This is a genomic window from Candidatus Eremiobacteraceae bacterium, from assembly GCA_036511855.1.
Lineage (GTDB): Bacteria > Vulcanimicrobiota > Vulcanimicrobiia > Eremiobacterales > Eremiobacteraceae > JABCYQ01.
Window position 1 is genome coordinate 57,672 of the sequence record DATCBN010000044.1, and the last position, 57,671, is coordinate 115,342.

Annotated in this window: 54 protein-coding genes (2 of these 54 cut by a window edge); 28 read left to right on the forward strand and 26 right to left on the reverse strand. The window is 62.5% G+C overall.

Annotation, left to right across the window (positions count from 1 at the left end; translation table 11 throughout):
* Together VII69_06540 and VII69_06545 are read left to right on the forward strand one after the other, a co-directional pair.
* Positions 1 to 642, forward strand: the 3' portion of a protein-coding gene (locus VII69_06540; GenBank protein ID HEY5094751.1) for a hypothetical protein. The gene continues 633 nt to the left of window position 1, outside the view; 642 of the gene's 1,275 nt are visible here — the last part of the coding sequence; its start codon lies off the left edge, out of view; it ends in the stop codon at positions 640 to 642.
* Between the two features lie 4 nt (positions 643 to 646).
* On the forward strand, positions 647 to 1,609 hold the full coding sequence (locus tag VII69_06545) for a hypothetical protein (GenBank protein HEY5094752.1): 963 nt from the start codon (positions 647 to 649) through the stop codon (positions 1,607 to 1,609).
* Between the two features lie 116 nt (positions 1,610 to 1,725).
* On the opposite strand, the gene VII69_06550 is transcribed toward VII69_06545, so the two are convergent.
* From VII69_06550 to VII69_06570, 5 genes are read right to left on the reverse strand one after another with little or no spacing between them, the layout of a single operon-like run.
* The gene (locus VII69_06550) at positions 1,726 to 2,019 is read right to left on the reverse strand and encodes a GNAT family N-acetyltransferase (protein ID HEY5094753.1); all 294 of its coding nucleotides are present in this window, start codon (positions 2,017 to 2,019) and stop codon (positions 1,726 to 1,728) included.
* Positions 2,016 to 2,498, reverse strand: a complete 483-nt coding sequence (gene rimP, locus VII69_06555; GenBank protein HEY5094754.1) for a ribosome maturation factor RimP — start codon at positions 2,496 to 2,498, stop codon at positions 2,016 to 2,018. Before rimP ends, VII69_06550 begins: the two co-directional genes overlap by 4 nt.
* Before the next feature lie 24 nt (positions 2,499 to 2,522).
* The gene (locus VII69_06560) at positions 2,523 to 3,251 is read right to left on the reverse strand and encodes a 5-oxoprolinase subunit PxpA (GenBank protein HEY5094755.1); all 729 of its coding nucleotides are present in this window, start codon (positions 3,249 to 3,251) and stop codon (positions 2,523 to 2,525) included.
* Positions 3,248 to 4,270 (reverse strand): biotin-dependent carboxyltransferase family protein, encoded by a 1,023-nt coding sequence (locus tag VII69_06565; GenBank protein HEY5094756.1) that lies wholly within the window; start codon positions 4,268 to 4,270, stop codon positions 3,248 to 3,250. The genes VII69_06560 and VII69_06565 overlap by 4 nt, the downstream gene beginning before the upstream one ends.
* Positions 4,267 to 5,034 (reverse strand): allophanate hydrolase subunit 1, encoded by a 768-nt coding sequence (locus VII69_06570; GenBank protein ID HEY5094757.1) that lies wholly within the window; start codon positions 5,032 to 5,034, stop codon positions 4,267 to 4,269. Before VII69_06570 ends, VII69_06565 begins: the two co-directional genes overlap by 4 nt.
* Before the next feature lie 97 nt (positions 5,035 to 5,131).
* Here VII69_06570 and VII69_06575 point away from each other — a divergent pair, with 97 nt between their 5' ends.
* On the forward strand, positions 5,132 to 6,919 hold the full coding sequence (locus VII69_06575) for a DUF255 domain-containing protein (protein ID HEY5094758.1): 1,788 nt from the start codon (positions 5,132 to 5,134) through the stop codon (positions 6,917 to 6,919).
* On the opposite strand, the gene VII69_06580 is transcribed toward VII69_06575, so the two are convergent.
* The gene (locus VII69_06580) at positions 6,891 to 7,250 is read right to left on the reverse strand and encodes a hypothetical protein (GenBank protein HEY5094759.1); all 360 of its coding nucleotides are present in this window, start codon (positions 7,248 to 7,250) and stop codon (positions 6,891 to 6,893) included. The genes VII69_06575 and VII69_06580 overlap by 29 nt on opposite strands.
* Before the next feature lie 118 nt (positions 7,251 to 7,368).
* Here VII69_06580 and VII69_06585 point away from each other — a divergent pair, with 118 nt between their 5' ends.
* Positions 7,369 to 8,013 (forward strand): hypothetical protein, encoded by a 645-nt coding sequence (locus VII69_06585; GenBank protein ID HEY5094760.1) that lies wholly within the window; start codon positions 7,369 to 7,371, stop codon positions 8,011 to 8,013.
* Here the strand turns inward: VII69_06585 and VII69_06590 are convergent.
* The gene (locus VII69_06590; protein ID HEY5094761.1) at positions 8,010 to 8,291 is read right to left on the reverse strand and encodes a hypothetical protein; all 282 of its coding nucleotides are present in this window, start codon (positions 8,289 to 8,291) and stop codon (positions 8,010 to 8,012) included. The genes VII69_06585 and VII69_06590 overlap by 4 nt on opposite strands.
* A 376-nt stretch (positions 8,292 to 8,667) precedes the next feature.
* Here VII69_06590 and VII69_06595 point away from each other — a divergent pair, with 376 nt between their 5' ends.
* Positions 8,668 to 10,254, forward strand: a complete 1,587-nt coding sequence (locus tag VII69_06595; GenBank protein ID HEY5094762.1) for an NAD(P)/FAD-dependent oxidoreductase — start codon at positions 8,668 to 8,670, stop codon at positions 10,252 to 10,254.
* A gap of 19 nt (positions 10,255 to 10,273) precedes the next feature.
* Here VII69_06595 and VII69_06600 read toward each other — a convergent pair whose 3' ends face one another.
* Together VII69_06600 and VII69_06605 are read right to left on the reverse strand one after the other, a co-directional pair.
* Positions 10,274 to 10,825, reverse strand: coding sequence for a DUF2087 domain-containing protein (locus VII69_06600; GenBank protein ID HEY5094763.1), 552 nt, complete (start codon positions 10,823 to 10,825; stop codon positions 10,274 to 10,276).
* A gap of 21 nt (positions 10,826 to 10,846) precedes the next feature.
* The gene (locus VII69_06605) at positions 10,847 to 12,349 is read right to left on the reverse strand and encodes an NAD(P)/FAD-dependent oxidoreductase (GenBank protein ID HEY5094764.1); all 1,503 of its coding nucleotides are present in this window, start codon (positions 12,347 to 12,349) and stop codon (positions 10,847 to 10,849) included.
* Between the two features lie 96 nt (positions 12,350 to 12,445).
* On the opposite strand from VII69_06605, the gene VII69_06610 reads away from it, so the two are divergent.
* The 4 genes from VII69_06610 to VII69_06625 all read left to right on the forward strand — a co-directional run bounded on the left by VII69_06610 (position 12,446) and on the right by VII69_06625 (position 16,708).
* Entirely contained in the window at positions 12,446 to 13,924 is a 1,479-nt protein-coding gene (locus tag VII69_06610; GenBank protein HEY5094765.1) for a DUF1800 domain-containing protein, read from the forward strand.
* Between the two features lie 13 nt (positions 13,925 to 13,937).
* The gene (locus VII69_06615) at positions 13,938 to 15,164 is read left to right on the forward strand and encodes a DUF1501 domain-containing protein (GenBank protein ID HEY5094766.1); all 1,227 of its coding nucleotides are present in this window, start codon (positions 13,938 to 13,940) and stop codon (positions 15,162 to 15,164) included.
* A gap of 53 nt (positions 15,165 to 15,217) precedes the next feature.
* The gene (locus VII69_06620) at positions 15,218 to 15,589 is read left to right on the forward strand and encodes a hypothetical protein (protein HEY5094767.1); all 372 of its coding nucleotides are present in this window, start codon (positions 15,218 to 15,220) and stop codon (positions 15,587 to 15,589) included.
* A 102-nt stretch (positions 15,590 to 15,691) separates the two neighbouring features.
* Positions 15,692 to 16,708, forward strand: a complete 1,017-nt coding sequence (locus VII69_06625; protein HEY5094768.1) for a hypothetical protein — start codon at positions 15,692 to 15,694, stop codon at positions 16,706 to 16,708.
* A 133-nt stretch (positions 16,709 to 16,841) separates the two neighbouring features.
* Here VII69_06625 and VII69_06630 read toward each other — a convergent pair whose 3' ends face one another.
* From VII69_06630 to VII69_06640, 3 genes are all read right to left on the reverse strand, one after another.
* Entirely contained in the window at positions 16,842 to 17,219 is a 378-nt protein-coding gene (locus VII69_06630) for a hypothetical protein (protein ID HEY5094769.1), read from the reverse strand.
* A gap of 69 nt (positions 17,220 to 17,288) precedes the next feature.
* Positions 17,289 to 17,777 (reverse strand): hypothetical protein, encoded by a 489-nt coding sequence (locus VII69_06635; protein ID HEY5094770.1) that lies wholly within the window; start codon positions 17,775 to 17,777, stop codon positions 17,289 to 17,291.
* Positions 17,778 to 17,891: 114 nt separating this feature from the next.
* Positions 17,892 to 18,251, reverse strand: a complete 360-nt coding sequence (locus tag VII69_06640; protein ID HEY5094771.1) for a hypothetical protein — start codon at positions 18,249 to 18,251, stop codon at positions 17,892 to 17,894.
* Positions 18,252 to 18,485: 234 nt separating this feature from the next.
* Here VII69_06640 and VII69_06645 point away from each other — a divergent pair, with 234 nt between their 5' ends.
* Positions 18,486 to 19,238: an alpha/beta fold hydrolase gene (locus tag VII69_06645; GenBank protein HEY5094772.1), complete on the forward strand. Its 753-nt coding sequence runs from the start codon at positions 18,486 to 18,488 to the stop codon at positions 19,236 to 19,238.
* A gap of 17 nt (positions 19,239 to 19,255) precedes the next feature.
* Here VII69_06645 and VII69_06650 read toward each other — a convergent pair whose 3' ends face one another.
* On the reverse strand, positions 19,256 to 19,768 hold the full coding sequence (locus tag VII69_06650; GenBank protein HEY5094773.1) for an HhH-GPD-type base excision DNA repair protein: 513 nt from the start codon (positions 19,766 to 19,768) through the stop codon (positions 19,256 to 19,258).
* 94 nt (positions 19,769 to 19,862) lie between these two features.
* Between VII69_06650 and VII69_06655 the strand changes: the two genes are divergently transcribed.
* From VII69_06655 to VII69_06675, 5 genes are all read left to right on the forward strand, one after another.
* Positions 19,863 to 21,074 (forward strand): S8 family serine peptidase, encoded by a 1,212-nt coding sequence (locus VII69_06655; protein HEY5094774.1) that lies wholly within the window; start codon positions 19,863 to 19,865, stop codon positions 21,072 to 21,074.
* A 54-nt stretch (positions 21,075 to 21,128) separates the two neighbouring features.
* Positions 21,129 to 21,599 (forward strand): plastocyanin/azurin family copper-binding protein, encoded by a 471-nt coding sequence (locus tag VII69_06660; GenBank protein ID HEY5094775.1) that lies wholly within the window; start codon positions 21,129 to 21,131, stop codon positions 21,597 to 21,599.
* On the forward strand, positions 21,596 to 22,744 hold the full coding sequence (locus VII69_06665) for a hypothetical protein (GenBank protein ID HEY5094776.1): 1,149 nt from the start codon (positions 21,596 to 21,598) through the stop codon (positions 22,742 to 22,744). Before VII69_06660 ends, VII69_06665 begins: the two co-directional genes overlap by 4 nt.
* A gap of 133 nt (positions 22,745 to 22,877) precedes the next feature.
* Positions 22,878 to 23,585, forward strand: coding sequence for a hypothetical protein (locus VII69_06670; protein ID HEY5094777.1), 708 nt, complete (start codon positions 22,878 to 22,880; stop codon positions 23,583 to 23,585).
* Between the two features lie 25 nt (positions 23,586 to 23,610).
* A complete protein-coding gene (locus VII69_06675; protein ID HEY5094778.1) occupies positions 23,611 to 24,252 on the forward strand; it encodes a hypothetical protein in 642 nt (213 codons plus the stop codon).
* Positions 24,253 to 24,340: 88 nt separating this feature from the next.
* Here the strand turns inward: VII69_06675 and VII69_06680 are convergent, their stop codons facing one another.
* From VII69_06680 to VII69_06690, 3 genes are all read right to left on the reverse strand, one after another.
* Positions 24,341 to 25,339 (reverse strand): alpha/beta hydrolase-fold protein, encoded by a 999-nt coding sequence (locus tag VII69_06680; GenBank protein HEY5094779.1) that lies wholly within the window; start codon positions 25,337 to 25,339, stop codon positions 24,341 to 24,343.
* A gap of 75 nt (positions 25,340 to 25,414) precedes the next feature.
* Positions 25,415 to 25,813 carry a hypothetical protein gene (locus tag VII69_06685; GenBank protein HEY5094780.1) on the reverse strand — a complete coding sequence of 133 codons (399 nt, stop codon included), beginning with the start codon at positions 25,811 to 25,813 and terminating at the stop codon, positions 25,415 to 25,417.
* 14 nt (positions 25,814 to 25,827) lie between these two features.
* Complete coding sequence (locus VII69_06690; protein ID HEY5094781.1) at positions 25,828 to 26,229, reverse strand: hypothetical protein; 402 nt, start codon at positions 26,227 to 26,229, stop codon at positions 25,828 to 25,830.
* Between the two features lie 142 nt (positions 26,230 to 26,371).
* On the opposite strand from VII69_06690, the gene VII69_06695 reads away from it, so the two are divergent.
* The 4 genes from VII69_06695 (at position 26,372) to VII69_06710 (ending at position 30,265) form a co-directional block, all read left to right on the forward strand.
* Positions 26,372 to 27,514, forward strand: a complete 1,143-nt coding sequence (locus VII69_06695) for a M20/M25/M40 family metallo-hydrolase (GenBank protein HEY5094782.1) — start codon at positions 26,372 to 26,374, stop codon at positions 27,512 to 27,514.
* 39 nt (positions 27,515 to 27,553) lie between these two features.
* Entirely contained in the window at positions 27,554 to 28,279 is a 726-nt protein-coding gene (locus tag VII69_06700) for a rhomboid family intramembrane serine protease (GenBank protein HEY5094783.1), read from the forward strand.
* A 94-nt stretch (positions 28,280 to 28,373) separates the two neighbouring features.
* Positions 28,374 to 29,873 carry a PLP-dependent aminotransferase family protein gene (locus VII69_06705; GenBank protein ID HEY5094784.1) on the forward strand — a complete coding sequence of 500 codons (1,500 nt, stop codon included), beginning with the start codon at positions 28,374 to 28,376 and terminating at the stop codon, positions 29,871 to 29,873.
* Positions 29,870 to 30,265 carry a hypothetical protein gene (locus VII69_06710; protein ID HEY5094785.1) on the forward strand — a complete coding sequence of 132 codons (396 nt, stop codon included), beginning with the start codon at positions 29,870 to 29,872 and terminating at the stop codon, positions 30,263 to 30,265. Before VII69_06705 ends, VII69_06710 begins: the two co-directional genes overlap by 4 nt.
* A 97-nt stretch (positions 30,266 to 30,362) precedes the next feature.
* Here VII69_06710 and VII69_06715 read toward each other — a convergent pair whose 3' ends face one another.
* Entirely contained in the window at positions 30,363 to 31,322 is a 960-nt protein-coding gene (locus VII69_06715) for a DUF2249 domain-containing protein (GenBank protein ID HEY5094786.1), read from the reverse strand.
* Positions 31,323 to 31,365: 43 nt separating this feature from the next.
* Entirely contained in the window at positions 31,366 to 32,928 is a 1,563-nt protein-coding gene (locus VII69_06720; GenBank protein HEY5094787.1) for a hypothetical protein, read from the reverse strand.
* Between the two features lie 42 nt (positions 32,929 to 32,970).
* On the opposite strand from VII69_06720, the gene VII69_06725 reads away from it, so the two are divergent.
* On the forward strand, positions 32,971 to 33,747 hold the full coding sequence (locus VII69_06725) for a hypothetical protein (GenBank protein ID HEY5094788.1): 777 nt from the start codon (positions 32,971 to 32,973) through the stop codon (positions 33,745 to 33,747).
* A 97-nt stretch (positions 33,748 to 33,844) separates the two neighbouring features.
* On the opposite strand, the gene VII69_06730 is transcribed toward VII69_06725, so the two are convergent.
* Complete coding sequence (locus VII69_06730) at positions 33,845 to 35,422, reverse strand: peptide ABC transporter substrate-binding protein (GenBank protein ID HEY5094789.1); 1,578 nt, start codon at positions 35,420 to 35,422, stop codon at positions 33,845 to 33,847.
* 279 nt (positions 35,423 to 35,701) lie between these two features.
* Here VII69_06730 and VII69_06735 point away from each other — a divergent pair, with 279 nt between their 5' ends.
* Positions 35,702 to 39,016, forward strand: coding sequence for a TonB-dependent receptor (locus tag VII69_06735; GenBank protein ID HEY5094790.1), 3,315 nt, complete (start codon positions 35,702 to 35,704; stop codon positions 39,014 to 39,016).
* A gap of 100 nt (positions 39,017 to 39,116) precedes the next feature.
* Here VII69_06735 and VII69_06740 read toward each other — a convergent pair whose 3' ends face one another.
* The 4 genes from VII69_06740 to VII69_06755 form a co-directional block, all read right to left on the reverse strand.
* A complete protein-coding gene (locus VII69_06740; protein ID HEY5094791.1) occupies positions 39,117 to 42,053 on the reverse strand; it encodes a hypothetical protein in 2,937 nt (978 codons plus the stop codon).
* A 51-nt stretch (positions 42,054 to 42,104) separates the two neighbouring features.
* Entirely contained in the window at positions 42,105 to 43,223 is a 1,119-nt protein-coding gene (locus VII69_06745) for an aromatic ring-hydroxylating dioxygenase subunit alpha (GenBank protein HEY5094792.1), read from the reverse strand.
* Between the two features lie 73 nt (positions 43,224 to 43,296).
* Positions 43,297 to 44,115 carry a transporter substrate-binding domain-containing protein gene (locus tag VII69_06750; GenBank protein HEY5094793.1) on the reverse strand — a complete coding sequence of 273 codons (819 nt, stop codon included), beginning with the start codon at positions 44,113 to 44,115 and terminating at the stop codon, positions 43,297 to 43,299.
* Between the two features lie 96 nt (positions 44,116 to 44,211).
* The gene (locus VII69_06755; protein ID HEY5094794.1) at positions 44,212 to 45,360 is read right to left on the reverse strand and encodes a DUF1343 domain-containing protein; all 1,149 of its coding nucleotides are present in this window, start codon (positions 45,358 to 45,360) and stop codon (positions 44,212 to 44,214) included.
* A gap of 65 nt (positions 45,361 to 45,425) precedes the next feature.
* Here VII69_06755 and VII69_06760 point away from each other — a divergent pair, with 65 nt between their 5' ends.
* Genes VII69_06760 through VII69_06780 form a run of 5 tightly spaced genes read left to right on the forward strand, consistent with a single transcriptional unit; the run spans position 45,426 to position 48,558 of the window.
* A complete protein-coding gene (locus VII69_06760) occupies positions 45,426 to 45,659 on the forward strand; it encodes a hypothetical protein (protein ID HEY5094795.1) in 234 nt (77 codons plus the stop codon).
* Positions 45,660 to 45,717: 58 nt separating this feature from the next.
* Positions 45,718 to 46,392: a response regulator transcription factor gene (locus tag VII69_06765; GenBank protein ID HEY5094796.1), complete on the forward strand. Its 675-nt coding sequence runs from the start codon at positions 45,718 to 45,720 to the stop codon at positions 46,390 to 46,392.
* Positions 46,389 to 47,390, forward strand: coding sequence for a HAMP domain-containing sensor histidine kinase (locus VII69_06770; protein ID HEY5094797.1), 1,002 nt, complete (start codon positions 46,389 to 46,391; stop codon positions 47,388 to 47,390). Before VII69_06765 ends, VII69_06770 begins: the two co-directional genes overlap by 4 nt.
* Before the next feature lie 14 nt (positions 47,391 to 47,404).
* Complete coding sequence (locus VII69_06775; GenBank protein ID HEY5094798.1) at positions 47,405 to 47,806, forward strand: hypothetical protein; 402 nt, start codon at positions 47,405 to 47,407, stop codon at positions 47,804 to 47,806.
* Positions 47,806 to 48,558: a tetratricopeptide repeat protein gene (locus tag VII69_06780; protein HEY5094799.1), complete on the forward strand. Its 753-nt coding sequence runs from the start codon at positions 47,806 to 47,808 to the stop codon at positions 48,556 to 48,558. Before VII69_06775 ends, VII69_06780 begins: the two co-directional genes overlap by 1 nt.
* A 180-nt stretch (positions 48,559 to 48,738) precedes the next feature.
* Here the strand turns inward: VII69_06780 and VII69_06785 are convergent, their stop codons facing one another.
* Positions 48,739 to 49,650 (reverse strand): hypothetical protein, encoded by a 912-nt coding sequence (locus tag VII69_06785; protein HEY5094800.1) that lies wholly within the window; start codon positions 49,648 to 49,650, stop codon positions 48,739 to 48,741.
* Positions 49,651 to 49,666: 16 nt separating this feature from the next.
* The gene (locus VII69_06790) at positions 49,667 to 50,302 is read right to left on the reverse strand and encodes a hypothetical protein (protein ID HEY5094801.1); all 636 of its coding nucleotides are present in this window, start codon (positions 50,300 to 50,302) and stop codon (positions 49,667 to 49,669) included.
* A gap of 99 nt (positions 50,303 to 50,401) precedes the next feature.
* Here VII69_06790 and VII69_06795 point away from each other — a divergent pair, with 99 nt between their 5' ends.
* On the forward strand, positions 50,402 to 53,578 hold the full coding sequence (locus VII69_06795) for an ATP-dependent DNA helicase (GenBank protein ID HEY5094802.1): 3,177 nt from the start codon (positions 50,402 to 50,404) through the stop codon (positions 53,576 to 53,578).
* Positions 53,575 to 56,751, forward strand: coding sequence for an ATP-dependent DNA helicase (locus tag VII69_06800; protein HEY5094803.1), 3,177 nt, complete (start codon positions 53,575 to 53,577; stop codon positions 56,749 to 56,751). The genes VII69_06795 and VII69_06800 overlap by 4 nt, the downstream gene beginning before the upstream one ends.
* A 151-nt stretch (positions 56,752 to 56,902) precedes the next feature.
* Here VII69_06800 and VII69_06805 read toward each other — a convergent pair whose 3' ends face one another.
* Positions 56,903 to 57,671: the end of a zinc-dependent metalloprotease gene (locus VII69_06805; protein ID HEY5094804.1), read on the reverse strand. Its footprint extends 1,856 nt past the window's final position; the window shows 769 of its 2,625 coding nt (coding positions 1,857–2,625); its start codon lies off the right edge, out of view; the stop codon is at positions 56,903 to 56,905.

Sequence of the window (57,671 nt, forward strand, 5' to 3'; positions counted from 1 at the left end):
GACAAGACCAATTCCGGCGCGAACAGCGTGGCATTTCCGAATGCTGTGCAGTTGCAACAGGCGGCACAGAACGCTCAATCGTTGGCACGCGCGGGTTCGCATTTCACCGGCGCGTCGCTAAGCTCGGGCTCCGGCGGCACTGTCACCGGCAATGCGTTCATCGACGGGGATCTTCTGCTTAGCGCCGGCACCGTCACTCTCACCGGTGGCTCCTACGTCTATATCAACGGCAACCTCTGCGTCACGGGCTCCGGCACACTCGCTAATCTCAACACCGGTCAGAATATCGTCGTCGTGTCGGGGATGGTTTCGGTCCAATCGTCGGGCTCGTTCATGACGGCCGCTCAGCAGAATTCGCTGCTGCTGGTCATGGGTCCCGATTCGGGACAGCCAGGCGCTTGTGGGACCACCTACGCAGTCGACCTTGAGTCTGGCGCCGGCGCCGCACCAATCGGCACGATCTTCGCCGGGTCCGGTTCGCTTTACGTCGGAGGGTCATCTGCTCTTAGTGGGGCACTAGACTCCACCAACAACATCTATATTGGTGGAAACCCCGCCTCCAGTTTCACATACGACGCCACTCAAGCGCAGACAACGCTCACCACAGGCACGCTCACGTACACCGCCTACAACGAGTACTAGCGCCATGGCCCTCGCAAAAAATTCGTTGACGGCTTCTGCCGAACCGACCTACACACTCGACGTCGCACTCGAAGGGTTGGCCTCGGCCGGCTATCGTGCGGACGCCGCGACCTGGGCGCGCTTCGTCGACGCCGGACTTTTGCGCCGCTCCACCGGGCCGTCGCCGCATCTCATCTTGATCGGCGTCGCCGATCTCAAAAGATTTCGCGCCATCCTCGATCTCGAACTTCGCCTCGGACAACCGGCATCGCTCGAGAGACTGGCATTTTATCTGTGCGCTACCGGAATGGCCGATGTCCCTGCGACAAAAGTACTCGACTTCATCGAAGCGGGCGTGGCCGCGTTCTTCTCCGCAAGCGAGTGCGAATTGCGCGCGCTGCCGAACGTGCCCGTGCAGATCGGCCTCGACGGCGAACGCGCGCTTGCCAAGCGTCTCGCTGCAAAATTGTTGGAGACGTGCGCTCAGATCGGGCGCAACGATCGCGCCGCCTTGGCTTTCCTCGCCGAGATCGGATGTACGCTGTTCTTGCGAGCAACCTGGCGCAACCGCACGTCTGGCCGCGGTCCGGTGCCTCGCATCGTCACAGATGTGATGCTCGATCCGGAGAGCCTCTACATCTCACCCATGAGCGCCGGGAGGCCGCTAAAATCGACGGCCGCTGAGAGGCTCTTGCCTCCGGCCATGAATATCGCGCACGTGATAGCCGAGCTGCGCCAATCGCTGTTGTTCCGCGCCGCCGATATCATCGCCGCCGCTTCGGATTCCGCGACGGTCGCCGATCGCGTTTGCCCGGGTTTGGCAGGGCCTCAGGCGCCGACGCTCTTGCAGACGCTCGTGCCGCTCCTCGCCGCGGCTTTCGCGCGCATGCGCGCGAGCGGACGGCCGCATATGTGCGAACGCATCGCAAAATCGGCGTGGTCCGAGCCGGAAGCCATGCGCCAAGCGCTGTTGACCCACTGGTCGTAACCTGACCCGATTATTCGATTGTGATAGGACGGCAAGCCGTACTAGGGTGAGCAGCGCTCACCCATTTTTTGGGCAAGCGATGCTTGTCCTAGTACAGGTCACCCTCCTACGGCGAATCATTGGTCGAGGACGAAGATGAGCTCTTCAGTCGTTGGGGTGCCGGCACGTTTGAAGCCGCATTTTTCCAATACGCGAATGGAACCCATGTTGTCTTTCCCAGCGCGCGCATAGATCGGCCGCTCCTTCACCTCAAGTAGATACTCCGCGAGCGCTTTCGTGGCGATGCCTTTTCCCCAATGCCGCTTGTCAATCCAATAGCTGATTTCAGCATAGCCGAAGCGCTGAAAGCTCGAAATGCATCCGACCACTTCTCCGTCAACGACGATGCGTCGTTTTTCGATCGTAGTCATTTTCTCTTGAAGTCTGCACTCGCATCGTAGATCAGGTTAGCGCGCTTGATCGCCGCGAGCGGCACCGGCGTGGCTCCGGCATGCGGATCATCGATGACGACCGCGATCTCATCGGCGGTCACGATGGGTCCGCTGAACTCCACACGGTTCCCTACGGGCTGCGAGGTCACGATCTTCGCCTTGCGGCCGGCAAAGCGGCGGAAATGTGATGCGGTGAAAAGCGGCCTGTCCAATCCGGCCGACGCCACCTCGAGATCGTAATCCGGTGCCGGGTCTGACAGCGCGTCGATGCGCATCGCGATGGACTTGCTCACCGCTTCGCAGAGCTCGGTCGACACGCCGCCCTCGCGGTCGAGCATGATTCGAAGTGAATAGCCGCCGCGCTCGCGCACGACGAGCCGCCTCACGAGCTCGACGCCTGCGAAGTCCGCGACGACGATCTCGACGATGGTCTCGATGCGTTGACGGTCGTCTCGCATAACGTTCACGTTCGTCCTCCAGCCTCACAGCTTCGCGATGCGGATCACAGCGTCGCCAAGCGCCGCGCGGACCGCGCGGGCGATGGGCACCGCCGCCTCCGTGTCGCCGTGGATGCATAGCGTGTCGATGTCGCCGCGCTGCGCGAGCCGGACGGCCTGCCGTGCGGCAAGCTCCGGGTCGTCGAACACCGCGCCGGGCAATGCGCGGGCGCGTAAAGTGCCATCGGTCTCGTACGCTCGATCGCAGAACCCCTCAGCCGCCACTTGCAAACCGGCGGCGCGCCCTGCATCGAGCAGCAGCGATCCGGCCAGGCCCACCAGCACGAGCGAAGCATTGAACGTCGCCACAGCGCCGGCGACCGCGGTCGCTATAGACCAGTCGACGGCAGCATCGTTGTACAGCGCTCCGTGCGGCTTCACATGTCTTAATGATACGTCGCACGTATTCGCAATTTCGCGAAATGCGGTCAACTGACCGATCAGTGCGGCAGCTGCGTCGCCAGGTGATTGCGCGCGCGACCGGCGGCCGAAGTTCGCGCGGTCCGCGTACGACGGATGCGCTCCGACCGATACGCCTCGCGCGGCCGCCGCGAGAACCGTGGCTTCCATTGACGCCGCGTCGCCGGCGTGGCCGCCGCACGCGACGTTGGCGGAAGTGACGAGCGCGAGCAACTCCTCGTCGGAGGCGCGGCCCCTCGGGCCAGGCAGCTCGCCCATATCGCAATTGAGATCGATGTGCGACGCCGGCTTCATCCCTCGACTCCTTCGAAAAAACCCTGCGTCAGGCGCTCCGCAAAGCCGTTGTCGCGCACGGTCGAGGCTTGCGGACCGGCGCCGGTTCCGGATAGCGAGCTGACCCGCTCTGCCAACGCCGCCTCAGACTCTTCTACGCTGACCATCTCGAAGCGCACCCGCGCGCCGGGCCGCAGCTGCGCGACAATGGGCAGATCGGCGTAGATGACGCACGCGGCGACGGCGTAGCCGCCTGTCGTCTGGTGCTCGACGAGCAGCACCATCGGAGCTCCGTCGCTTGCGATCTGCACGCAGCCAGCCGTCACGCCGAACGAAACGATGTCCGACGGCGCGCCGGCCGACCCGTCGCGTCCGCCGTCCAGCATCATCGCCTGGCGGGATGAACGTGCGCTGACCGTATACGTGTTGGAAAGCAGCGACGGCGTGAGGCGGCCGTCAAGTCCGGGCAACACCCGCAGCAATGCGTCGGTCGGCAGTCGCAGACTCGGGAGCCGTCGCCCCACAAGCGAAGCGGTCCGCTTCGCGTCGGGGCCAAGTTCGAACTCGTCGCCTCGCTCGAGAATGCGGCCGCCGAATCCGGAAGTCACGTCGGTGCTCGAACTTCCGAACACCTCGGGCACGCGCAAGCCGCCGTCTAACGCGATGTAGGACCTCAACCCTCGCCGCGCCGCTCCGACCACGATCAAGCTGCCCGCCGGCGCGGCGTGCGCCACCCAGGGCTCGCAGACGCGCTCGCCGATCGCGAGCGGCGCATCCGCCCCGCTCACCGCCACGATGGCATCGGACGAAATCTTCAACGTCGTGCCGGAAAGAGTCGTCTCGATCAGCGCTCGGCCGTCGTCATTGCCAACGAGCCTGTTGGCGGCGCGCGCCGAATACCAATCCGCAGCACCGCACGGCGACACGCCCATCCAGCCTGCGCCGCGACGGCCAAGATCCTGCACGCACGTGAGCATGCCGGCTTCGATAGCGCGCACCGTGCGGCGCGAGGTGAGCCCGTTCTCCACCTTGTTCTTCACGCGATGTCCGCGATCGCATCGGCGAGCCGGTCTCTCGGCTCGAAAATAACGGTGTCGCCGGGGCGCATCAGCGCGGCCGGATCGCGCTCGGGATCGAAGAGCGTGGCGGCAGTGAGCCCCAGGAGCCGCCAGCCGCCGCTTGCAGTTCGCGGATAGACGCCGCACTGTCCGGCAGCGATCGCGACGCTGCCGGCAGGCACGCGCGGACGGGGCGACGTCAAGCGGCGTGCGCCGGCAAACGCTTCAGGCAGACCCAACAAATACGGAAAACCCGCGAGAAAGCCCAAGAACGCGACCCGGTATTCCGGTTGACAGATCAAATCGCGCATGCGCCTCTCGCGCATGCCGAGGTCGTGCGCCGTCTGTTCGAAGTCGATGCCGTTTTGGCCGCCGAAACAAACGCCGAGCGTGATGCGTCGCGCGCGCGGCTGCCGGATTTCCTCCGGTGGCGAAAAATCGATCGCGACCTGGTTCACGGCCTCGCTGACGAGCATTAGTTGCCGCGCCGGCGAAGTCGTCAACGGATCGAATCGCACGAACACCGACCTATACGCCGGCACCACGTCGTGTGCCGCGCTTCCAAGTGCTAAGCGCAATGAGCCGGCTAGCTCCATCGCCTTCACCGCGAGGTCTGCGTTGTCGCCGTCGCCGAGGTCGACCAAGACTCCCAAGTCCCCCAGCGGTCTGAACGAAGTTGTCATCACGATGCGCAGCGTTTCGCCCAGCGGCACCATACTTCCTAACGCATCGGCCGCGCGGCGCATGACCGTCCGTTCAATGCGCAATGGCCGGCGCCAAGTAATTACGCTCACCCGCACCGAACCGCGTCGGCGTCACAATATCGCGAAAGGTTGATGAGCCTTGGCCGACTTCCACTTTTCCCCACGCCCAAACCGCGCGGCTGAAATCCGCTGGCGCGAGTGGGGCGAAGCGCCGTTCGCCGAATCGGCGGAGGAAGCCAAGCCGGTTCTTCTCGCCATTTCCGCTGTGTGGTGCCATTGGTGCCATGTGATGGACGAAACCACGTACTCGACCGACGCCGTGATCGATCTGATCAACGAGCGATTCGTCCCGGTCCGCGTCGACAACGACCGTCGCCCAGATGTGAATGCCCGCTACAATATGGGCGGTTGGCCGACGACCGCGATACTCACCGCCGACGGTGAAATCGTGCATGGCGGAACATATATCCCACCCGACGCGATGCATCGGCTGTTGAGCCAAATCGAGCGCTTTTTCGCCGAGCCCGACAACCGTCTCGAACTCGCCGAACGCGTCGCCGAGGTCAGAGCGGAACGAGCGCGCCGCCCAAAGACCGTGGACTCTGGTCCGATCGACCGCAACACCCCCGCTCTCGTCTTCTCAATGCTGGACGAACATTTCGACGCGGACTATGGCGGCTTTGGAAACGAACAAAAGTTCCCGCAGACCGGCACGCTTCATTTCTTGCTCGATTGGTGGTCGCGGACGCGCGACGAGCGCGCCGAAACCATCGTTGTGAAAACACTGCGCGGCATGGCCGGCGCCGGCATGTACGACCACGTCGAGGGTGGGTTCTACCGATATTCCACCACGCGCGACTACAGCGTGCCGCACTTCGAGAAGATGCTCGAGGATCTCGGCGGACTTCTGCTCGCGTGCGCGCGCGCCGGCGCGGCGTTCGGTCAAGCGGATCTCAGCAGCCTCGCGATCGATGTCAGACGTTATCTCGACGAACACCTATGGCAATCGAAGTTCGGCGCCTACGGCGGCAGCCAGGATGCCGACGAGATCTACTATTCGCTCGATGCGGCCGGAAGGTCTGGACTTGTCGCGCCGTACGTCGATCCTACGATCTATACGTCCTGGAACGCGGAAACCGCGCGAGCGCTGCTGCTTTCGGGACCGCTTCTAGTCCCGTTCGGCGCTGACGCGGCCGAATGGCGCAGTCGCGGATTGACCGTCTTGGAGTCGTTGTGGTCGAATCTGCTTCAAGACGGACTCATGTGCCGTTACTTCGACGGCCGCGGCCACCTTCGGGGCTTGCTCGGCGATCAGGTCTGGTCCGCCTCCGCCGCGCTGGCCGCGCACGCGGTCACCGGTGAGTCGATCTGGCTTGAACGCGCCGTTGACATAATAACGGCATCTGACGAGCTCTTCGATCCCGAAGAAGGCGGTTACCGCGATCGGCCCCCTGGAGGGCGCGAGCCCGGACGTCTATCCAGCGCCGCAATTCCATTCAATGATAACTCCCTCATGGCGCAGACGTTGATCGCGCTTGCCGCCGTGACCGGTGAAGAGAAATGGGACCAGCGCGCTCGCGCGGTGCTCGGTCGGTTTCGCGAAGAGTACCGCCGGTACGAGGTTTTCGCCGCCGGCTATGGCTCGGCCGCGCTTGACGCGTTGGATCCGCCCGACAACGTGATCATCGTCGGCACTCCCGCGGGCACGACGGGGCTGCGCGAAGCGGCGCTGCGCATCACCGCGCCCGCTCTGCGCATCAATTCCATCAATCCTTCGATCGCGTCCGATGCCGCCCGGCTCGAACGGCTTGGATACGTCCCGTCTACGGACGGTGCAGCAGTCGCCTACATTTGCAGAGAGAAGTCGTGCTACGCGCGCACGTCCGACGCTGCCGCATTCAACGACGCTTTAGCTTCACGCCGATAAGCGTCGAACCCACGATCCCCACGAGTGCGAGCGTCGCCGCGATCACCGCGTACGTGGCGCCCCCGTAACCGATGACGGCCGCATAGCGTTGCAACGTCACCAATCCCACTGATATCACCACTGCCGCGCGCCAATGCTTGGCATTGAGGTACGCAAGTGTGGCAGCCGCGCCGAGCAACACGTTGGACAGCAACCCTGATACGGCGTTGGCGCTTGCCCCCTCGGCCAGCCCGGCGCCGATCGCCGACGCGAAGCCGATTGCTGCCCACATCGCGCTGAGGGATGCAGCGATAAAGCGGCCAAGATTCGGATGCGTCCCAGACGGAGGCATGGGCCGCTACATTCCGCGATTGAAAGCCAGTCACATTTATCAAAGATTTAGTTTCGTCGTCGCGAGGATTATTGACGACCGATGCGAGAATCCCGGTCTCTCGATTAATTTTCGATCGGTGATTCGGTTTCATTTTGGAGGCGATGCGGTGCTTCAAGAATTGCGCGCAGAACTGTCACTTTCGGATACGCGTCAAGCCATTCGCGATCGCATGCGCGAATTCTCCGATGATGGAGAGAAGACGCGTAGTCCGCGAGAGAGTGCGGACTTCGCGTGGCGCATCGTGCAAAATGTTTTAGCCGAAGAATTGGCGGAGCTCAATGATGGTCTCGCCGTCGATTCACAACTCACTGAAACCGACCGTTTGGCATTGCCCGACGGAAGCCAAGCCATCGACGTCGCATATCGCAATCTCAAATTTTCTATCGTGCGATCGAAAGATCGACGGACGCTTGCATTGATCGATCCATCCGCCGGACGGCTTCCGATCGAGCGCGTGGGATCGAAGTTGTTCATCGCCGGCGAACCGGTGGCATCGGCGTTGATCGCTGCGATTGAACGCCTCATTCAAAGAGCGACCGCGGGCGTCTTGAGCGAACCGCCAGTCAACCCGCAATATATGACACTCGAAATTTTCACTTCGTCGGCCGCCAAAGTCGAAGCGGCGCTCAATTTGGAGCACGAAAACGGTTTCCGTTTCGTGGAATCCTACAAGAGTAAGAGCTCGCTCAAGCGAGTCTTCCTCTTCGAACGCATCAGCTAGTCCGCCGGCGTCACGTTTTTCACGCCGCGCGCCATCCATGCGCCCGGAATCCGTTGCCCCATGCCGTTCAGCTCCGCGACCACGGCCGGCGGGCTCACGTTGATGAGGAACTGCGCGAGCATGATCAGCAGCGCGATATCGTCGATCGGCCCGAGCAGCGGGATGTCGGAAAAGATGTCGAGCGGCGAAATGATGAGCACGGCCGCCGCCGCGCCCCCGATCTTTAACCACGCCGGCACTCGCGGATCGCGGTACAGCCCCAATAGAAGCTTCGCCATGCGCGGAACGTCTAGCAATATCCGGGCGCGGCTAAATAGACTCACTATGCTCATGCTTCAGTATACCCGCTAGAGCGGCGGAAGTTTCAGTCGAGCGCGACCGGCGAGATCGGATATTCCGCCCATTTGGACAAATGTCGCGGCGCGCATCGCGCCTAACGGCCGCATGGGATTGGGCGGGGGCACCGGCACGACGCTCGGTCTTCGGCAGCTCTGCCGCGCGAACCGCCGAATCAATCGGGGGTCGCTGCGGAGGATGCATCCGCGGGCGGCGATCGCTCGACGAGGAGTCGAAGTCGCGCGCGGTAATATTCAATCCAACATCATAGTGGCTGATGCGTTTGTCTATTGCCATATCGGGACTTTGCGAGGTGCCATGGCCGTCAAGTACGACGCGATCATCATCGGCGGGGGCCACAACGGACTTGTGGCGGCCTGCTATCTCGCGCGCGCCAATTGGAAAGTTCTGGTGCTGGAGCGCCGCTATATCGTCGGCGGCGCATGCGTCACGGAAGAGAACATCTTCCCGGGTTATAAAGTTTCCACGGCCGCCTACGTCAACAGTCTGTTTCGGCCGGAGATCATCCGCGATCTACGGCTCAAAGACTACGGCTACGACATCGTCGAGCGCGACCCGTCATCATTCTCGCCGTTTGCAGACGGACGCTATCTCATGCTCGGCCCCGACCACGAAATGAACGTGCGCGAGATCGGAAAGTTCAGCGCCAAAGACGCGCAGAATTTCCCGAAATACGAGCAGATGTTGGAGCGAGTGGCATCGGTCGTCGAGCCGACGCTCATACTCAAACCCCCGAATCTCGTCCACCCCGGCCTCGGCGACTTGTTGCGCATGGCGCCGATGGGACGCGCCATGCAAAAACTCGGCCCGGCGATGAGCGAAGCCATCGAAGTGCTCACCGGCCCCGCCCGCCCGATCCTCGACCGCTGGTTCGAATCCGAGGAATTGAAGGCGACGCTCGCCACCGACGCGATCATCGGGGCATTCGCATCTCCGTCGATGCCCGGTACGGCATACGTGCTGTTCCACCACGTGATGGGCGAAACCAACGGCAAACGAGGCGTGTGGAGCTACGTGAAAGGCGGCATGGGCGGCCTCACGCAAGCGCTTGCCAAAGCGGCCAAGGATCTCGGCGTCGAGATCCGCACCGAAGCCGAAGTCGCGCGCATCATCATGAAGAACAACGCCGTCACGGGCGTCGCACTGACCAACGGCGATGAATTTCACGCGGCTCGAGTGGCCAGCAATGTGGATTGCCGGCTCACGTTCACGAAATTCATGGATCCGAAAGACTTGCCGCCCGACTTCGCCGCCGCGGTCGACCGGATCGATTACAGCAGCGCGTCCGTCAAGATCAACGTCGCGCTTTCAGCGCTGCCGAATTTCACCGCGTGCCCGGGCAGCGCCGCCGGACCGCAGCATCGCGGCACGATTCACCTTTGCCCGGATCAGGACTTCATCGAGCGCGCATACGACGAGGCGAAGTACGGCGCGATGTCCACGAACCCAATCGTCGAGTGCACCATCCCATCGTCGGTCGATCCAACCGTGGCGCCTCCCGGTCAGCACCTCATGTCGATGTTCTGTCAGTATGCGCCGTACGCGCTCAAGGAAGGCGAGTGGAACGACGCGCGCCGCGGCGAATTCGCTGACCGCTGCTTCAACATCGTCGAACAGCATGCGCCAGGTTTCAAGTCATCGGTGCTCGCAAAACAAGTGCTCACTCCGCTCGACTTGGAAAAGACTTTCAGTCTCACCGGCGGCAACATCTTCCAGGGGTCGATGGGCCTAAACCAGTTGTTCATGTTCCGTCCGGTGCCGGGTTTCGCCGGCTATCGCACACCGGTCAAGGGATTGTTCATCTGCGGCGCGGCCGCGCACCCTGGCGGCGGCGTGATGGGGGCGTCGGGCTGGAACGCAGCGCGCGAGATGCTCAAGGGCTAGCGTTCATCGCCGCTCACCGCTATTTTATGCGGCGGTAGATCCCGTTCTGACGAGCCATAAAGCGATGGTCGACGAGCATTCGCCGCAACGTCGCGAAGTCGGGATGCACTTGCGCTAACGCCGCGTTCAGGTCGTGTTCGGGATAGGTGGCGTCGCGGTCGAATTGATCGGCGAGCCAGCGCAGCACCACGGTTTGTTTGCTGGCGACCACCGGGATGCGCACGAGCCGTCCGTCGCGCACGAACGCGGCAAGCGTCTTGGCCTCGTGTGCGTCCATGTCGGCGACCGCCGCCTGCGGCGGAGGACGCCTGAGAAGCGGCACGACGTCACCTTCGGGCTGCAGCCAGACGGTGTCGAGGCGCCAAACGCGCCCGGTGCCGGCGCGCTGCTCGACGATGATCCCGGCCTGCGCCAGCAAATAGAGATGACGGGTGAGCTTTTCGGGCTGCGTGCTCAATATTTCGGCAAGCGCGGCTTGGCTCCGCGGTTCGAGCGCCAAGAGCCCGACGAGCTTCAGACGCGTTTCGTTGGCGAGCGCCTTCATCGCCGCGGGAACGCCGGCGTTTTCCATCACAGTCCGATTTCCGGAAGGCTACGCATCGGCCAATACCGCGCGCGCCGCGCGATAACCGGGCGACCCGGTGACGCATCCGCCCGGGTGCGCGCCCGACCCACAGAGATACAATCCTTGCAGCGGCGTGCGCGACGCGAAGCGCTTCTCAAATATTTGACCCGGCAAGAGCTCGCCATGGAAGATGTGGCCGCCCGACAGCCCGAAGCGCTGCTCCAAATCGGGCGCCGCGAATATTTGGCGAGCTTCCACCGCGCCGGGCAGATTGGGGGCGAATCGCGCAAGCGAGGCGATGATGCCGTCCGCGGCCATGTTGCGTTGCGCGCTCGTCCATGGACCGTCGCCGCGGTCGTACGGGAAATACTGCGCGAACACCGATAAGAGGTGCTTTCCGGGCGGGGCGATGCTGTCGTCGGTGGGCGATTGCATGTAGCACTCGATCAACGGCGCGCGCGAAACGCTTCCGCCTCGGGCGTCTTCGTACGCCGTCTGCAGATAGCCGATGGAATCGGCGACGTGTATCGTGGCGCTGTGATGCGGCTGCGCATTCGTTCCGGGCCTGCACGTGTAGTCCGGCAACTCGCCCAGCGCGAAATTCACTTTGAGCGCGACGCCGGTGCACGACCAGCCGCGCACGCGCTGCAAGAACGCATCGTCCACTGCATCGGGCGGAGTCAAGTGCAAGAACGTGGTCTTGGGATCGGCGTTTGAGAGCACCGCCGTTGCGAGAAACTCCGTGCCATCTTCGAGCGCCACGCCGTATGCGCGGCCGTCGCGGACCAAGACGTGCGCCGCTCGCGCCGAACAGCGGATCTCGGCCCCCGCCGCCGCTGCCGCCGACGCGATGGCACGCGCGATGGCGCCCATCCCGCCGCGCACGAAACCCCAGGCGCCTTGCACGCCGAGCGCGCGGCCGGCGTTGTGATGCGCCAAGACGTAGCCGGTGCCGGGTGTGCGCGGCCCTGCATACGTGCCGATCAGCCCATCGTTGACGGACTCCGCCTGCAGCACCGGTGTTTCCACGTAGCGCTCGACGAAATCGGCTGCTGAAGCCTCGAACATCGATCGTGAGTCCGCGTCGAATTTTTCAAATGACGGCGCGTCGTCGTTCATCGCGTCGAAGATCAGCCGGCCCAGGCGGCTGCGCTCGGCCTCAAGCGAACGATATCCGTCGACGTCGCGTTTATTGAACGCAGCGATCTCGCGGGCGTTTGCTTCGTCGTCGCGGGTCAAGAGCAGGCTTCGGCCGTCGACGAGCGGCGTGAACGATGCCGCAGCTTTACGATAGGCCGTGTAACCGTGAGACGGCAGATCGAGATCGGAGATGATGTCCGGATGCAACAAGCTGCACACGTACGATGCGGCCGACACCGTCCAGCCCGGCCACGGATGCTCGCTCACCGATGCGCCCCCGATCACTTCGTGGCTTTCGAGCACGCACACGCGCCTGCCGGCGCGCGCCAGATAGGCAGCGGCAACCAACCCGTTGTGTCCGGCGCCGATGATCACGGCATCGTAGTGCATGAGCGGCCCTTCTGCGGCGCATCGCTGCGGCCATTCTCACCAAACTCTCACGCCTGATTCAAGAGTTCCTCACCACCGAACAAGTAAGATAGAGCTATGAGCGCTGACCAATCGACGGTTTCGCAATATCGTCCCACCGGATCCCTGGATCCGGCGTCGGCGCTCTCTCCCTACGCGGGTGCGTGGACCCCGAAGCTCGCCGCCCATCTCCTCCGGCGAGCGGGCTTTGGGGGTTCGTCCGCCGAGATCGATCGCGCTTCCGCCTCGAGCATGAACGCTGCGGTCGACAAGCTCATCAACTTCGGTCCGGACGATCTTCCGCAATCACCGGACGCCGATCTCTCGTACGGCAAGGGTGTTCCTCCGGCAAAGCAGCGCGCGGCGAACATCGCCATGCAGCTCTGGTTTCTCAATCGCTTGCTTCAAACTGCAAATCCGCTGCAGGAGCGCATGGTCGCTTTTTGGAGCAACCACTTCACCAGCGCGGTCGGGGGCGGCGCCACTCCCACCATGCTCGTCAATCAATACGATTTGTTCCGCAAGTTCGCGCTCGGCAAATTCAGCGATCTCACCCATGAAGTAGCGAGCGATCCGGCCATGCTCTACTACCTCAACGGCGCGCAGAACAACAAGAAGCGGCCCAACGAGAATTTCGCGCGCGAGTTGATGGAACTGTTCACGCTCGGCGTCGGCAACTACAGCGAGGACGACGTCCGTGAGAGCGCCCGCGCCTTCACCGGCTGGACGGTGAACCGGGCCACCGGAGAAGCGCGCTTCGTTCCGCGCCTGCACGACGACGGCACGAAGACGTTTCTCGGCCAGACCGGCACCTTCAACGGCGACGACATCATCGACATCATCCTGCGACAACCGGCCGCCGGGCGGTTCGTGGCGCACAAAATTTTGCAAGCGTTCGTCTACGACGACCCGGAACCGGAACTCGTCGCGGCCGCGGCGGATCAGTTCAGTTCCAGCGGCTACGACGTCCGCGCGCTCATGAACACGTTGCTCCGCTCCAACGTCTTCTATTCGCCGCGCGCATATCGCGCGCTGGTCAAGAGCCCCCTCGAAGTCGCGATCGGCACGTTGAAGACGCTCGGCGCAACGGCGGTCATCACGCCCATCGACGGCGCCATCGCCGCCATGGGCCAGATCCCCATGCATCCGCCGAATGTGGCCGGGTGGCCGGGCGGCGCTCAATGGCTCAACCAAAGCACCGTGCTGGCACGCCTCAACTTCGTCAACAGGGTCATCAACATGAATCGGCCAGCCAAAACGGTGGGACCTAATGCAGGCACGACAGGAGCGGCGGCCCCCGGCCCTGCCATGAGCATGGCGTCATCCACCGACTGGCTCGGCGGCGTTGCGATGACCGATGGGGCCGCTGTGGCCGACCGCGTCTTGTGGCTCACCGTGCAAGGCGACGCCACGCTATCGCAACGGGGCGAGGTCATCAGCTATCTGCAGACCGACGGCGTCGGGAATCCCGTCACCCTCAATGGTGAGAATATCGACGAAAAAATCCGCGGGGCGATGAGTTTGGCGATGGCATTGCCGTCGTATCAATTGGCGTAAAGGGAAGACCGACATGGGTTCAAGACGGCAGTTCATCGTTCAAAGCGTCGGCGCGTTCGCGGGCTTTCTTGCGGTCGACTCGATCTTCTCGCGCGCTGCGCGAGCCGCGAGCGGAGTGTACACCGCCGGGTCGTCCGCCGGGCGCTGCTTGGTGGTCGTCAATCTTCAGGGTGGAAACGACGGGCTGAACACCGTGATTCCCTACGCCGACCCCAACTACTATCGCGCCCGCCCATCCATCGGCGTCGCGCAGAGCGAAATTGTGAAACTCGACGCCGACCTCGGCCTGAATCCGAATCTCGCGGACCTCAAAGAGCTGTTCGACGCACAGCGTCTCGCCATTTTGCAAGGCGTTCACTACCCGAACCCCATTCTCTCGCATTTCCGTTCCACCGAGATCTGGCAGACCGCCGCGCCGGACCGCTACGTCACCGACGGCTGGGCGGGCCGCTATCTCGATGATGCGCAACTGCCCGCCAACAATTTGTTCAAGGGCGTCGCCATCGGCCCCGTGCTGCCGAAGATGATGATCGCCGACAAGACCGACGTGCCTGCCATCGCCGATCTCCGCACGTTCGGCTTCAACGGCAAGCGCGACGAACAGCGTCAAGCCGACATGATCCTCAACGGCGCGGCCGATTTGTATCCGTTTGAAAGCCCGTACCTCTCACTCGTGCAGGACGTCGAACACGATGCGCATGCAGCGTCGCTGCAATTGCCGCAACTTGTCGCGGGCTATAAGCCGGCCGTCGAGTTTCCGAAGACGCCGTTCGGTCAGGGCCTCAACCTGATCTCGGCCATCGTCAACGCCGGGCTCGGCACCAAAGTATTCTATATCAGCTTGGGCTCGTTCGACACGCACGTCAATCAGCGCCAGCGACAGGACTCGCTGCTCGCACAATTCGCGGGAGGCATGAAAGCGTTTTATGCCGATCTCGCCGTGCACAAATCCGACGACCGCGTCGTCACCATGACCTTTTCTGAATTCGGGCGACGAGTGGAAGAGAATGCGAACCGCGGCACCGATCACGGAACGGCGGCACCGATGTTCATCGTCGGTGGCGGCGTGAAGGGCGGGGTCTACGGCGATCATCCCAGCCTCACCGATCTCGATTTCGGGAATCTCAAGTGGCATACCGACTTCCGGTCGGTCTACGCGACGCTGCTCGAGCGCTGGCTCGGCGTATCGTCCACACCCGTGTTGGGGAGCGCGTTCCCCACGCTCTCGTTCGTCTCATGATTACTGTAGTAGGGCAAGCATCGCTTGCCCATAGGAAAGGATACTGTCAACTTATGGAGCGCAAAGGATTTCTGACGGCCGCGATCGGCGTCGCGGCGGCCATGGCGGCCACAGGTATAGCGGCCGCTGCCGCGCCGTCGGTTGGGGTGCCGCCGCCGGTTGTCACGCCGCCGCCGGGCCAACCGCAACCGCGACCCACCTCATCTGGCTGGGAGCGCGGTCAAAACCACAGCAACCGCAACATCACTCGGATTCGCAAACATCTGGAGCGCGTCATCGACGAACTCCAACACGACGAGCACGACTACGGTGGCCACCGCGAAACCGCGCTCGATCTGCTGCAGCAAGCCCGCACACAGATGCTGGCGGCCGAAGATTACGAATCGAAACACCCGGAACCACAATCCACCACGCGCCCTATTTAGGGCAACTCATATGAGCTGCGGATCACACCGGCCGCAGCTCATTTCTATTTCCAGTCAGCGTCTTCCGGAGGTAAGTATCGCAACCGGCGCGCACAAGTCGCCATGCGATTCCTCACTCGAACGTTCGCCTTCAGTGCGGCGCTGGCGTTCACGATGTTCACCGGCTGCTCCAACAGTGCAGCGATCTCGCCGAAACTGTCGACGCCAAACGATCACGTGCAGCGCCGGCAACCCAAAGCCGGCTACCACGGTGCGAGCTATAATGCTTGCCCGTCCACTGGCATTCTCGTATACGTAGCCGACGACAACGACAACTCAATCAACATCTTCGCCGGCGATCTTGCCGGACAGGGCCCGTGCGGGATTATCAGCGGATCGACAAGCCCGCAAGCGTTGTCGGTGAAGTCGGGAAATCTATATGTGCCGTATGGCCCTCCATTTCCAAGTGTCAAGGCGTTCCATAGAGGTGACACGGCTCCGTTCAGAGTCTATATCGACCGAACGTGCGGCGACGAAGTTCCGGGTGACGCGACGGTCTCCGATGACGGCTTCGTCTTCGCGTCGAATTACTTCGGCCGCGATTGCTCGTCAGGGTCGATCTCCGTTTGGAAGAAGTCAACCGGAGCTTTTGTGGGCAACTACCCGAACGCGGACGGGCATATTATCTACACCTTGACAATCCAAAAAGACGGCACCGTCTATTTCGTCGACGACAGTCCCGCTCTGTCGGTGGGCAAATGCGTGAAAGGCGTGTGCGGCTCGTTCACCAACACGGACGCGATATTCAGGGGCCCCGGCGGCATACGTTCGGTTGGCGACGAGCACATCGTGCTCGATGATCCGGGCGGCTCAGGCGGCGGTCGGGCTCTAACCTACACTCCGCCGTCATTCGGCAGCCCCTCCGGCAGTTGCTCGTTCGGCGGCCATGCGCCGAGTGGAATCGACCTGAACTTCTCGCAACATCATATCTTCGTCGTCGATACGTTTCGTGGGGTCGTGAGTGAATTCAAGTATCCAGCAGGCGGCGGCCACGGCCATCCATGCGTCCTGAGCGGCACCGTTTCGACATCGGGCGGCGACCCGGTGGGCGTCGCCGTCGACCGGCCGGAGCCGCTCTGAACTGTGCCTTTTGATTGTAGGAGGGCAAGCATCGCTTGCCCAGTTTTTGGGTGAGCGTTGCTCACCCTAGTACTAGGGCAAGCATCGCTTTCCCCGTTTTTTTTTGGCCGGCAATAAAGGCCGGCCCCACAGATCAGTCGTCTTCTTTGAGGGCGGCGCTTGCGCGCCACGCAGTGTCCACGAGTGAGTCGAGCATGGTGGCCGCCGCTGCCAGTTGCGTCGCGGTCAGTTTGATCAGGGCCGCTTGCGCGTCGGCCGGCGGATTTGAAGCCATCGCTCCGCGCTTTGCGAGCTCGTAGAGCGGAACGACTTGAGCATTGGTGTTAGCGAGGTAGCGGCCGATTTCGGCCAGCGGCACATCGGACAACGTCGCAGCCGGACCCACAAGCGGAATGACATCGGCCGCTGAAATATGATCGTCCACAAATCTCTCTTCGTAGTCGGCGTGAAACGTCCGGCTCGCCGTATAGCCCGCAGGATTGGGATAGTCGCCCCACCCGTTGAAATGCACGGTGATATGCAGCGGTTGGCTGCCGTCGCCGACGAAGTGTGCGAATAGGCCGATATCGTGGACGGCGAGTCAAGCGCGCTCGGGCTTCTCGTCTGCCGGCGCGATCCGCCAAAGCGCAAGATCGGCGCGTACTTGTTCGTAACCTTCGAGCATCGCGTAAGGCACAAAACCGACGTTGTATGCGTCGACGGACTTCGGTGCTTGCCATAACGTCTTGATGAAGTCGTCGCGCGTCGCCGGCAGCGCGTCTAGCGAGACCACGCCGGCCACCAACCCGTCATCGCCGACGTCGAGATAATGATCGGTGGACCATTCGCGTGCCCATGCGCGATCGGAGCCGGAACCGATCTTCAGACGATCCTCTTCCGTCTGCAGATAGACGATTTCGTCTTTGGCCTCCTTGGTCTGCATGAATGCCGGAAGATCGGAAGGCATGTGCGCCACCGCCGCGGTGCCGATGATCATGTGGCCTTTGAGACCCCACGCCTGCGCGGCGCCGGCGGAACAGATGATGATCGCGACAATCGCAGTCGCGCTCGCAATGTATGATCGCTTCATGACGTCCTTCCACAACGCGAGGCCCTGAACCGTGGCGTGGCCGTTCGCGTACGGAAAGCATGAAACCCGCGGCGCCGCGGGTTTCATGGATGAATGAATGATGATGCCGTGCGGTCAGTCTTTTTTCTCGACCTCGGTGTCGTGCGCGGCAACACCGCGCATCGGATTGTTCGGGCAGCGCCGGCATGCGTATGCCGCCAAATGCCGGAAAACGGGCCGGCTCACTTCGCGCCGCGCGGTCAAACGAAAACGTGTGTACGCGTCGTCGAAAGCGGCCTCGATGCCCGCTCCTTCACCATCGAATAGATCACGCGTGAAGTGCTCGCAGCAAGCCGAGCACATCGTATCGGTCTTGAACAACGGGCATTGGATTTGCGAATCGCCGTGCTCGCCGAAACGATTCCATGCGTCCGGCGACGGTTTTTCCTGTGTGTTCAACAGGCCTTCGAGAAGTTGGTCGACTGCGTCTTGCATGGTATTAGGACTAGGCCGGCAGTGATTTTGTGACGGTTCAGATAACTGAAGCGGCGCAATGGATGACGATATCGCTGTGGTGGGCCAACTAGCCGGTCCAGGTACTTACCGCTGCACGGCTTGCGGACGCGAAACGCAAGAGTACGCGTTGTCGTTCGAAATCGAAGCCTGCCCATGTGGTAATATGTCATATCGCCGCGTGGACTAGAGGCGTTTATGGCGTACCGCTGGCGAATGCACGATCGCGGATCCGGTCCGGCCGTACTTTTGTTACATGCATTCCCGTTCGACGCGAGGATGTGGGACGCGCAAGTAGAGGCGTTATCCACGTCACACCGCGTGATCTCAGTCGATATGCCGGGATTCGGCGGTGCGCCCCCGTGGATCGACGCGCCGAGCTTAGACGCGTGGGCTCTCGATCTGCTCGCCCAATTGCGAATTCAAGGCGTGACAGGCGCGACGATCGCGGGCTGCTCGCTCGGAGGTTATCTCGCCTTTGCCATCCACCGGGCGGCGCCCGACTTCATACGAGGCCTTGCGCTGGTCGACTCCCGCGCCGTGCCGGACACGGCGGAGCGCAGAGCGGCGCGTCTCGCCGACGCCGCACGTGTGGCTCGCGAAGGCCCGGCATTTTTCATAAACGCCGCTCGCGAGGATTTGGCCATTGAGCTCGGGGCATATCCTGCGGCGCTCGCGTCCGCAACGGCGATGCTCGACGATGCGACCGGCGATGGCATCGTCGGCGCTTTGGTCGCCATGGCCGGGCGGCCGGATGCGGGGCCGCAGTTGAAACCGCTAGAGGTACCCGTCACCGTGATCCGCGGTGAGCGCGATCCAATCGTCGGTGCGGACGAGGCTCGCGCGATGGCGGCGGAAATTCCCGGTGCGACGTTCACTGAAATTGAAGGCGCCGCCCATATCCCCACATTCGCGCGGCCCAGCAGCGTAACCGATGCTCTCTTCTCGTTATTGGCGCGCACCAAGTAACGATCGACTTCGTTGTGTCACGAATCGACGCGCTTGCCATTCTTGTATATCCACGGCATGGCTTCGGCGGATGCGTATGCCTCCCAGCCGGCAGTCTTGCGGCCGCCAAACGATGCGAGAATGCGCACGCCGCATGCGGCCTTCTCCTTTCCGAAGCCCGGCAGTGCGAGCAGCCGGTCGAATAGTTCGGGCGCCTTCGTCACCTTTTCCCAGACGCGTTCGCCGCGGTTGCCGTAGTCGTCGGCGATGATTCGGCATAGCTGCTGCACCCGCTTCGCCATCATTCCCGGAAAGCGATGGATAGCGGGCTTCTCGCGGAAGGCCTTATCGAGATCAACCGGACGCATGGACGCGATCTTGCGCGCGTCGAGATGGCCGATCCGCTCTCGCAAGACGAACGGCCCAGCCAAGGCTTTTTGCGAAGGCACTTGCTGCTCCAGACACAGACCGATCAGCAGCGCGGTGCCGCTCCCGGCGAGCAGCGCGTTGGCTTTTTCGTTAGCCGTGAACGGATAGTTCGGTTTGCGCATAGCGGAGCTTTAGAGAAGACGCTGCGCCGACCTTTTGTTCAAGAGGCAACGCGTGCGTCTCTCGACAATCCTTCGAAAATCGGAGGGTCAAGTGATGAACCGAAAACTTCGTCCGTTGTCGCTGGTGGCGTTGGCCGTAGTTTTGGCATCCTGCGACCACCTCACCACCGGTGCCGTGCCACATCCTGCCGGCGCATCCGGTCAAGACAAATCGCTCGTTCGTTATTCCGCTCCGTCCGGGCCGTCGCGCCGGGTCGCCAGCGTGCGCGCGAATTGCGGCGCAGTGCCCGATGGATTCGCGCGATGTTTTTCGCTCGTGCGGACCGACGCGTTCGCCAGGACTTTTCCCGACCAGTCGGGGTATGGGCCGAGCGACTTGCAGGCGGCCTATAAGCTGCCGTCGGTCACCGCGGGCTCTGGTCAAACCGTCGCAGTCGTCGATGCATACGACGATTCGACGGCGGAATCCGATCTGCAGATCTATCGCAGTCATTTCAGTCTGCCGGATTGCACGACGGCGAACGGATGTTTTTCGAAAGTGAACCAACGCGGCGATCCGCAGCCGCTGCCTGGCCAAGACTCCGGCTGGGCCGCCGAGATCTCACTCGATCTCGACATGGTATCCGCCGTCTGCCCCAATTGCCATATCTTGCTTGTCGAAGCAGACGACGCGTCGAACAAGAGTCTCGGCAAGTCGGTGGACACAGCCGCGAGGCTCGGCGCCAATGCGATCAGCACGAGCTTCGGATCTTCGGAGATCGGAAGCAGGATGTTTGAAAGACACTACTTCCACCCCGGTCATATGATCACGGCAAGCATCGGCGACAACGGCGTGAACGTCTCGTTTCCGGGATCTTCGCCTGACGTCACGGCAGTGGGCGGCACAACGCTCATACGCGCGCACAACCGGCGCGGATGGACGGACGCGATCTGGAGTGGAGTCAGCCCGCAATGCAGCGCTGTGTACCCAAAACCTTCGTGGCAAGTGAACACGGGATGCGCGATGCGAGCGTCGGGCGACGTCGGCGCAGTGGCGGATCCGAACACCGGTGTCACGGTCGTCTTTCGGAATCAGTTCGCCGTGTTCGGCGGCACGAGCGTATCGAGTCCGATCATCGCAGGCGTGTACGCGCTTGCGGGAAACTCGAGCACGCTTCATTTTGGCCAGCACAGTTATAACAATCTCAAGGATCTCTTCACCGTGCGCGGCTTCACGAGCCATTCATGTGCGAACGCCTGCCGGGATAGTCAAGGCTATACAGGTTCCACCGGCAACGGAACCCCTCACGGCGTGGGGGCGTTCTGACGTGACGATGTTGTTTTTCATAATCATTTCACCGCGCGTACGTACCATCTGCCAATGAATAGAATATATTGGGCAGCGCTGCTCATGCTGACGTTTGGTTCGGCGGCTTGCACGCCGGGCGCCGTCAGCGCTCCTGCAGGTGCCGGCATATCCGGCAAAGCCACTATCATCCACGTCAGCCTGATCAAGTACGCGAAGCAGTCGTCGCCGTACGGCGAGGTCGCCGGTTATAGCCCGAACGTGGTCACCATCCAGCACGGCTCGACCGTGCAGTTCGTCAACGACGACACTTTCTCGCACACGGCCAGCAGCGTCGGCACGAGCGGGTTCCCAAGCGGCGATCCGTTCTCGAACTCGGCGCTCACGCAAAGCGGCAAGGATCTTGCCGACGCAAATTGGTCGAGCGGGAGCCTGCAAGGCAACACCGCGTCGCAGACGTTCTCGGCGAACACGCCGGGCACGTACTACTTCGGATGCTTCTATCACTACGCCACGCCGATGCGCGGAGTCATCGTAGTCCAATGACCGCACGTTCGACGCTCGCCGCCATGCTCGCCGTCGCCTTCCTCGCCGCGCTTTCCGCCCGACCGGCGCAGGCGGTCCCGATTTTCGCCGAGCGCTACGGGTTTTCGTGCGCGCAATGCCACACCGCGGTTCCGGATCTCAACGCATTTGGAAACGCGTTCCGCAAGGCCGGCTACCGGTTGCCGAAAGTCCCCACGCACCACGACTTCCCGTTCGCGATCCGCTTCCAAAACACGTGGACCAAGGATCTACTGCCGTCACAGACTCGGCGATTCAACAATCTGCTCGTGCTCATCAGCACCTCGAACTTCGGGCACAACGACGAATACTCGTATTTCACCCGCTATCTCTTCGGCAGCCAAGGTGCGGCAGGCAGCCTCTATTACTTGTTCGGCCAACACGTCGACGATCGCGGCCGCATCGCGCGGCTCGGCCTGTTCGGCCTCGAAACCATCGATCAAGTCACGCAGCGCAACGACACGATCACCGCGCCGATCGCCTACACTGAAAGCGTCGGCCATAGCAGCGCGAACTTCACCACGCCTCGGCTCGGCGCCATGATCGGCGAGCGCAATAACTCGGAAGACTGGTCGCTTGTCGTCGCTTTCGACGAGTACCACGGCGCGGCGTACGGGGCGCCCGCACCGCCGTCCGATCTTGCGCAGTCGTTCACGCGTCCGGAGTTGTTCGGCACCGCAACATTTCAACTCGATCCGAGCCTGAAAGTCGGTGTCCTCGGCCTCGATGGTGAGCGCACGTTCATCTCGCGCACGAACGCGACCACCTTCGACAATATCTACTATCGAGACGGTGTGCAAGCCGAATGGTCGTCCGACCGGTTCGACCTCACAGCGCAGCAGCTTTGGGGGCGCGACCAGAATTCCGACGGCTTCGGCACCCCGGCCGGTTTCAGCGGCGGCTTCTTGAACCTGAAATACCGGCCCACCCGGCATTCATATTTGGCTCTCCGCTACGACGCGGCGGCCAACCCCTTCTCCACGCGCGACCTCACCATGTACGGGGTCTTCGCGCCCACGATCCATTCGCGTTTTGTCCTTGAACAGGTTCGCCCGCTCGGGCGGCCGGGCGCAACTCCGGTCACGTCGGCCCAAATTCTGTTCGCGGTCCCGTTCGTAAAAAAGTGATGCCGGGGCGGATGGCCAATTCATCCGCGCGGCACCGTCTGTCTAAAGGGAAGAGGACCGCCGCTTCGTCATTTTCATTGCTCGTGGCCGCTCTTGTAGTCGGCTCGAAGCCGACGGCGGCTGGAGAACGCCCATGCTGCCTGCTTTGATCTTAGCCGCGGCTCTCACCGCTTCGGACCCCATACGCGAGGTCGTCTATAAAGTTTCGTACACCCACAGGCTCGATGCCAACCAGGAGACGTACGGAGGACAGGTATCCGACGACGCCGGGCACGTGCACCAGAATCCGCCGTTCAATTCGAAAGAGGGCGTCACGAGCGACAACGGCACGGTGACCATCGACGTGATGCAGGTCGCGGGTGACACGCTCGGCATTCGCCTCGTCGAGCACTGGGATGGCAGCACGCCATCCAACACGTACTTCGGCAACGTGGGCGCCGACGGATCGGTAAATTTTTCGAATCCTCAAGTCACCGATGTATCCCGTACGATCTTGGGGTTCTTCTCACCAGGATTCCTCGGCGGACGGTACGTCGATAAAGGCATAACGTGGACGCAGACCGCATCTGGTTCGGGTCTCGACGTCAATTCGACGTTTACGATCGGCGACGTCGATGGGCCGATCGCGTCGGTCGCCGAGACCACGATCATCAAGAGCAGCAACGTGCGTTCCATGGACACGCTGACGAAAGGTTCGATCACGTACAAGGCCACGAAGCTCGTGCCGATCTCGGGGCAGATCCAATCGCTCGCGTACCGGTCCGACGCTGAGACAAGCACCGATGTGACCACCATCATCCACTTCGACCGCGTGTCCGACACGCTCGATTCAACTCCGTGACGCCGGACCGGGGAGAAAGCTCTTCGTGATATTCGCACTCATCGCCGCGGCCGCCATAAGTGCTCCCACGCCGCAGCCGCTTCGCGAAGTGGTTTATCACGTCTCGTACGTGCGCCACACGAACTCCACGGCCGGCAACGGCGACAGCGACCACGGCACCGTGACCGTGGACGTCATGGCGGTGTCGCACAACGCGCTTGGCCTCAAGGTCACCGAACGCTGGTCGAAGAGCCCGACGGCTCTGGTCGCGCTCGGCACGGTGGAACCCACAGGGAGCGTGGTTTTCGCCGCCGGTGCGCTCAAAGACGTCACGTACCAACTGCTGCCGTATTTCGCGCCGCAGCTCGTTCCGCCGCAGCCGCTCGAACCCGGAGTCGCCTGGACCGTGAAGGATGACCGCAAGACGCTGACTGCGAGAACTTCGTATTCAGTGCTGTCAGTCCAAGGCACCAGCGTGACGATCAGCGTCAAGCAGACCGTGGCCGTGCACGATGCCACCCACTCGCAGATCACGTCGAGCGGAACGGTTGTATACGAACCGCGGCTATTGGTACCGCTTTCGGGCGACATCACCAAACGGTTGTCGTTGCAGATCAGCGGCGCGCCGCAAACCGTCTTGCTCTCGCTTCATTTCGCCCGCTCGTCCGACACTCGCGACCCACAATAGGCCTTGTACTAGGGCAAGCATCGCTTGCCCAATTGGGTGAGCGTTGCTCACCCTAGTACAGGTTGGTCAACCTAGTACAGAGGGAATACTACGCCATCGCTTTTGCCAGCACGATCAGCGACCGGTCGTAGCGATAGACGACGCCCATATGGCCGTCGTCATATTCCTCGTGGATGTAGCGGACTCCGAGCGCGTCGAAACGGCTGCACATGATGCGCGCGCCGAGGTGGAGATTCCATTCGTCTTTCAGACCCGCGTCGAGGAAGATGGCTTTCATCGACCGCAGCGCCGAGGCGTGAAGGGGCGCCATCTGCACCGGATCTTCTGCAATCCAGCGTTCCCACACGTCGGCTCGGATCTCGCCGGTCTTCTCGTCCATCGGCAGGTCGAACCCGTACGGCGACTCTGCGTTGGGAGAATAGCACGCGGCCATTGCGAGCATCATCAAGGTCATCGTCGCGTCGTGAAGCTTTTTCGGCATCGCGTCGAACGCGCGCAGAAATTCCGTGACCCCGCCATATTTCTCCAACTGCATGAAGAACTTCGGGAAATCGGGTTTGAAGCAGTGCTCGAAATAGCAGTCACCCGAGTGCGATCCGAAGGCGCCGAAAACATCCGGATGCCGCATGGCGAGGCGCATCGCACCATAGCCGCCGCTCGACTTGCCGCTGACGGCGCGGTGAGCGCGGCCTTTCATCGTGCGCAACCGGTCGTCCACCAGCGGCACGAGTTCGTCGACGACGTAGTCTTCGTAACGCCCGACTGCGGGCGAATTGAGATACTGGCTGCCGCCGTAACGAGTGAAGCAATCCGGCATGACGACAATAGCAGGGAGCATCAAACCGGATCCGATGAGCCGGTCTAGCCTGCGGTCCATGGACTCGGCAAATGGATCGAAATTGAGGAGCATCCGCCCCGTGCCCGTGAAGCCGGGTAGGAAAAAAATGACCGGATACCTTGCGCTGCCTGCATCGTAGCCTGGCGGCAGATAACAACACGTATCCCGCTGATGCGGATCGTGAAGGGCGTTGCCTTTCAGCACATCCGACGAATGCTTCAGGATTTCGATCCGGCCATGGTCGCTCATGCGCGCTTCTGTTCTCGCGCAGGGCGGCGATGTCATTGAACGACGTGCGGGTGCGCGGAGACTAGGGGTCCTGCGTCAATCGCCTTGCAAGGCGCGCAGGCGCCGCAGATAGTTCATGCTGATCGTGCTTTGGACAAGTGACACCGGCAGAGCGCGGTCGCGCAAGTAATGCGTGAGCCGCCGCTGCACCCAGCCGGGGAGGTCGTCCGAATGATACCAACGCGTGCCGTTTGCGCAGCCGATGACGAGTCCGAGCATCGCGCCCAAGACAAGACTTAGCGCGAAGAAAAGGTCGAGGCGCGAGTAGTCGCTCGCATCGTATAAGAAGTATGGGAGCGCGCCGACGAACACGCCGATCGCACCGCCGCCGATCGCAAGTGCGATGGAAATGGCAAGCACGTACATGCCATGCAGGCCCTGCACCGGCTTGAAGCGTCCGATCGCCGAGCGATTCCGTACCGGTCTTGGCCGCACGCGCCTTGCTCCAGTTACTTCCCGATTTTCAAGGTCTTCAGATACTCCGCGCCGAGCTTGTATTGCGCGGCTTCGGCGTCCTGGCCGGTCTTCGCGTGATTGGTGTGATATTTGCGCAGCATGGACATGCCGACGGTCACGACCTCTTCAGGTGGTCCGCTCAGCGCGACCTGCCGCGACCAAAGATAGCCGGCGACGAGACCGGCCACGATTCCGAGAGCCTGCGACAAGACGAATTTGAAGTCGCCCGATGTCGGATCCGCGTTGTTTCCATAGAAGAGTCCGCCGAGCATCGCGCCTAACATCGCACCGATGAGCAGCGACACCACAAACGGCGCCGCGATCTGCAGCCAACGAATATTCTTCGTGGTCTGCACGATAGTGCTCGGGTCGGCCAATTCTATGCTCTTTTTCACGTGTCTATAGCCTCTCGCTCGGATTGGTACTCTGTTTAAGGAATATCGGCTATTTCGGGCTCTCAGCCTCGCCGTGGGCCTGTCGGTGTGACGCACGCCACACTCAAAGGAGCTACCGATGTGCCGCCGTAATCCGCCTCGTATGATTCAGCGCGAACGCATGGTCGAGTCGCTCCTCGATCTCGTGAAAATCGACAGCCAGTCCAAAGAGGAACTGCCTGTTGCACAGCGGCTCATGAGCGATCTGCAAGCCATCGGCGCCGATGTCAGAATCGACGACGCGGGAAGCAAGGTCGGCGGCAATTCGGGCAACGTCATCGCCAGATTTGCGGGCACCAAGCCCGACGCGCCACCGCTGCTGCTCTCTGCTCATATGGACACGGTCCCGCCGGGCAGAGGGGTGAAGCCTGTCCGCATGAGCGACCGAATCAAGACCGACGGAACCACCGTTCTAGGCGGCGATGATAAGAGCGGCGTGGCCGTCATCCTCGAAGTGCTGCGCGCACTGAAAGAGAACGCGGTGCCGCACGGCGACATCGAAGTCGCCTTCTCGATCTGTGAAGAGATCGGTTTGCTCGGCGCGAAAAATCTCGACGTCGCCGCGTTGCGAGCGCGGGAAGCCATCGTGCTCGACGCCACCCACGCGTCGTTTTGCTTCACGCAGGCGCCGTCGGCCGACCACTTCGAGTTCACCGTGCACGGACTGGAAGCGCATGCCGGCCTCGCACCGGAGACCGGCATTTCGGCGGTGCGCGTCGCAGCCGAAGCGATCGCGGCCATGCCGCTCGGCCGCATCGATGCGTTGACCACGAGCAACATCGTGATCGTATCCGGCGGCGCGGCCACCAACGTCGTGCCAAACGAATGCGTCGTTCGCGGCGAAGCGCGCTCGCTCGACGACGCGACCTTGGACAAGACAACAGCCGCCATCAGGCTGTGCTTTCAAGAAGCCGCAGCTCGCGCGACCGCGACCGTCGACGGCAAGGTCCAACGCGCGTGGATCGAAGAGCGAAGCGGGCGCGACTACGAGAGCATGCATGTGCCCGACTCGGATCCGTTGGTCCGCGGTCTGCTGGCCGCCGCGGCTGCGGCCGGAACCGCGGTCACCACCGCCAGCATCGGCGGCGGTTGCGACGCGAACGTCTTCAACCGGCGCGGCATCAGAGCGGTGAATTTCGGGACCGGCATGCGCGATATCCACACCGTCAACGAGTGGCTCGATCTCGCGGACTTCTACACGTGCGCCGATGTCGTGCTGGAGTTCGTGCGCGCGCGCGCTTCCTAAGACAGGCCGCATCGCCGCGGCGACAGAAAGTCCCCCGTTATGGCCCTTTATCGCCAATTTTCGCTCAGCAGCACGCCGGTGGTTTTCGGGCTACTTGCGGCATTTGTCGTGTTATTTCTCGTGGCGTTTTTCGGCATTGGCGGACAGTTTCTCGCTGCATTGGTCTGGTCGCCAACACTGACGTGGATTCAGAGCCTTCAGCTCTGGCAGCCGTTCACGTTTCCATTCGTCCATCTCGGATTTTGGCCGCTGTTCTCCGATGGTCTCGTCCTCTTCTTCTTCGGCGGTTCGCTCGAGCGCGCGTGGGGGAGCCGCCGTTTCGCCTTCTTCTTTTTCGCAAGCGGCATCGTCGCCGGTCTCGTGATCATGCTCATCAGCCCGCTGAGCGCGGCGCCGCCGTTCTTCGGGATGATCGGCGGCTTCATCGCGGTCGTGGTGGCATTCGCAGCGCTCAATCCGACCGCGACGGTTTACCTCTTCCTCTTCCCGCTGCAAGCGCGTTGGCTCGCGCTGCTTGTGGTCGCCTATGAATTCTTCGCCAACTTCATGCGCTACGGCTCGGTCGGTCAAGCCGCCGCCGTCATCGCCGGAGTTTCGACGTTCTCATGGGCGTTTGCCACGTACCGGCCGAGTTTTGCAATCCCAAGCGGCAAAGGCCCGAGCTTTCGAGAGCGGTTCGACCGATGGCAGCAGCGCCGGCGGATGCGTTCGTGGCAGCGTCGTGTGTCGCGAATCGACAAACCCGAGGACCTGTTCAAACGCTGAGCGTCGTCCTTCCGTAATTCTGCTTGACATTGTCCCTCATTTCTAATTATATTTAATTACTATGACTGCGAGAGCAGAACAATCCACGCTAACCTTGATCAAAACCGCCCCTTTATCGGGCAGCGGTCCGCTTTATATGCAAGTCGCGGACGCCATCGGATCGCTCATCACCGGCGGAAAACTCAGGAGCGGGGCGGTCATGCCTCGCGTCCGCGACTTGGCGGGGCAATTGCGCGTCAGTATCGTCACCGCGGCTCATGCGTATCGCGTGCTCGGCGAACGCGGCCGGCTCGCCGGACGCCCCGGTGTGGGCACGTTTGTGGCCGAACCGCCTGCACGGCCGGTAGACCCTCCGGCGCCCGACGCCCAAAGCCTCATCTGGCAAGATTCATTCATCCGTCCGCGCGCGCAGACGAACCTCAGCCACATCTATCGCTTGCCTCACGCGTGCAGCAACGCTCAGTTTTCTTTCTTCAGCGTTCCGTCGTACGCGGGTGAGATGCTCGCACCGTCGCGGCGCGCCATGCGGCGCATTGCCTTGGATTCCGAGTTCAGCGCGGTACACCCCACCGACACGCAGGGCGCACCCGATCTGCGCGCAGCCATAGCCGCGTTTCTCCACGATGAGGGCATTGAAGCGGGTGCGGATCGTGTGCTCGTCACCAACAGCCACGAAGAGACGCTCGTGCTCACGCTGCTCGCGTTCTGCCATGAGGGCGACGTGGTGGCGATGGAAGATCCAAGTCAATTCTGTCTTGTCGATGCAGTGCGGCTGCGCAATCTGCGCATGGTCGGGATTCCCATGGACGGTAAGGGCATGCGCACCGACGTGCTTGAAGCGGCCGCCGCGCGCGAGCCGATACGGCTTGTCGTCACCACGCCGCGTGCGCACAACCCCACCGGCTTGGAGCTCCACCCCGCGCGGCGCGAGCATCTCATGGAGCTTGCGGCCAAGCACAATTGGCTCATCTTCGAGTGCGATCCGTTCGCGCCGCTCAACTATCGCGGCCGCCCGCAAATGCCGCTCTTCACCGCCGATCGCGATGGGCGTGTCATCTACGCTCGACCGGTGTCGCGCGGACTATTGATGAACATGGGCGCTACCCTGGCCACCGGACGCGTGCTCGAGCAGTTGGTCCAAGCAAAAGACGTCATCGATCGCGGGTCCGACGTGTTTCTTCAATTAGTGCTGCGCCGTCTGTTCGAGGCCGGTTCCATCGCGCGGCAAGAATCGCAGATGCGACGTCAATGGGCGGATCAGCTCACCGCCATGCTCGGCGCGCTCGAGCGGAACATGCCGCACACCGTGCATTGGACCCGGCCGCGCGCCGGCGGATCGGTTTGGGTCACGATGCCGGATGGCTGTTCGGGCGAGGCCCTTCTCGCGCGCGCGCTGGAAAAGAGCATCTCCTTCATCCCTGGCCGGGCGTTTTCGGTCACCGACCGCCACGAGCGATCATTCCGCCTTGCCATCGGCACGCTGTCGCCGGCGCAGATCATGGAGGGCATCAAGCGTCTCGGCGCGGTGGTCGCCGGATATCTGGTTGAAGCAGGTCGAAGCCGCCCGCGTGTGCCCATCGCAAAGGTTTCATGACCAGACCTCCCGACCGGCGGCACGCCGCACTATGGTGGACGGCCACGGCGATCGTGGCCGTCATCATGTTCATTCTCGCCACCAACGACACGGTGTACAATCTCACGTCGCCGGCAACGCTCTATCTCCACGTGCTGCTGCGGAAGACCTATAGCGTCGTCGCCTTCGCCCTCATGGGTTGGATCGCGGCCCGCGCGGCCTTGGCAAGCGGATGGCGCACGTCGCCGCTGACGATCGCCTGGTGGCTGGCTGGATTCAGCCTTGCGATTGAAATCAGGCAGGCGGTGATGCCACCCGACGAGGGCATTGCGTGGCACGCATTCGACGTCGCGTGTGGATGGTTTGGCGGCTGGCTGGGCGCTCTCGCCGCCCGCCGCCGCCACGTTCTGTAGGAGGGCAAGCATCGCTTGCCCTTCGTAAAAAAATGGGTGAGCGCTGCTCACCCTCCTACAATGGAGCACATGCGAAAGCGATGCTTGCCCTAGTACGCTACTTGGTGGCTTTGACGACTTCTTCCAACTTCGCGCGATCGAGGCGCACCACGCGGCCGCGACGCAATTCGATCGCACCGAGATCCTCGAGGTGCGACAACGCGCGACTACCCATGTCGCGCACGGTGCCGACTCGCGCCGCCAAGTCCGACTGCGTGATCCGTTCCACGCCGCCGACGCCGCGCGCCATGCCTTCATCGGGCGATGCATAGTCGAGCAGCACGCGCGCGATGCGCGTCAGCACGCGGCCGAACGCGAGATTGCCCGCAGCGCCCGAAAGTCGCCGCTGGCGCTGAGCAAAGAAGCGCGCGCATCCCGCCGCTGCATCGGGACTGCGCTGGATGAATTGCCGCACGAATGCCGCCGGCAGTTCGACCGTGTCCACATCGCCTCGCGCGATCACCGTGACCTCGGCCGTACCTTCGTCGAAAACCGCTGCTTCGTTGAACATGGAGTACGGCGAGACATCGTAGAGCACGATTTCTCGGTCCTCATCGGTCGCGCGCGTCACTTCTACGATGCCGCGGCGGACTATGCCCAGTTCGGGCCAGTTCGTGCCTTCGGCGACGATCACCATGCGATCGTGATACGTGCGCTCTTTGGCGACGCGATCGATTTCGCGCAACAGATCTTTGGGCACGCCGCGGAACATGGTGCAACGGCGCAAGAAGCCGACGCGTGGAGAATCGCCGCTCAACGAAGGGTCGGGCAGGCGCGTGAGCCGCATGAGCCAGCGTCCGTCGCCCTGGTTGCGCACATCCCAAAGGGTTATGCCGCCGCGCTCGAGTTCAAGCGAGCCGCGTAAGGCCTTCGGCTCGTGGTCGTTGACGAACTCCACGAATTGGCCGGCGGTCAGCCGGTCAAATGAGGCAAGCATACGATCGTGCCGTTCCCACGTGGGGAACTGTCGCAGATCGATGCGTTCGATCGGTTCGGGCGAGGTGCCATTTCCGGTCATCAGGTCAGGTGCGTTTCGCAGCCCGGGCCGACATTCCCCGCCGTCACCACGCAAACGCGCCGATCGCCGGCCAGCGGTCATCGGGCGTGCCGCGCCAATCGAAAAACATTTCGCCGATGGCGCCCGCGCGTTTGGCGGCGGCAAGCGACCATCCGATTTCGTCGGGTGACGGCACGCCGGTCCCGCCGAGATCGTCGCTTTGTCCGGCGACGTTGACCGGCACGTCGCGGCCCGCGAGCTGTTTGGTGAGCATGACCGCGCCCACGACCGCGCTCTTCACGCCACCCTTCGCATAAACGTGATGCGAAGTCTCATAGAAATAGTGCCAATACTCCATCGGTTGCAGAACGCTCGCGTACGGCGCAATCCTCGCGTAGGGATATTCCGCGTTTGTCCAATGCGTCAGACGCGGCGAAACGACCGTGGCGATCACGAGATAGTGCCGCCCGGCGGCCTGCCGCACCTGATGGATGAAGTCCACCATGCCTTGCTTCGCCGCGGTGCCGTCGCCCATATAGTCGTCGCCGTTTTCGATGTCAAGCGCAGATCCGCTGAAACCGTGGCCGGCAGGCGTGCGGTAGCGCGCGATGGCGATCGCTTCCGCGATTTCCGGCGTCGCCGCTCGTCGCGGCACTTCCCACGCGAGCAGACGAATGTGCGCGGAAGCGGATGCGTCGATGAACTGGTCGAGCCACGCGCGCGCGCCGGGGTTGCTCGCTTCAAAGAACGAGCCGTACGCAAGACGCAGCTCGATGTTGCGAATGCCTGCCGTCGCCGCCTTCTTTATCACGGCGTCGATATCGTACGTGGGATAGCCGTGCTCGGGATCAGCCGCATCCGGCGTGAAGAACAAGAACATGCCCTTGCCCGAAATCGAAGCGAGCGATGTCAACGGCATTTCACGCGTCGTCTCGACGGCGTTCGATAGAACGTGCAACGGACCGCTTGTCGACGACAACGCGATGACGGCGTATCGATAACGGTGGCCCGGCCACACGTCGCCGTCGTGATAGGCATGCGCATTCGCGGAAAGCGAGGCCACCAGCCGCCCCACCGCGGCGTGGCTTTCGCGCCGGTATACCTTGAACGCGGTGACCGCGACGGAATCGTTCAGCGGCGTCCAACCCACGTTCACGAGATGCGGACCGATGGTTTGCGCGACGCACGCGAACGAGGCTGCATCGTCCGCCGGCGCGGCGAGCTGCAGTGTCGCGGTCCGATTTTGCGGATTCTGCGGTTTGGCCGTCACCGTGACCGGTTTGCTCGTCTCAAGCGTCACCAAAGTCGCCGGATCCATGTACGTCCATCGAACTTGATCTAGCTTTTCGCCCGCTGAAGCCGACCATGCGACTTGAGCGTGGACGAGCGGCAGATCGGCGCCGTTTGCGTCAGCGTAGCGCCCTTGTACGAGCGCCGTCCACGATCCGTCGGGAGTGAGCCGCCACGCGGAGCTCATGATGCGAAACGAATTCGGCGCGGGCGGCGGCCCGGGCGTTGGGGTCCAATCGGCCTGCGACCGCCTCGGCCGAAGATCACTTATCGCAACGCCAGCGATCAACACGCACGCGAAGGCAAACAGAATCGTGCGGACTATGCGAGCGTTCACGATGACCTGAAAAGTTCTCGAATTCTTCGGCAGCTGCTTGCGATGAAAGCCGCACGACCGTCAAACCGGAAGGGGGCGCTCACCGTCTTACTGGTCGAAGGAAAGCTCGTCGTGCTGTATGCTCGTTTCGCGCAAGCCATGTCTACGGTGGCCGCGGCCCTCATGGTCGGGGCCGCCGCTTTTGCAAGCGTTGCGCCCTCGCCTTCTCCTTCACCCGGCGCGTCGCCTAGCGCCGTGTCGGTCGAGAGCATCATCGACCTGATCACGCATCGCAATCCCGGCCTGAGCTCGTACCAGGCGCACGCACGGCTGGACTTGCGCCAGTTGAATTTTCCTTGGCTTCATCCCGTGCTCGACGGCACTGAATATTATGCGGATACCGGTTTCACGTCGCTCGATTTCCCGCACACGCCGTCATACCTGAAGGGCATCACAAAAGTCGAGGGCACCGTTTTTTCTGCGCACAAATGGCAGCGCTGCTACAATATCTCGGTCACGGCATTGCCAGAAGCATACGTGCTGCACATGGAACCGAAGATACGAGGCGAGGTCTCGAGCGTCGATGTGACGGTCGGACGCAGCGACGGCCAACTGCAGCGCTTCGACTGGTACTACCACGACGCCGGCGACCACATCTCCCTCGAGCAGTACTATGGCATCGTCTACGGTTACAGCATCGTGGAGTCGCAGAGTTCGGAGATCGCGCGCAAGCACATCCGCGCGAAAGGCCAAGCGACGTTCGACACGTTCCAATTCAACGTCGCCGTGCCTTCCCCGACACCCACGCCGTCGAACCCGCTGCATCAATGCGATAACTAACGCTTTACGTAGTGTAGCAACCGTACTAGGGCAAGCATCGCTTGCCCATTCCAAAAAAACGGGGCAAGCGATGCTTGCCCTCCTACAGAGAATACGTTCAAATCGACCACTCCCACGGGTTCCACCATTGCGAGCCGACGTGACCCGGCTTGTAGTTCTGCAAGTCCGAATTGGCCACGGTCACGTATTGCTCGAACCATAAGAAGATGACCGGCACTTGGTCGGTGAGGACCTCCTGCACGGTCGCATAGGCCGCCTTGCGCTTCGACTCGTCGTTCACGGACAACGCGGTTTTTTCCGCGGCATCGAGTTGAGCGCTGCAGAAATGGTAGACGTTCCACCCATTCGGCGGAGCGTTGTCGCACTCGAAGAGCACCGCGTCATCGGGATCCGAACCGTTGCCCCAGCTTTCGAAGATCGCATCGAAGCTGCCAGACTGCTCGATCCCATGTTCGCCCATCGGCGCGTACAGCAAGTCGGAGGGGTAGTCTTTGATCTCGACTTCGACGCCGACTTCCTTCCATTCTCGTTGAATGACCTCTTGTGCGGCGTCAACGGTGGCCGCGCCGTTGTAACCTGTGAACAGCAGCGACAACGGCTTCCCGTTCTTGTGCCGGATGCCGTCCGGACCGAGCGGCCAGCCGGCTTCGTCCAAGAGCGCGGCGGCGCGCCGGGGATCGTAGGCGTAGCGGGTCACGTGGTCGTCGTGCGCCCAAAGAAATGGGGGCTGATCGCTGTCGGCCGGGATGTCGACGCCGTGCGTGACCTTTTTGATCAGCTCAGCCTTGTCCGTCGCATAGGCGAGCGCGCGTCGCACTCGCACGTCGTCGAGTGGCGGGTTGCCCCCGTTGAAGCCGATGTCTGCGAACCGGGTGTACGGCGTTTCATAGAGGGTCGTGCCGGCGATCGCGCCGAGCATGGGGACTTGCGCTTCCGACGCGCGGTAGTACATGTCGATCTCGTGGGTCTTGATCTGCGTCAAGAGCGTGTTGTCGTTTGGAACGATGCGATACTCGATCTCTTTCAGCTTGGGTGCGCCACGGAAGTACTGCGGATTGGCGACGAACTTGATCTCGACGTCTTTCTCGTACGACGCCACGCGAAATGGGCCGGTGCCGATCGGATGATTGTTGAAATCCGCATGGTTGATGTCGGCCATCTGTCCGAGCAGATGCTTCGGCAAGATGCAGTACGACGTGCTCGAAAGCGTGAAAAACGTGCGAATGAATGGCGCGTACGATTTGGTCAGGTGAACGACGACCGTAGATTTGTCTGGTTCGTCGATGCGCGAGACGAGCTCGTAGCCGGCCCTGCTTGGCACGAAATTCTTCTTGTTCATCACGGCTCGCCACGTGAAGGCAACGTCGTCGGCGGTGAACGGCGCACCGTCCTGCCATTTCACGCCGTGCCGCAAGTGATACGTTATCGTCAGCCCGTCTCGGCTGATCCCTCCGTTGCTCAATGACGGCACGGTCTCGACGAGGTCAGGCACCAGTTGGCTGTGGTCGTCGAGCGTGATGAGAAAGCTCGCCCATAACATGGCCAGATCCGTGTCGATGCCCTGCGTACCGACGACGGGATTCAAATTGTCCGGCACGAGGCGGGCGCCGATGCGAAGCACGCCGGGAATCGTCCACGGATTGGGGTTCGCGCCGCCGGGAGACGAGCTCTCCATGCTGGGCCCGACCCGCGTGCAACCGGCCGAAAATGTTGCGGCGCAAAGAATCGCCGAAAATATCACAGCGAACCGTTTTTTCAACGCCGTTCTCCACCGGTGGTGCGCCTGCCGCGCGCCGAACAACCCCGCATCTGTTCGGAATGCCGCCGGAAGCTTCCCGTACGATTCAACGTCGGCTGGAATGACGGCTCTAATAGACGAGGGTACGATTGGAACGATGGCCGAAGTCGCGAGCACGTGATCTCCAAATTACGGGCTCATGGGAGGCTTTGCCGCATGTCTGTGTCTGCAATCAGCCGCATCATCGCTGCGCTGTTCGTCGTGCTTTCGTGCTGCTTCACGGCAGCCATCGCGGGAACGACCGGCGGCATTTCCGGAAGGGTGTCGGACGCGCACGCAGCGCCGGTTGCCGGCGTCAAAGTGACCGTTTCGTCGCCGTCGCAAATCGCGTCGGCGGTCAGCGATAGCAAAGGCTTTTTCTCCGTCCTCAATCTCACGCCCGACACGTATACGATCACGGCGAGCAAGGACGGCTTCGACACGACGCAGCTCTCCGGCATCACCGTGCAGGCCGATCAGACCGCAACCGCCGGCATCGCCATGCGGCCCACGGTGAAAGTGCTCACCACGGTCACCACGACGGCGGTCGCGAGCGTTGTGAATCGATCGGTCACCGGCGATCTGTATGCGGTGAACGCGCAGGCGATCAACGGCTATCAGGGCGCGGCCGGCGGTGCGGAGACGCTGTACAGTCAAAACGGAGTCGTGGGATCGCTGCCGGGCGTGGTCCGCGCGGTCGGCACCGGCGGCGGCTACTCGGGCAACGGCAGCCTGAGCGTACGCGGCGGCTCCAACGATCAGATCGGCTTCGAACTCGAAGGCATCCCGCTGAATCGCGGGTTTGATTCTGCGAACGCAACATCGTTCATAACCAATGGGCTCGGCAGTCTCGAAGTCTACACCGGCGGCGCGCCGGCCGACTCCGGCAGGTCCATGGCGGGCTTCATCAACGAGGTGATGCATCGCGGCACGTATCCCGGCGGCGGCGACCTCACGATCGTCAACGGATTCCCCACGTACAACCACACGTTCACCGCCGACATGTACGGCGGCACGCCCGACCGGCGGTTCACGTACTACGTCTCGACGCTCGGCTCGAATGCGGACTACAGCCAATCGAATCGGGCAAATCTCGACAACGAAACGTTGAATATCAAGGCGAACGATCCGGGCTGCCTTGCGTTCAACACGGAAGTCGTGGCCAATACCGATACGACGATTGAGGACCCGATCACGCTCGACTGCTCCAAGGCGCACGCGCTGAACATCCCGATCTCGCAGCACATGTTTCAATCGCTCGCCAATCCGTCGGCTGCCGAGCGCGACACCGTGATCAACCTCCACGAGTCCATCGCGCACGATGGGCTCAACGACGACCTGCAGGCGATGTGGGTCGGCGGCAGCACCGGCAATCCGTTCCCCTATTCCGGCACGCAGATCGATCCCGTGCTCTACGCCGAAGGCACCGGCGGCAGCACCGACTCGAGAGGCAACTTCCTGTGGCCCACAGGCACGCCCTACACTGGCGCGTTGAATCACACGTACAATCCGAATGCGTTCAGCGCGCTCACCTGGCCGTCGTCGGGCAATTCGCAAGGGCCGATCCCGAAGGACTACCTCGATAGCGAAGCCACCGACTACGGCATAAACAAGCTCAGCTATACGCGCGCGTTCACGTCGTCTTCGTTCCTGCGCCTGTACGCTTACGCGCTGTACTCGGCGTGGAATTTCGACGAAGCCACCAATGGCTTTGTCGGCGATTCATACTACCAATTGCACGATCACGCCACAGGCTACACGCTGAACTACCAAAACCAAGTGAATCAGCAGCACCTGTTGCGGTTGGACCTCGACTACAGCAAGGACCTCACCCTGCGCTACAACTACGCGCCCAACTTCGCACAGGACGGATTCTGGGTGCAATGCGGCACCACGCTCACCGATCCGAATGGCGACACCTTAGGGAATACTCCGCTCGGCGCTTGCGATCCGGTGAGTAACCCAAACGTCTTGCAAAAAGGCAGCCCGTTCGCGTACTGGAATTCGTTGCCGCTCGTGAGCACCGACGCTGCCGTCGCCGATTCGTGGCGGCCCAGCGACAAGTGGCTGTTCGACATCGGTGCGCGCATCGACAAGTTTCATATCCCCCTCACCGCATTGCAAGTGACCGGAGCGAATGGCATCGCGGAACTTTCACAGAACAACGCCGGATTCTGCTTGCACGGATACGCCTACGCATTGGGCGAGCCGTGCAACGGATTCCTCACCGAAGAAGTCAACGACGGCGTCCTCGCCGCAAGCGCACTGCCTGGCGCGGGCAAATGGACGAACGTCTCCGGCTCGCTCGACTACAACGAGTTCAGCCCACGCTTCGGCGTGACGTTCACCGCGTCGCCGACAAACGTTCTTCGATTCTCGGTTGGCCGGTATGTCGAGCCGCCGGCCACCGCGTACATCGAGTACATCGGCGCCCCGCATTTCGGCGCTACCGACACCGCTTCGGTGCTCAACAACTTCTATGACGGTCTCGGCTTCACGGCTGTGCACAACGTGCAGCCGCAGGACAGCACCAATTTCGACCTGTCGTTCGAACACGAATTCGCGGGCGGCTGGTCTGCGAAAGTGACGCCGTATGCGCGGAACACGCGCGGCCAAATCCTAAGCTTGCCGGTCGTGCCCAGCAATCCGACATTCGTGACGGGCTACAACTTCGGGTCCGCTCGCATCAAAGGCTCGGAGTTTTTGATCAGCAAACAGCGCACCACGCCGAACGGCTGGTCGGCCATCGTTTCCGCTACCCTGACCGACTCCAAGATCCACTTCGACCGCACGCTCGGCGGCCAGAGTTTCATCGACGTCATCAACTCGTCGATCGGCGCGTATAATCAACAATACGGAACGCACTTCGCGAAACTGGACCCGAACGGCTATTACTCGCCGTCGATCACGCAATCGCCAGGTTCCACGTCGCCGTCGTACGACGTGCGCTGGGTAGCGAACATCAATCTCGATTACCGGTTGAACGGCTGGGATTTCGCGCCGACGTTCACGTATCAGTCGGGCAATCCGTACGGCGATCCGCTGTCGTTCCCCGACGTTCACTGTCAACCCGACGGCACTCCATCGGCACCTGGCTGCATTCCGCTTCCGGACCAATCCTTGACTCCGCTCGCCAACGGTCCGGATCCATACACCCACACGTTTGACCAGCCCGGATCCCTGAAAGGGCCGTCGTGGCTGTCCATGAACATGGCCGTTTCGCACGATCTCGGGCGCAACATCAAAGGCAGCTTCCTCGTCACGAACATCTTCACCGTCGTGCACAATCACGGGTACCCGTGGGAATTCCCGTCGAGCGCGCAAGTGCTCGCGTACGGCGACAACTCGTTCTACACATTCCCGCTCGGCATGAGCCTCGACACCGGTTTCCCCACGCATACTGGCTACTACGGCGATAACTACCACGCGTATGTGCCGGCATCGCTCAACAGCGCACCCGAGTTCGTGTTCAGCATCTCCACACGATTGTAGGAGGGCAAGCATCGCTTGCCCACTTTTTCTACGCGCGTACTAGGGAAACCGTACTAGGGCAAGCATCGCTTGCCCATTTTTTGAGTGAGCGATGCTCACCCTAGTACGGAATGGCGGCCATGAACTGCCGGCGAATCTCTGCCGCTTCGCGTAAGTGCGCGGCCGACGGCGGACCTTGCGACAAGCCGAGCGTACCCATCAACGTCGTGATCCGCTCGCGCAGACCGTCGGGAACCGCGAGATCGTCTTCGGAATTGATAGGGTGCGATGTCAGCGCCCGATACGCATCGGAGTCTTGCAAACCTTTTTGGTCCATCGCGTTCAACTTGACGTCGATGGCCGACAGCTCATCATCCAATTCGCGCTCGATCTCGTGGCGCGCCGCGTATTCTGCCGGAGTCCAATGCGCGCGCGGATCCGATCTCACCTGGAACGTGCGCCATAAAGCGTGACCGTCGACCATGATGCGCACTGAGTACGCGCCCGCTAAAACGTCGGGCCCGTCGGCCGGTCCGCTATTCCAGTCGCGCGCCGACTTCCATTTCACCGGTCCGTCTTCCGCGAGATCCCACGAGACGCGGTTGACGCCGGCGACGTTCGTACCGACGACGTGCGCCACAACGCGACTACTCCGGTCCGCAAACTCAAGTGTCGGGGGTGCGGCAAGCGGCTCACGCAGGAAGTACGACACGATTGCGCCCGCCGGCGGATTCTCGCCGGCGAACTCCCCTGCCGTCGCGCAGCATTCACCGGCCTGGTTGCCGTAGCCGTTCGACCACCAGCGCCAGAACGAATACGCCGTGCGCGGCTGGAACAGATAATCCCCGGCGGACTGTGCACGCCGCAACGATTGGATCGGCGCGAGATCGTCGAGTATCCAGATTCCGCGGCCGTGAGTCGCCACGATCAGGTCGTTCGCAACCGGCTGGACGCGCAGGTCGCGCGCGGCGGTCGTGGACATATCCAATCGCAGCGAGCGCCAATCCGCACCGTGATCGAGCGACACCCATACGCCCTGTTCTAGACCCAGATACAATACGTCGGGGTTGCGTGGATCTTGGCGCACAGCGTGCGCGTATTGCAGCATCGGCAATCCGGAGGATAGCGAGTGCCAGGTGGCGCCGTAATCGCGCGTTTCGTAGACGTACGGCGCCTGATCGCCCATGAAATGTCTGTCTACGACCGCGAAGGCGGTCGACGCGGACCATGGCGACGCTTCAACGCAGGCCACGCGGCCATATTCGCCGACCCCTTTCATCGTGACGTCGCTCCATGTCTTTCCACCGTCGCGTGTGAGCTGCACGAGACCATCGTCCGTGCCGACCCATATCACACTTGGATCGCGCGGCGACGGCGCGATGTCCAAGATCGTGTCGTAGAATTCGGCGCCGGAAACATCCAGGCTCACCGGGCCGCCCGCTTGCTGCTGATGCGCCGGATCGTCGCGCGTGAGATCCGGACTGATGGCCAACCAATGCCGGCCGCGGTCGACGGTCTTGAATACGACGTTGCCGCCGAAGAACGCCGCATACGGTTCGCGCGCCGAGAACGCGACCGGCGCCTCCCAATTGAAACGGTACCCGTGGTCTGCTAACGCCGATCCATTGGTGTCGCGAAGCGACGGAGACACATCGAAGTTCTGCCCTGAGGACAGGTCGACAATGCCCAGCTGGCCATTGAGCGTGCTCACACCGACGTTCCACACCAGCGACGCGTCGCGCGGATCGGGCCACACCCACGACCCGTCGCCATCGTTGCCGACATCTCGCCAGTCGGCGTTGAGAATGCCGAGCGGATTCAAGCTGTCCGACGGCCCGCAATACGCGTCGTTGTCCTGCAGCCCGCCGCAGACGTGGTATGGATTTTGCAGATCGTATCCGATATGGTAGAACTGGCCGCGCGGATAGTTATAGCGCTCGTCCCACGTCTTGCCGCCGTCGAGCGAAATGGGTGAGCCGCCGTCGGAAGCTTCGATCATCCGCAATCCGCCGCTCGCGATCCACATGTCGTGGTGATCCTGATGCGCCGCGCCGGTGAGTTCGTGGAAGTGACGGCCGCCGTCGTTGCTTTCCATGAGATTCTCCGACATCGCGAAGACGTGATCGGCGTTCGCCGGATCCACCGCGATCCGGCTCATGTAGAACGGCCGTTGATTCACTTCGCTGTCGCTGCTCACGAGCGTCCAGGTGGCGCCTGCGTCCTCGGACCGCCAGAGCACACCGGCTTTGGATTGAATCACCGCATAGACGCGACGCGCGTCGGATGGCGCGACCGCTACTCCGATGCGACCCAGCGGCCCGGTCGGAAATCCCCCGCCGGCGACCTGCGACCACGTGCGGCCTTCATCGGTGGATCTGTAGAGGCCATCGTCGGCGCCGCCGCTGTCAAATGTCCAAGGCTTGCGCCGAAACTGCCACGCCGCCGCGAACACGACCCGCGAATCGCGTGCGTTCCACGCCATGTCGGCGATGCCACTGCTCGGCCCGACGTACAGCGTCTTACTCCACGTCGCCCCACCGTCTGAGCTTCGATATACGCCGCGCTCCGCAGAGTCCTTGAACGTGTCGCCGAGTGCGCCCACCAGCACCGTATGGGAATCGTGCGCGTCGACCAAGATGCGCGTGATGACGAACGACCCGCTCAAGCCCATGTGCTGCCATGTATCGCCGCCGTTTCGCGAACGCCACACGCCGTCGCCATAAGATGCGTCGTTGCGCGGATTGCCCTCGCCGGTTCCGGCCCACACGATTCTATTGTCGCTCGCCGCAACCGTCACCGCGCCGATCGAAGCGACGGGCTGATGCGCCCAGACGTCTTCCCAGGACATCCCACCGTTGCGCGTGCGGAATAGGCCGCCGCCCGCGACGCCCGCGTAATACAGGAACGGATCGCGATCGGAACCCGCGACAGCCACCATGCGTCCGCCGGAAATCGCGGGTCCGATCGATCGCCAGTGGAGCCCGGATAGTGGTGCAGAATTCGCGACCAGTACTAGGGCAAGCATCGCTTGCCCTATCGCCAATATTGCGGCGATCATCGGCAACCGGGCCGGCCTTTACGGCAGGCAGGGTGAGCGTTGCTCACCCTCCTACTCTCCCATGGCGGCGAGATAGTTGCGGTCGAATGATTCGAGAAGACCTTCTTGATTGCCGTATGGACCCGGCGTGTAGGCGCGCGACGAGATTCCCGCTTGCGACAATTCGCAGACGTGCCAGTCCTGGCGGTTGGTCATATCCCAAAACTCGATCGCATCGCTTGGATCGAATTCCGGCCTCGCCATCGTTTCGGGATCGAAGAGCCATTCGCACGACACGAGCGTGCGGTCGTGCGACAACGGCGTGAGGTAGTGCACCATGACGTAGTCGGGATGGAGGCTCAACAGCATGGTCGGAAAAATCGTATAGTAGTACACGCGCTCGATGTCGTCGGCCGCAACATCGCCCACCGGCGGCCGCGCGGTGTGTCCGGAGACCGTCATGCTGCCGTGAGTACCCGGCTCGCGAAACGTCATGAAGCCACCCTGGAAATCGCCCTCGGACAGATCGTTGCGGCCGCTGTCCGACGGCGAAAGCCTGTCGAGCGCGGGGTGGATCAGCGGACAGTGATAGCATTCCGAATAGTTTTGGAAGATGAGCTTCCAATTCGAGCGCAGATCGTAGTCGATGCGTTTTGCGGCCCGCAAGCGGCCGATGGTCCACTGCGGCCAGCGGCGAAGAACTTGCGCAAAGACCTGCTCGAAAGGCGTCGGCGTCGCCGCCAGATTGACGAACAGAAAACCTTCCCACTGCGCGAGGTTCGCTTGTTTGAGCGGATACGACGACCGGTCAAAACCTTCGACCGTCTGCATGTTGCGCGCGGCCAGCAGCGCCCCGTCCAAACCGTACGTCCACGCGTGATACGGGCACATGATGGAGCCGCCGAACGTACCCTTCTGCTCCTCGCACATGCGCGTGCCGCGATGACGGCAGACATTGAAATGTGCGCGCACTCCACCATCGGTGCCGCGCACGATGATCAAGCTCTCGCCGAACATCTCGGCCAAGAAATAGTCGCCGGCGTTAGGTATCTGTTCGGCGCGCCCGACACACAGCCATCGCTTCGTGAAGATGCGTTCCGTCTCGCGAGCGAATATGTCGGCCGATGCGTAGTAACGCTGCGGCATCGTGGACGCACCCGCGCGGACGGCGGATTTTTGGTAGACGGCCATGTCACCGCTCCTTATGAGGATAGGTTGTTTTTGGACGTTACTACTTCTTCTTTAGGCTATATCTCCCTTGTGCCTAATGTTTATGCGTCAAATCTGCGCCGTAGTACTTCTTTGATAGGCGGGATAGCGTGCCGTCGCGCAACATATTCGAAATCGCATCGTCGATCGCCGCGAGCAAGGGCTCCGGCGAATTTTCGGAGTGCCTGTCCAGCGCGATCGCATCATCTTCGTAAAAGACCGTCTGATCGATGATCCGCAGTGGCGCGCCAGCTGCGATGGCCGCGCTCGCGGTCGGCATGGCCGTGAGCACCGCGTCCAGGCGTTTGCCGTTGCCCAATTCAAGGTCTTGCAGCGCGAGTTCGTCGGTGACGTATTGGACAGGCTTGACCTTCGCCGGCCGGCGGACGAGAATCGGTTCTATGTCACCCGGAAGTTCGGCCTTGAGATACGCCAAGTATGTCGTTGCGATACCCACTCCTACCCGCGCGCCCGCCAATTGCGCCACATTCGAGACGGTGCTGTCCTTGTGCACGACAAACGCGGCGGGCACGAAATAGTATGGCGCGGTGAGCAACAACGTTTTCTTCCGCTCGGTGGTCACCGCCATGGAATCGACGTTGACATCCCAGCGATTGTGCCAATTGCCTGCGGTCACCACATCGTAGTTGCTGTCCTCAAATCGCGGAACAACTCCAAGTCGTCTCGCTACTTCCCGCGCGACGTCCACGTCGAAGCCTACCCAGTTGCCGTCGATTTTGAGGAAGGACTGCGGCGCGTAGTTACCGTCCGTCGAGACGACCAAGGTGTGACGCTGCTTCACCGCTGCGAGAAGGTCCGGAGGTCCCGCGATCGAGGTTGGATCCGAATGCTTGACGCACGCGGTCAGGGTCATGCACAACGCTAAACAAGCGCAAAGACGTTTCATGAAGTTATGCTACGAGTAATCGCCGTTCCTGACCTGGAAATCGTCGCTGATACTCTGAGCCTCTTAATACAGCATAGCTTTTGCGCGCGCGTCGAAGAACTCCGGGTCAGGTTCCCACAGATCGTCTAATTCCGCAGAGCTATCTTCGATGGCGTCGAGCAGATCCGGCCGAGCCAGCATCGGATCGAGATCGCGGTAGTGCCATTCGCTTGGATGCATAGCGCGGAGCTCGGTGATGAGCGATAGAGCGAGGACACTCGGCAAAGCCGAGTGCATGTCGCCGACGACGAAACGGACGCCGTGGCATTTCACGCCGTGATGCCGATGACGCGCTTCGTCGGGAGTGAACTCGACCGCTTCGTAGGTGAGACCCGGCAGCTCGTACTTGGCAAGTGCTTGCGCCAAACGCGGGCCGTCCATCCACGGCGCGCCGATGACGTGAAACGGCGTGGGTGTGCCACGCCCGACCGAGACGTTGGTTCCCTCCAGCAATCCGATGCCGGGATACAGCGTCGCGGCCTCAAGGTCGCGGATGTTCGGCGACGGATTGATCCAACTCTGACCACAATTGTCGAACCAATAAGAGCGCTGCCAGCCCGCCATCGTGACGACGCGCAGGTCTGCGCCGATATCGCGCTCGATGTTGAACAGCCGGCTCAATTCTCCGACCGTCATGCCGTGTCGCAACGGCAGCGGATGGTACGCGGTCAAAGACTCGCACGCCGCATCGCTGGACGGACCTTCCACGTCGAAGCCGCCGATGGGGTTAGGCCGATCCAGCACGAACATCTGCACTTCGTTCTCGGCGCACGCTTCAAGGGCGTAGCCCAACGTGGAGATATACGTATAGAAGCGCGCGCCGACGTCTTGGATGTCGTAGAGGAGCACGTCGATGTTGTGCAATTGCTCCGGCGACGGCGCCGTGCGTTTGCCGAACAAACTATAGACCGGAAGTTGCGTGATTTCGTCGCGCGAGTCGTCGAGCCGCTCGTCGCGCGTGCCGTCGAGGCCGTGCTCCGGCGCGAACAGCACGTCCAATTGAACTTCGGGATTCGCCGCAAGCGCATCGATTGTGCGGGTTCCGTCGAGAAGCCGGCCCGTGTGGTTGGTGATAAGCGCTACGCGCCGGTTTTGGAGCACGCTGAAGTCGTCGGCGGCCAATACATCGATGCCGTTGCGCACCGGGCCGAACGAAGCGATGTCGTCCATCATGGACAGGCGTTTTCCGCCCACTTTCGCGCCGACCTCTTTGGGCCGCCCGTGGAGGTCGGACTTGGGTGCCGAAGAACCCATACCATATGGAACTAGGTCAGCGGGTCCGTACCAAGCGTACGCTCGACCTCGGCGCTGAGGGCCGAGTGGAAAAAGGCACCGTTGGGGTGCTCGAAAGCGAAAATAATAGTCCGTATATGCCATATCTCGTGCGGTTTGAGCAAGGAACGTACGCGTTCCAAGACGGAGAAATCGAAGAAGCGGACGAGCCGTCGCCCGAGGGGATGAAAAACGGCTGAAACCCTTGCGCTGCGGGCGCAGGCGGCTGGTTTCACAAAAGGCAAACTACAGCCTACTATGCGACTTTTACTTGTTGAAGACGATCCGAGCCTCTCCTCCTCGCTGCGACGAGCGCTCGAGGCGCAAAAGTTCGCCGTCACCACGGCCGGCGATGGAGATCTTGGGCTCGACGAATTGTGCGGCAACGATTATCAGCTTGCTATACTCGACGTGCTGCTTCCCAAACGTGACGGCTTCTCAGTTTGTCAAGAGGCGCGCAAACAAGGCATCACCACTCCCATCCTCATGTTGACCGCGCGCGACGCCGTCACCGATCGCGTGGCTGGGTTGAACAGCGGCGCCGACGATTATCTCGCAAAACCGTTCGCGTTTCCCGAACTGCTCGCACGCGTGCACGCGCTATTGCGCCGCCCGCACCAAGATCTAAAACCTCGCGTCATCACCGTCGGCGAACTTTCGGTAGACGTGCTGCGCCACCAAGCGCTCAAGCGCGGACGCACCGTCCAACTCACGAAGACCGAATACCGGCTTTTGCTCTACTTGCTCGAGAACGCGAGCATCGTCCTCACTAAAGACGCGATACTCGATCGCCTGTGGGGCGCCGAGCATGGCGGCAACAGCAACATCCTCGAAGTCTATATCAAGATGCTTCGCCGCAAGCTCGACGATCCAGGCTCCGCCTCGTTCGTGCGCACAGTTCGCGGCGTCGGGTACACCGTCGACAAACCGTGAAGAACGTCACCACTCCTCACGCGGACGTCCGCAAGGCTCGCTTGCGGCTCACGTTCGCGTACGGCGGCATTCTCGTGCTGCTGCAGGTGGTCTTTTCCATCGTCGTCTACGCGCTGATCTCGCTCGTGGTCTGGCAAGACGTGCAGCCGATCAGCGATTGGCCGGGCATCAACGAAGTCGCGCACGCCATGATGTTCAAGAACGCCATGTTCCTGCTCGTCGCCAACATCGGCGGGCTCGTGCTGGTCGCCGGCGCGGCGTTCTTGCTCGCGAAGACCGCGCTGCGGCCGCTGGAGCAAGCGATCGAATTGCAGCACCAATTCACAAGCGACGCCTCCCACGATTTGCGCACGCCGCTCGCCGTCATCCGCACAGAGACGTCGGCCGCGCTCCATAATGCCGACTTGAGCGAAGAGGCTGCCGAGCGTCTGCGCATCATCGACGATCAGGCCCAACGCATGGAGCGGCTCATCGACCAACTGTTGACGCTCTCACATGTCGACGCTGAAAGTGCGCTGGAGCGAGAACCGACCGATCTCGTGGTAGTGGTGAACGGCGTCCTTCGATCGCTCCGCCCGCTGGCAGAGGCGCGGCGCATCGATCTCTCCGTCAATCGCAGCGAAAGCGCGCTCGTCATGGGCGACGAGCTCAAGCTGTCGCAGCTCGTCGCCAATCTTGTCGACAACGCGATCAAGTACAGCCCCGAAAGCACCCGCGTGGAGGTCGGCGTCTGGCAAGCGCGCGATGCCGCCTTCGTCGCGGTGGCGGACCGAGGCGCCGGCATCCCACAGGACGAAAGAGAGCGTATATTCTTGCGCTTTCATCGCCTGGATCAGGCGCGCAACGGCAACGGAGAGGGCGAGGGTCCAGCCGGACACGGACTCGGCCTCCCACTTTGCCGCTGGATCGCGCGGGCGCACGGCGGCGACATCGCGGTGGACAGCCGCGAAGGCAAGGGCAGCACGTTCACGGTCCGGCTCCCAGCCATCTCATCGTAAGGAGGGCATACATCATGCCCAATCATTCTAGGAAACTCTTCACGAGCGCAGCGGTATCGCTGGCAGTTCTAGGCGGCGTGCTCTTTATTTTGCCGTCGACATCGAAGCAAAGCATTGGCGCGGCGGCTGCCGCTACCACTCCATCGAAATCCATTCTCGATCTCATCGATCATGGCTTGTCGGGACCCGCCGGCATTGAAGATGAAGGCGCCTACAAGCTTATCGATCCCATCGGGCCCGGCGCAGGCACCAGCGTTTCCGCGGCAGACGAGGTGTACGCGAGCACGCTCGTCATCGGCAAGTACACGCCGTGGCAAGCCTACCGCGACCCGTTCGCTGCCGCGCCCGGCACCACCCCACCGCCGGGACCGTACACGCCGCCAGGTCCGCCGCATAGTCCGGGAGGACCGAAGTGATGAAGCGCATCGCATGGATGTTCTTGGCCGCAGCGGTCGTCTTCGGATCCGCTGACGCCGCGAAAGCGCAGAACTTTTTCCGCCAGATGCGCGTGGATTCGTTTGTCGGCGCGGGCATCGACATGTATCATCACGGCGACTATAACGGCGCGCTCGATAAATTCGAAGCCGCTCTGCGCCTCTCGCCGGACGATCTGCAGGTGCGCTACAATCGCGCCCTGGACTTGTACGCGCTAGGCCGATTCCAAGACGCGGCGGCCGATTTCAAGACGTGCCTCTCGCAACAGCCCGATTTCGTGCCTGCGCTGTTCAACTTGGGCGTCACCGATATCGCGCTCAACGACTACGTCGGCGCGAAAGGCATCTTCGACCGGATACTATCCGACCATCCGACGTCGATGCGCGCACATTTCGATCTCGGTCTTTCACAGTATCTATCGGGCCACGCCGATCAAGCGGAAAAGGATTTCGCGGTGGCCACGCTGCTGCATCCCCAATACGTTCAAGCACACTACGATCGCGCGCTTGCGCTCTATAAAACCGGCAACTTGGTGGGTGCTGACAATGAACTCACCGCGGCGTTGAAATTGAACTCGTCGTTCGCGAAGGCGTACTTCCTGCGCGGGGCGATCCGTCTGCGCCAAGGCGACAATACCGAGGCGCGCGGCCAGTTCGAGTCGGCGGCGAAGACGGCGGCAGACCCGGTGCTGAAATCGTTGTGCGCGCAGATCATCGCGCAGATCGGCGTCTAGGGCTCGACGCTTTAAGAGGCCTTGAGCTCCGAGTCGCGGACGAACAGCCGCCGCGACGAGATAAGCGCGATGTAATATGCGTGCAGCTCCTGCTCGTTGAGCTTGATTCTCGCTTTGTCGAGCTTTGATACGCGCCTTTTGCCGATGGGTCGCGGGGCTTTCATATGATTCCGGGCCTTCTTAGTGATGCTTGAATAGTGCCGGGTCGAAATACCAGTCTGGTAGAGTATTCGGAAAACCGAAGGCCGAGAAATAGTATTCGTAGTGGCCGCTGTCTGAAAGAAACGCCATTCGCACCTGTCCGTCGCCCTGTGCGCGGGTGATCAGCCAGTAGGACCCGACCGGACCGAACCATACGTCGGCCTCGACACTTCCCGTGGCCGGCCCTTTGCTACCGGAGCCGGAAGCGTGAGCTTTCCACACCTCGAATGTTTGGGTGTCCACCCACATATCTTTCCACGGATGTGTGCGATCGTCGTTGAGTGATTGCATGCCGATGTGAAATGTGTGATGGCCGTCGAAATCCTCCATTCCCACGAACCATACTTTATAGTACCGGTCGGCGGTGACGCTTTGCACGCCGAGCACAGCGGGGGTGGGCACCCCCGACGGCATCGTCTGTGGACTCCCCACGGGCGGAGGAACGGTCGATCGCGGCGCGGGCGTGGCGTACAAGAGTATGTTGTCGTCCGGGGCCACCGGAAACGGATACCCGAAAATCGGCGTGTGGCCGCCGTTGCGGCTGGGCGCCATATCCTGCATCATGCCTTTGCCGTCGGAACGGTACCAAACGCGATAATCGTAGTTGAACGGTTTGCCGTGGTGCACGAATATCTCGTGCATCTGATAGGTCATATACGGCGGGTCGGGATTCTCACGCGCGACACGCTGCGCCGTGGAGAAGATCTGCAGCGCCGTTAGACCGCCCGGAATGGTTGGCGATGGCGATGGCGATGGCAGCGGCGAGTCGCTCGACGTAGGCTGCGGCACTACGCCAGAATCGGGGTCGAGAGCCAAAGCTGGAGCCGCCGCGACGACCGCGACGGCTGCCAGTAGCGCATAGAAAGCTGCTTTTCCTCGACCGTTGTCCACAACTAACTCAACGCAATCACTTGACGTTTGGATTCAGATCTGCGAATGCGCCGTTCGGATTCGGCACGAGCCAAAATCCTAGGTCCCAACATGTCGGGTGAAAGTGCGCCCATACCAACGTGGCTCCAGCCGGCAGCATCTTGTCGGCTTTGAGGTCGTCCGCCGTGATCGGATCCTTCTGCAAGTTGGGCAGTGCGCGGGCGCCGTGCGTCTGGACCGGCCCGTTGCCGATGCGGTACGCGTAGTGCATGTGCTGCGGAACGGTGACCCAGCGAGATGCGGCCACGGGATAGGCTGTCATCGAGGGGACCTTCGGCCACGCCCACTTCGCGTATTCGTAGTCGAGACCGACGAGCTTGCCATTGCGGTCGTACCACAAGAAATTCGGTCGAAGCCGATCGATCTTGTCGTATGTCATATCCGAGTAGACGTATGTGTGGTCGTCGGGCTCAAGCCGGGTGAGCTGCATGTAGCCGGCGGCTTGCGCCTCCTTGACGGTGGGATACTTGGCCAGCAGCACGGCGCTGACGCTCGAAATGAATGAGGCTTCCGCAGCGGTCGGCTTGGGCTGCGCGGCCGGCGTCGCCATCGCCATCGGCGCGTGCGCCGGAGTCGCCGCCATCGCGACCGCCAGAACCAGAGCATGAATCATATTTTGACCCTCCCGGGACTGACCGTTCGCACCTCACCGCGACGCGTACCTGCGTCGCGCACAGGAGCGCTCGCGGTCGCGTCGGGAACATCGACGGGAATGGATACGTTCGAGCCAACACGCGAACAGCGGAGCGTCATCGAACACGAAGGCAGCCATCTGCTCGTGTTCGCCGGCCCTGGCACAGGCAAGACGGAAACGCTCGCGCGGCGGTTCGCGTGGCTCGTCGCCGAGCGCGGCGTGGCTCCGGCCGAGATCCTCGTTCTGACTTTTTCGCGCCATGCCACCGGCGCCATGCGCGAACGGATCGTGAAACGCCTTCGCGAATCGGCCGCCGGGGCGTTCGCCGTCCGCGAGTTGCACGTCCGCACGTTTCACGGATTTTGTGCGCGGCTCATCGATGGCGACGCGCCTCGATCGCGCAGCCACCGGCTGCTGACGCCGATCATCGAGAGGTTGTTATTTCAACAGGTGGTGCAGCGCGCGTCCCTCAGCACCATTCCGCTTGCGGCGCGCGGTAGCACACGCTTCGCCACGGATGCCCTCACGTTCTTCGCACAAGCGAAGGGGCAGGGAGCGACGCCGAAAGATCTCGCGCACATCGCGCGAGACGCGTCGAATCCGCGGCTCAAGGATTTGGCTTCGCTTTTTTCGGCGATGGAAGCCGAGCGCGGCCGGCTTGGGATGTCGGACTTCCGCGATTACGTCAACGACGCAGTCGCCGCGCTTGGAGACCCGGCGTCTCCGGCATCGCGCTGGTGGCGCGCCGGCAGATTCGCGCACATCCTGGTCGACGAGTTTCAAGACAGCGACGCGGTGCAGCTTCGCCTGCTCGAGCTTTTGGCCGGCGATGCGCGCACCGCGCCTAATCCCCGGCCTGCGATCTGCTTCGTCGGCGACGTCAATCAGTCCATCTATCGCTTTCGCGGCGCGAATCCGGACAACGTCCGTCAAGTCGGCGAGCGGTTCAACTGCGCCGTGCTCTCGCTCACCGCCAACCGCCGGTCGGCGCAGGCCGTTCTCGACGTCGCCAACGCAACCCAATCGCTCGATCCGCAATCGCTCACCACGGCGGAGAATCGGGCCCTGCCCGGATCGGTCACGCTGCGCCGGCCCGCCTCGCAAAAAGACGAGGCGTCGCTCATCGCCGACCACATCGCGCAGCGCATCGCGTCGGGCACCGCTCCCTCGCAGATCGCGGTGCTGCTGCGCGCGGTCGAACCGCTGCGCACACTTGTCGCCGCGTCGTTGGCCGAGCGCGGCGTGCCGGTGGCAGCGCACGCAGGCGCAGGCATTCACGACGATCCGCTGATCGCCGCGATCGGCGCGGCGCTGGCGCTCATCCGCGCGCAACGCGACGCTAATCGCTGGACCTCGCTGCTCGTCAACCCGTTGATCGGCTATCGCGCCATCACAGTCCGTATGGCGCTGCGCGATGAGCCGTTCGAGCCATTCGATGCCCTGATCGCGGAGCCGCCGCAGGGAAGACGTCCGTTCGCTGAATTCGCGGCCGCGTGGCGGCGAGTGCTCGCGGCATACGCCGCGCAAGAGCCGGACGAGTTCGTCGCCACCGTCGTCCGCGAACTCGACCTGTTGGGCGCGGTGCGCGACGCCGCGGAAGTCCCGGGGTTCGATCCGCGCGTCTCGCCGCGGCGGCTCGCGCAACTCATGTCGGCCGCTCACGATCTCCGCGGCGCGTGGCGTGGCCTTGGCGGCGGCAGATACACCACCGCGAAATTCGTCGAAGAACTCGAAGAGATCGTCGCGTTGCTCGGTGACGCGGTCGAACCGCCCGACGCCGATGCCGGGGGCGTGCGCGTTATGTCCATCCACGCGGCCAAGGGTCTTGAGTTCGATGCCGTCGTCATGCCGCAAGCGCTCGAAGGCGTTCTGCCGGCGCGGCCACGCCGTCATCCATTGCTGGACGATGGCATTCTCGACCGGTTGCGAGCCGCGGAAATGTTGCCCGACATCGGTTCGGAACAATCGCGCCGCGAAGAAGCGTCGCTGTGGTACGTGGCGTTGACGCGCGCGCGCTTCGACGTGTTGGTGACGGCACCGGTCCGCGATGCCGACGGCATCGAATCGGCCCTGTCGCCATTCGCCGCGATGTTGGCCGGCGATTCGGAAAATGTCGCTCGAGCCGGTGCCGATGGCTCGCCTTTCGGTCCGCGGCGCATCGCGCGCGAAGTATCCGAAGCGCTCGCGAATGCGACGCCGGCAGAACGACTGGCACCGGGAGTTCGCGAGTACCTGAGCGAGCGTCCACCGCTTCGTGCACTGGTCGAGGGTTCGACGCTTGAAGTGTCGGTGCCGGCGTCGCTTCGATACGACACCGGTGCGCTTTCGCCCAGCGGCATTTCCGCGTACGTCAAGTGCCCTCGACAATTCTATTACAAGTACGTGCTAGGACTCGAGGATCGCGCCGACGACGATGCAACACAGCCCGGCATGTACTTGCACACCGTGCTGCAGCGCTTTCACGAACGCGAAACCAACTTCACGGCGGTAACTGATGCCGCTGCGGAGACGGAGCGCTATCGCGTTGCGCTGCACCGCATCGCCGCCGAGGAAGCGCCGGCATTTGCGGCCGCGCTCGGCATCGCGCCCCAGGCGCCGCGTGCGCGTTACGAAGCGGCGCGGGTCGAGCGCTACCTCCACCGGTATGCCGCGCTGCTCGCGGGCGAAGCGCTGCGCAACCCGTTCACGGTGCTCGACCGGGAGCGCTGGGTCGAAGCGGAGGTGGCCGGAGTTCACGTCCGCGGCCGGTTGGATCGCGTGGACCGGCTCGCCGACGGCCGGCTCGCCATCCGCGACTACAAACTCGGCCGGCGGCAGGGTATCGGTTGCGCAGCGGCCGTCCGCGGCGCGCTCGCGGTGTTGAGCGCCGGCGACCCGCTTTTCGGCGACGCTCCCGACGGGCTTTCGCTGCAGACCATCTTCTACGTGCCGGGTGTGGAAGCGGCGTTTGGAGCGCGGGTCGCGCGCATGGACTTCATCTACATGCGCGGCAAGGACGGCAAGGGCGACGATGCCGCGCCATATGCGGACTCGGTTGCAATTCTCGAAGCGCCGGACGAACTCGATCCGACGGGTGCCGCTTCAAATCTCACTCGCGCCGAACTCGAGCGCGTGTGGCTGGAGATCGGTGCGGCAGTCATGGCCGAATGCGCCGGCGGTGAGATGCGCTCGTTCGTCACGGCTGTCGACGTCGCAACGTGCCGCTTCTGCCCCTACACAAAGGTCTGTCCTGGACCGGGAATGGTGACCGCGTGAGCGAGTTGGCGGACGCGCCGCGCACGGGTCTAAGCGACGAGCAGCAGCGCGTGGTCGATCATCCGATCGGCATCCCGGCCACGGTCGACGCCGGTGCGGGGACCGGCAAGACCCATACTGTGGTGGCCCGCGTCGTAGCGCTGCACAAAAGCGGCGCATGTCCGGCATCAAAACTCTTGCTGCTCACGTTTGGCCGCAAGGCCGCCGCAGAGTTGCGCGGTCGCGTGTTGCGCGAACTCGGCTCCGGCGTGGAGCCGCCGCAATGCGCCACCTTTCACTCATTCGCGCATGACGTATTGCTCGATCACGCGTACGACATCGGACTATCGCCCGACACGGTCGTCCTCGAGGACGCCGATGCGCGGCTGATCTTTCGCGCTGCGTCCGACGATCTCGTCCTCGGGCGTCTGAACGTCGATCCCACCGCATTTCCGCTCCGGCGCGCGGACGATCTGATATCGGGCCTCTTCAGCGTGATGATGCGGCTCAAGCAGTCGGCGATCACGCCGGATGAATTCGAACGGCGCGCCCTCGCCGCCGGCGAACGCATCCAAGCGATTCCGTTTCGGCAACTGCGACAGCCGTATGTGAAGAAAAAAGGCTTCAAGCTCTTCGCCGAAATCGACGATGCGCGCTTCACGCGCGAATCGCACGAGTATTCCACTCGCGTGCGCGCCGCGGCCGCATTGTTCCGGCAATTCGACGGCCTGTTGCTGCGGCGCCCGGCCCTGACGTATTCCGACTTGTTGTTCCGCGCCGACGTCGAAGTGCGCAAGCGTCCGGCGCTTCGAGATGAGCTGCGACGCCGCTTCGCGCATTGCATCGTAGACGAGTATCAGGACACCGACGTGGCACAGCATCGCTTTCTCCAAGCGGTCTTCGGCGAAGCGCTCGAGCGGGTGATCGCGGTCGGCGACGTGCGGCAAAGCATCTACGCGTTCCGCGGCGCGCATCCCGAGAACATGGACGACTTCGCAGCTCTTTCCGGCTGCGTGCCGTTCCGGCTCACGCAGAGCCGTCGTTCGCGCCAAGAGATCCTCGACTTCGCGCATCGGGTGATCGCAGCCGACAGGGGCGACATCGAACCACTTCGGGCGCACCGCGGCCCCGCCGGCGCGCGCGTGGTGAAGGTCGCGAGCATGTGGCAGGCCGACGGCGTACCGCGTAATGCCGCGGAGCAGCGCCGGATAGAAGCCGAGTGGCTCGCCGGGCAAATAGCGTCGCGGCTTTCGCGGGGCGATCTGCGCCCGCGCGATATCGCGGTGCTGCTGCGCTACAAGACCAACACGCAGATCTATACCGACGCGCTGATGCGTGCCGGAGTGCCATTTCAATTGACCGGCGGCGTCGGGTTTTACGATGCGCCGGAAGTGCTCGATGCGTTGGCGTGGCTGCGGCTGTTGGCCGACCCGTTGGATTCTCACGCGGCGGCCCGCATCGTGCAGTCGCCGGTTTTCGGCGCGAACGATGCGGACGTCGTGGCACTTTCTTCTAATCTTTTGAGATCCGATCCAACGGCGTTCGCACGGCGCGTGTTCGTCGAACCGGTGAGCCACGCGGTGAGCGCCGACGGGCGCGTTCGGGTGGCGCGGCTTCGCGAGACGTTGGATGCGCTCGAGCAGTTCGCGGGGCAGTCGCTCACGGCCGCGTTCCCGTCGGTTCTGGATCGCGCCGGCCTTCGACTATACCACGAACAGAATGCCGATCGGCGCGCGCCGCAGGCGCTCGCGAATTTGCGGAAGCTCGAGCAGCTTGCGGTTGGGTTCGCGCAGAGGAACCCCGGCGCGTCCGCACGCGATTTCACGGACTATCTCGACGAGTTGGAGAGTGAATCGGGCGACGAGCGCGAGGCCGATGCGTCGGAGGTCGATGCCGTCGTCGTGACCACGGTCCACAATGCGAAGGGCCTCGAATGGCCGGTGGTGTTCGTCGCCGATGTCTGGCCGAGCAATTCGCGCTCCGCTCTGCTGACGCTCGACGCCGATGGTGCGCTCTTGTGTTCGGAAGACGGCCACGGTCACGAGCCGTTCCATGTGCTCGCGCGGCAGCTCGATGCCGACGCCGACGGATTGGTGCCGCGAGACGCCGACCACCCTTCCCGCGCTGCCGTTGACCGCGAAGAACGCCGGCTGTTCTACGTGGCGCTGACGCGCGCGCGCGACGAATTGTACGTCAGCGGCAAGCGGCGAATATTGAGCCGCGCGAATCCACACGGTAAGGCGCACGATTTCTTGGACGAGACTTATGCGTGGCTTGACGCGATGGGGTGGCCTGCCGACGAACCGGTACCGTCGGCGTTAGTGCGCGGCACGGCGGAGGGTGACGGGCGTTCATCGCCGGCCCAAGAGAACGGCTTGCGCGCGCGCGACTACTTGTCGCGAATGTTCCCGGCGGAACGCCCCGCCTCGGCGGCGTCGGCGTTGCCGCTTTCCTTTTCAATCATCAGGCGCTTTGAGGAGTGCCCGCGCGCCGTGGCCTACGCGGCGAAACTCCGAATTCCGCCGCTTGCAGCGGACCGTTCGACCAGGTTCGACTCCGAGACATATGACGGCCCCGTCCGCGACCCCGATTCGCTGCTCGGCCTCGGGGCGTACGGGGATCTTGTCCATCGCGCGCTCGAACTCTGGGCAGCGTCTCGGATCGAAGGCCGCGATGCTGCCGCCGGGTCCGACGCGATACGCCAAGCCGCTCAAGAACTTGGCCAATCGCCGTCGAAATCCGACGCGCGTCGCGCTGTCGACGCACTGAATGCGATGACCACGGCCCTTGCCGGATGGACGCCGCTCTACGCAGAGGCGCCATTCACGCTTGATATCGCCGGCGTCACCGTTTCGGGATTCATCGACCTGATCGCGCGCGATGCATCGGGCAATCCTGCCGTCATCGACTACAAGACGGGGTCTGCACCGCCTTCGGATTACGCGCTGCAGCTCGCGCTCTATCGCGAAGCGGTTCGGGCTGCGTACGGTTTGGAGGCGCGCGGACTCATCGCCCGCATCCGCGATGGAGTCGTCGCGTTCGAGCCCGTGCCGGAGCTCGATCGAGCCACCATCGAGTCGCGCGTCCGCACCGCTGCGTCGGGAATCTCAAGTGCCGACGACACGCCTCGCCCCGGTCCGTGGTGCACGACTTGTCCGTACCGCGCGGCACCGTGCATGTCGTTCCTGTACTAGGGCAAGCATCGCTTGCCCATTTTTTGGGCCTCCGTACTAGGGCAAGCATCGCTCGCCCATTTTTTGGGCCTCCGTACTAGGGCAAGCATCGCTTGCCCCGAGTTTTTTTTCGATGGGCAAGCGATGCTTGCCCTAGTACACCTCACCCCGCCTACGGGCCGGCGGGCACCATGACGCGCGCGTCCAGCGTTTGATTCACGATCGCCTTTAGGCTGGCCACGTGGGCCGCGGCCAATGCATCGCCATGCCCCGAAGCCGATTGCAACGAGCTCTGCAGATTGACGAGTTCGGCACGAGCGAGCGATTGCGCGTCGAATGGCGTTCCATCGGCCGGTTTCAGCACGATCTGCGACAACTTCCGCGCATACCACTGCTGCACGCTGCGATGGACTTCGTTCGATGCGCTGCCGGTGCGCAGATCGCGATAGACGGCGTCTTGCGTCCACGCGAAGAGATCGGACAAGCTCATCGTCGAGCCCGCGGGATACTTGAGCGAGAGGTCGTCGAGGCGCTGCAGCATCGTCGGCTGGAATAAGCGGGTCAGCGTACTGGCCTGGATCGTCTCGGCCAACGTCGACACCGGCAGGTCGTGACGCAGCGGCGGATTGTACGCCCATACCGGCTCGCCGAAGTCGGTCACCCATTCGGTGTAGACCATTTGCCGCAGCGTGTTCTCGGGAAACGAGAACGCCGACGCGCCGAGCAGCCGCCGGTCCAGCAAGTCGAATGCGCGACGCGCATCGGTGCGAGTGACGGCGGTCAACGGCAGGGGTGCGCCCGGATCGCCGATGTGCGCCCGCGACACGTACTCGCCGCCCACGTAGTGATTGGCAATCGTCATGCAGCGAGTGATCTGGCGCCAGCCTGCGAAAAACGCTTGTTCCTGCGCATCGTGGGTATCGCTTGCGTGCGTGAAGCGC

Bases quoted from the DNA above. Each gene is read 5' to 3' on its own strand.
- VII69_06545 (HEY5094752.1), top strand. From the start codon at position 647: ATGGCCCTCGCAAAAAATTCGTTGACGGCTTCTGCCGAACCGACCTAC.
- VII69_06550 (HEY5094753.1), bottom strand. From the start codon at position 2,019: ATGACTACGATCGAAAAACGACGCATCGTCGTTGACGGAGAAGTGGTC.
- rimP (HEY5094754.1), bottom strand. From the start codon at position 2,498: ATGCGAGACGACCGTCAACGCATCGAGACCATCGTCGAGATCGTCGTC.
- VII69_06560 (HEY5094755.1), bottom strand. From the start codon at position 3,251: ATGAAGCCGGCGTCGCACATCGATCTCAATTGCGATATGGGCGAGCTG.
- VII69_06570 (HEY5094757.1), bottom strand. From the start codon at position 5,034: ATGCGCCGCGCGGCCGATGCGTTAGGAAGTATGGTGCCGCTGGGCGAA.
- VII69_06580 (HEY5094759.1), bottom strand. From the start codon at position 7,250: ATGCCTCCGTCTGGGACGCATCCGAATCTTGGCCGCTTTATCGCTGCA.
- VII69_06590 (HEY5094761.1), bottom strand. From the start codon at position 8,291: ATGGCGAAGCTTCTATTGGGGCTGTACCGCGATCCGCGAGTGCCGGCG.
- VII69_06595 (HEY5094762.1), top strand. From the start codon at position 8,668: ATGGCCGTCAAGTACGACGCGATCATCATCGGCGGGGGCCACAACGGA.
- VII69_06600 (HEY5094763.1), bottom strand. From the start codon at position 10,825: ATGGAAAACGCCGGCGTTCCCGCGGCGATGAAGGCGCTCGCCAACGAA.
- VII69_06605 (HEY5094764.1), bottom strand. From the start codon at position 12,349: ATGCACTACGATGCCGTGATCATCGGCGCCGGACACAACGGGTTGGTT.
- VII69_06610 (HEY5094765.1), top strand. From the start codon at position 12,446: ATGAGCGCTGACCAATCGACGGTTTCGCAATATCGTCCCACCGGATCC.
- VII69_06615 (HEY5094766.1), top strand. From the start codon at position 13,938: ATGGGTTCAAGACGGCAGTTCATCGTTCAAAGCGTCGGCGCGTTCGCG.
- VII69_06620 (HEY5094767.1), top strand. From the start codon at position 15,218: ATGGAGCGCAAAGGATTTCTGACGGCCGCGATCGGCGTCGCGGCGGCC.
- VII69_06625 (HEY5094768.1), top strand. From the start codon at position 15,692: ATGCGATTCCTCACTCGAACGTTCGCCTTCAGTGCGGCGCTGGCGTTC.
- VII69_06635 (HEY5094770.1), bottom strand. From the start codon at position 17,777: ATGAAGCGATCATACATTGCGAGCGCGACTGCGATTGTCGCGATCATC.
- VII69_06640 (HEY5094771.1), bottom strand. From the start codon at position 18,251: ATGCAAGACGCAGTCGACCAACTTCTCGAAGGCCTGTTGAACACACAG.
- VII69_06645 (HEY5094772.1), top strand. From the start codon at position 18,486: ATGCACGATCGCGGATCCGGTCCGGCCGTACTTTTGTTACATGCATTC.
- VII69_06650 (HEY5094773.1), bottom strand. From the start codon at position 19,768: ATGCGCAAACCGAACTATCCGTTCACGGCTAACGAAAAAGCCAACGCG.
- VII69_06655 (HEY5094774.1), top strand. From the start codon at position 19,863: ATGAACCGAAAACTTCGTCCGTTGTCGCTGGTGGCGTTGGCCGTAGTT.
- VII69_06660 (HEY5094775.1), top strand. From the start codon at position 21,129: ATGAATAGAATATATTGGGCAGCGCTGCTCATGCTGACGTTTGGTTCG.
- VII69_06665 (HEY5094776.1), top strand. From the start codon at position 21,596: ATGACCGCACGTTCGACGCTCGCCGCCATGCTCGCCGTCGCCTTCCTC.
- VII69_06670 (HEY5094777.1), top strand. From the start codon at position 22,878: ATGCTGCCTGCTTTGATCTTAGCCGCGGCTCTCACCGCTTCGGACCCC.
- VII69_06680 (HEY5094779.1), bottom strand. From the start codon at position 25,339: ATGAGCGACCATGGCCGGATCGAAATCCTGAAGCATTCGTCGGATGTG.
- VII69_06695 (HEY5094782.1), top strand. From the start codon at position 26,372: ATGATTCAGCGCGAACGCATGGTCGAGTCGCTCCTCGATCTCGTGAAA.
- VII69_06700 (HEY5094783.1), top strand. From the start codon at position 27,554: ATGGCCCTTTATCGCCAATTTTCGCTCAGCAGCACGCCGGTGGTTTTC.
- VII69_06710 (HEY5094785.1), top strand. From the start codon at position 29,870: ATGACCAGACCTCCCGACCGGCGGCACGCCGCACTATGGTGGACGGCC.
- VII69_06715 (HEY5094786.1), bottom strand. From the start codon at position 31,322: ATGACCGGAAATGGCACCTCGCCCGAACCGATCGAACGCATCGATCTG.
- VII69_06725 (HEY5094788.1), top strand. From the start codon at position 32,971: ATGAAAGCCGCACGACCGTCAAACCGGAAGGGGGCGCTCACCGTCTTA.
- VII69_06730 (HEY5094789.1), bottom strand. From the start codon at position 35,422: ATGGAGAGCTCGTCTCCCGGCGGCGCGAACCCCAATCCGTGGACGATT.
- VII69_06735 (HEY5094790.1), top strand. From the start codon at position 35,702: ATGTCTGTGTCTGCAATCAGCCGCATCATCGCTGCGCTGTTCGTCGTG.
- VII69_06740 (HEY5094791.1), bottom strand. From the start codon at position 42,053: ATGATCGCCGCAATATTGGCGATAGGGCAAGCGATGCTTGCCCTAGTA.
- VII69_06745 (HEY5094792.1), bottom strand. From the start codon at position 43,223: ATGGCCGTCTACCAAAAATCCGCCGTCCGCGCGGGTGCGTCCACGATG.
- VII69_06750 (HEY5094793.1), bottom strand. From the start codon at position 44,115: ATGACCCTGACCGCGTGCGTCAAGCATTCGGATCCAACCTCGATCGCG.
- VII69_06755 (HEY5094794.1), bottom strand. From the start codon at position 45,360: ATGATGGACGACATCGCTTCGTTCGGCCCGGTGCGCAACGGCATCGAT.
- VII69_06765 (HEY5094796.1), top strand. From the start codon at position 45,718: ATGCGACTTTTACTTGTTGAAGACGATCCGAGCCTCTCCTCCTCGCTG.
- VII69_06775 (HEY5094798.1), top strand. From the start codon at position 47,405: ATGCCCAATCATTCTAGGAAACTCTTCACGAGCGCAGCGGTATCGCTG.
- VII69_06780 (HEY5094799.1), top strand. From the start codon at position 47,806: ATGAAGCGCATCGCATGGATGTTCTTGGCCGCAGCGGTCGTCTTCGGA.
- VII69_06790 (HEY5094801.1), bottom strand. From the start codon at position 50,302: ATGATTCATGCTCTGGTTCTGGCGGTCGCGATGGCGGCGACTCCGGCG.
- VII69_06795 (HEY5094802.1), top strand. From the start codon at position 50,402: ATGGATACGTTCGAGCCAACACGCGAACAGCGGAGCGTCATCGAACAC.